Raw genomic sequence first — 57,671 nt, forward strand, 5'->3', positions numbered from 1 at the left:
ATGCTTTGGACAGACTGCTTAACTCGTTTAAGACAAGAGTTATCGGGTAATGTCTTTACAATGTGGATTCGTCCTTTAATTGCAGAAGAATTAAACGATACATTGCGTTTGTACGCACCTAATCCATATTGGACGCGTTATATTCAAGAACATCACTTGGAATTAATTTCTATTTTGGCTGAACAACTGTCTGAAGGGCGTGTGTGTAAAGTTGAAATTTTAGTTGATTCACGACCTGGTGCTATTTTATCTGCAAGTGAACAACCTGCAACAACAACTGCTGCTTTAGAAATAGCACCAGTTGTTAAGCCGAAAAAAGAGAAAGAAGAATTAGGGCATAAAAATAACCGTAAACGCTTACTTAATCCGTTATTTACTTTTTCTTTATTTGTGGAAGGTCGTTCAAACCAAATGGCTGCTGAAACATGCCGTAAGGTTTTAACTCAACCAGGCGCATCTCAACACAATCCTTTATTTTTATATGGACCTACGGGTTTAGGTAAAACACACTTAATGCATGCTGTAGGGAATGCTTTATTGCAAGCGAAGCCCAATGCACGTGTGATGTATATGACTGCCGAAAGTTTTGTTCAAGATTTCGTAAAGTCATTACAGCAAGGAAAAGTAGAAGAATTTAAAAAAAATTGTCGTTCTTTGGATTTATTGCTGGTTGATGATATTCATTTACTGGCGGGTAAAGAAGCAAGCCTTGTTGAATTCTTTTATACGTTTAATGCATTGTTAGATGAATCTAAGCAAATTATTTTGACTTCAGATCGTTATCCAAAAGAATTAACAGAATTAGATCCACGTTTAGTTTCGCGTTTTTCATGGGGCTTATCTGTAGGTGTTGAACCACCAGATATTGAAACTCGTATCGAAATTTTGTTGAAAAAAGCTGAAAGTAACGATGTTGATTTACCACGCAACTGTGCTTTATTTATTGCTCAACAAGTTGTTGCGAACGTTCGTGAGCTTGAAGGTGCTTTAAATAAAGTTGTGGCTATTTCACGTTTTAAAGGGACTCCAATTGATTTAGAAGTCGTTCGTGAATCTTTAAAGGATGTTTTAGCAATTCGTGCGCGTACCATCAGTACTGAAAATATTCAGCGTGTCGTAAGTGAATATTTCAGAATTCCGTTGAAAGAAATGATTGGTCCAAAACGTACACGAATTTATGCACGCCCGCGCCAATTGGCAATGGGTTTGGCACGTGAATTAACTGGTGATAGTTTCCCTGAAATTGGGATGGCTTTTGGTGGTCGAGATCACAGTACAGTGATGCATGCATGTGAAAAAGTGCAGAGCTTACGTGAAGAAGATCCGATCTTTAATGAAGACTATAAAAACTTGCAACGCTTGTTGCAAAGCTGATTAAAACTGTTCAAATTATGTTCTTGCAATGCGGTATTTTCTACCGCATAGTAGACTACTAAAAAATTTATTTATTATTAATCTTCAGTTGTTAGAGGAATGAATCGTGCGTTTGAAAATCGCCAAAGAAAGTCTATTGAATGTTCTATCACATGTTGTTGGAGCGGTAGAGCGTCGCCATACTTTAAACATTCTGTCTAATGTGAAAATTCAAGTAACTAATGAATTATTAACGATTACAGGTTCTGACTTAGAAGTTGAGCTTGTTGCAAGCATGCCTTTAACGGAAGGTGCGTGCTTACAAGTGGGTGAAACAACAGTTCCTGCACGTAAGTTGGTAGATATCTGTAAATCATTACCAACAGCAGCGTTAATTGACTTTCAAATTACTGAAGATCAACGTTGCATTTTAAAATCTGGAAATAGTCGTTTTGTATTAGGAACTTTACCAGCAGAAGACTATCCGCTTTTAGCAACTGAAAATGTACAAGGCACAGAAGTTTCTGTAACTCAGCGTGAATTAAAACGTTTATTTGAAAAAACTGCATTTGCAATGGCAGTTCAAGATGTACGTTTTTATTTAACAGGTACATTGTTAGAAATCGATCAAACACAACTTCGTGCTGTTACGACTGATGGTCACCGTTTAGCATTGTGTGAAACTGCGGCAACATCTACAGCGACACAAGCTGTTCAAGCAATTGTTCCACGTAAAGCAGTAGGTGAATTACAGCGTTTATTAAGTGTTGAAGATGAGCAATTATCTTTGTTAATTGGTCGTGAATTACTTAATGTGACGATTACAATTGCAAACCGTGACAAAGAACAAGGTGATATTACTGTTCGTTTCACGACTAAATTGATTGATGGTAAATTCCCTGATTACCGTCGTGTAATTCCACGTGGTGGCGACAAAGTTGTAATGATTGCACATGATGTATTTAAACAATCACTTCAACGTGTTGCGATTTTAAGTAATGAAAAATTACGTGGTGTGTTCTTAAACTTCAATGCAGATTCATTGCAGCTTCGTGCGAATAACCCAGAGCAAGATGAAGCAATTGAAGATTTAGCAATTCAGTACGCTGATGCATCTTTAGAAATGTCTTTTAACGCGCAATATTTAATTGAAGTATTAAGCGTTTTAGATGGTGATGATGTTTCTATTACCATGACTGAAGCGAATCAATCTGTATTGGTACAAGATCCAACGCAACAAGATCAAACTTATGTTGTTATGCCAATGCGTGTTTAATTTGCAGAATTTTATTCAGATTCAATTATGCATATCACGCGTTTAAACATAGAACGTGTTCGAAACTTAAAAGCGGTTGCACTTCAAGAGTTGCAGCCGTTTAATGTCTTTTATGGGCAAAATGGCTCAGGAAAAACATCTGTTTTAGAAGCTATACATTTGTTGGCAACAGGACGCTCATTTCGAACGCATATTCCAAAAAACTATATTCAAAATAATACGCAAGATGCCATCGTATTTGCACAATCTCTAACTGAAAAAATAGGGATGCAAAAACTGATAAGTGGCGAACAAATTATAAAAGTGAATGGTGATAATGTTGCAACTCAAGGTCAGCTTGCAAAAATACTACCTTTACAGCATATAGATCCGCAAAGTTCAGATATTATTGACTATGGTGCAAAACCAAGAAGACAATTATTAGATTGGATGATGTTCCACGTGGAACCTGAATTTTATCATGCGTGGCAATATTACTCTCGGGCACTTAAACAACGGAATAGTTTATTAAAAGTAAATAGACGTTTAACACTTTCGGACTTAGAGCCATGGAATTTAATGCTCAGTGAATATGGTGAAATATTACATAGTCAGCGGGTAGGAGTAGTTGAAAAGTGGAAGCAATATTTTGCGCAAGATTTACAGACTTTATTACCTAATTTAAATATTGAACTAGAATATGTAGCAGGCTTTCGTGCAGATACAGGATTGTTGAATGATCTCACAAATTATCATTATAAAGATGTCGAGCGAGGCTATACAGAGTTTGGTCCACATAAAGCAGATTTGCGTTTAAAAACTCCAACAGGAGATGCAGATAATGTATTATCACGTGGACAAAAAAAATTACTTGTTATGGCACTAAAGCTATCGCAGATTGCAATGCTACATGATTGCAATAGGGAAACTGTGGTATTATTAGATGATCTGACAGCAGAATTAGATTTAACCGCACAACAACGTTTAATTGAGCGATTGAGCCAACTTGGTAGTCAAGTTTTTATTACCACATTAGACCATGAATCAGTACAAAAGCACTTACATGATTTGTCTATCTCATATCAGTTATTCAATGTTGAAAACGGTACAGTTCAAGTTGTTGTGCAATAATTTTCCAAGTTTGGATAAACCTATTTTTCACTAGGGAGAAACCATGAGTTCAGAAGATCAAGCTGCTTCTCAAACAGAACAAACCACTGAAAAGGCTTATGATTCCTCTAGCATCAAGGTATTACGTGGTCTAGACGCAGTACGTAAGCGTCCAGGCATGTACATTGGTGATACAGACGATGGAACAGGCTTACACCATATGGTGTTTGAAGTTGTAGATAACTCTATCGACGAAGCTTTAGCAGGTCACTGTGATGAGATTTTAGTCACTATTCATGAAGATGAATCTGTTTCTGTGTCTGACAATGGTCGTGGTATTCCTACCGACATTCACCCTGAAGAAGGTGTTTCGGCAGCAGAGGTTATTTTAACAATTCTGCATGCTGGTGGTAAATTTGACGATAATAGCTATAAAGTTTCTGGCGGTTTACATGGTGTTGGTGTTTCAGTTGTAAACGCTTTATCTGAAAAATTGCTTTTAAATATTCGTCGTGCGGGTAAAACCTACGAACAAGAATATTGCCATGGTGACCCAGTTTATAAACTACGTGAAACAGGTACAACTGAAACTTCAGGAACTACTGTACGTTTCTATCCAAGTGCAGAAACTTTTAGCCAAACAATTTTTAATGTTGATATTTTAGCGCGTCGTTTACGTGAACTGTCGTTCTTAAACGCAGGCGTTCGAATTGTTTTGCGTGATGAACGTGTCAATCTTGAAAATGTGTATGACTACGAAGGTGGTTTGTCCGAGTTTGTTAAATATATTAACCAAGGCAAAACACATCTAAATGAAATCTTCCATTTTACAACACAAGCAGAAAACGGCATTGGCGTTGAAGTTGCGTTGCAATGGAATGATACATATCAAGAAAATGTTCGTTGCTTTACTAACAACATCCCTCAAAAAGATGGTGGTACTCACTTAGCAGGTTTCCGTGCTGCGTTAACACGTGGTTTAAACAACTACATGGATAGCGAAAATATCCTGAAGAAAGAAAAAGTTGTTGTTTCAGGTGATGATGCGCGTGAAGGCTTAACTGCAATTGTTTCTGTTAAAGTTCCAGATCCAAAATTCTCTTCTCAAACGAAAGAAAAACTTGTTTCGAGTGAAGTTAAAACAGCTGTTGAACAAGCAATGAATAAGTCATTTTCTGAATATCTTTTAGAGAATCCTCAAGCTGCTAAATCGATTGCTGGAAAAATTATTGATGCTGCACGTGCACGTGATGCTGCGCGTAAAGCACGTGAAATGACACGTCGTAAAAGTGCATTAGATATAGCTGGTCTTCCTGGTAAATTGGCAGATTGCCAAGAGAAAGATCCAGCTTTATCTGAACTTTACTTAGTCGAAGGTGACTCTGCGGGCGGCTCTGCAAAGCAAGGTCGTAACCGTAAGATGCAAGCAATTTTGCCTCTTAAAGGTAAAATTCTAAACGTAGAGCGTGCGCGTTTCGACAAGATGATTTCATCTCAAGAGGTGGGTACACTTATTACTGCATTAGGTTGTGGTATTGGACGTGAAGAATATAACCCTGACAAATTGCGTTATCACAAAATCATTATTATGACCGATGCCGACGTCGATGGTTCGCACATTCGTACGCTACTATTGACTTTCTTCTTCCGTCAAATGCCTGAACTTGTGGAACGTGGTTATATTTATATTGCACAACCACCGCTTTATAAATTGAAAAAAGGTAAGCAAGAGCAATATCTTAAAGATAATGATGCGCTTGAAACTTACTTAATTTCAAATGCAATTGATGAGCTTGAATTGCATGTAAGTGCAGAAGCACCTGCTATTCGTGGTGAAGCTTTAGCACGCGTGATTGCAGATTATCAAACATCGCAAAAGAGCTTGCAGCGTTTAACTTTACGTTATCCTGCAACTTTACTTGATGGTTTATTGGCAATTGAAGCATTTAAGCTTGATCAAACTAATGATGAAGCTTATGTCCAACAATGGGCTGAGACGCTTCGTCAACACATTGAAACGACTCAACCAAGTTTGCGTCCAGAATTAACGCTAGAAGCATTTGAAAAAGAAAATGCTGATGGTACTAAATTCACGACATATTTCCCACGTATTACCATTTACGTTCATAATTTACCGCATTCATATTTATTAGATGCTGGTTTATTGGGTTCAGGTGAATATGCACGTTTATTGAAAAACTCGAAAAGTTGGTTCACATTACTTGAAGAGGGTGCTTACTTACAAAAAGGTGAGCGTAAGATTCCTGTATCTAGCTTCCATCAAGTTTGGCAAAATATTATTCAAGACTCGCGTCGCGGCATGATGATTCAGCGCTACAAAGGTCTTGGAGAGATGAATGCAGAACAGCTTTGGGAAACAACAATGGATCCTGAAAATCGTCATATGCTGCAAGTGACAATTGAAGATGCTATTGAAGCTGACCGTATGTTCTCTTGTTTAATGGGTGATGACGTGGAACCTCGTCGTAAATTCATTGAAGAAAATGCATTAAATGCAGATGTTGATGCGTAATTGATATTCTTAAAAAGCATCCTACGGGATGCTTTTTTTATGTCTTATTAAAAATACAAAATAATTAAAAAATGTACTTTTATAAAATTGACTTATTTAAGCAACATAATGATGATGGATGAAAAGAAATCCTGAATAACAGGTGGAATATAACGTGAATTATTTATTAGAACAAAGTCGTGATGCTTGGATCAATGCCTTTTTTACAGGAAACTATGAGGTGTTGGCACAATATGAAGATGAAAACTTTAAAGTTATTTATGAGCAAGATGGTCGTATTGAAACTAATTCAGTGAGATATGAACGTATTGCGCATGCTGTACAAAATGGCGTATGGAAGCCACGTAATCCAGATGTGGAATTTGAAGAGTTCGAATATAACAATGACCTTAATCAATGCACGGTTTTAATTGGACTGGAGCAAGGAAAAACGATGATTCAGGAAAATTGGATTTTTGATGGACGATGGAAAATCACAGAATTAAGATTTTTAAAGAAGAAACTTGAAGAGAGTTAATTTTAGAAATAAAAAAACCGCAAAGTAGGTTAATTTACTTTGCGGTTTTTTGAAGAATTAATAAATCTTAATCATCAAAAGAATTTTCTAACTCTTCTAATTCCATCATTAATTCCAAAATGAGTTCTTCAGCAGTTTCAAGCTTAGCTTTCAATTCTGTTTGCTCATTCATAAGCTTTAACAAATCATCTTTACGACCTGCTTCGTATAAAGCTGTATCGCCAAGCAAGTTTTCAATTTCGACTAAACGAGGCTGAATTTTTGCAACAACAGCTTCATTTTTTTCAATGTTTTTACGAATAGGGCGACCCAATTCACGACGACGAGCTGCTTCTTTACGTTGACCTTCTTTATCAAGTTTTGACAGAGTTGGTTTTACTTCAACTTGAGATTTAACAGGTACAGCAGGCTTTTGACCATTTTTCATCATGTCGATACGTGCTTGACGTAACCAATCTGCATATGCGACTAAGTCACCTTCAAATTCACGACTTACACCGCCATGAACTAAAATTAGCTCATCACAAACACTTGCCACTAATTGACGTTCATGTGAAACAAGAACAACAGCACCTTCATAGTCTTGAAGTGCCATTGTTAATGCATGACGCATATCTAAATCTAAATGGTTTGTTGGTTCGTCTAGAATTAATACGTTAGGGCGTTGCCATACAATTAAAGCCAATGCCAAACGTGCACGTTCACCACCAGAGAAGCTTTCACTTGGTGTATCCATGCGTTCGCCACTAAAACCAAAGCTACCTAAGAATGAACGTAAAGATGCTTCGCTGATTTTTTTATCTGCAATACGCGCAAGCTGTAACATTGGACTTGCATTACCATCTAAAGCATCCATTTGGTGCTGTGCAAAGTAGCCAATGTTAAGTAATTCAGAGTCTTTACGCTCACCTTGCATAAGCTTTAAATCACCTACAAGTGATTTAATTAAAGTCGATTTACCTGCACCATTCATACCCAATAAACCAATTCGGCTTGTTGGTGTAATTTGTAAATTTACATTGGTTACAATCAGCTTGTCGCCATAACCGATATCTGCATTTTCAAGTTCAAGTAAAGGCGAACTCATTTTTGTAGGTTCACGGAACGAGAACGTAAATGGTGTATCTACATGCGCAGCAGATAATTCCTGCATACGTTCAAGTTGTTTAATACGACTCTGAGCTTGTTTTGCTTTGGTTGCTTGAGCTTTAAAGCGGTCAATATATTTTTGCAAATGTGCACGTGTTTCAAGCTGCTTTTCATAAGCTTGTTGTTGTTGTGCTAAACGTTCACTACGGGTACGTTCAAATGTTGAATAGTTACCCGTGTAAAGAATAAGCTCTTGATTTTCAATGTGTAAAATATGATCTGTGATTGCATCTAAGAAGTCACGGTCATGTGAAATTAGAACGAGCGTACCTTCATAAGCTTTTAGCCAATCTTCAAGCCATAAAATTGCGTCTAAATCTAAATGGTTTGTTGGTTCATCAAGCAATAATAAGTCTGAACGGCTCATAAGCGTACGAGCAAGGTTCAAACGCATACGCCAACCACCAGAAAAGCTCGAAACATCAAGTTGAGATTGATGTTCAAAAAAGCCTAAACCAGCCATAAGTTGAGATGCTTTAGATGGTGCAGAATAACCATCAATTTCATCAAAACGACCATATAAATGAGCAAGTTCATCATCATTTAAACTTTCAGGATGATCTAATTTGTTTTGAATTTCCCAAAATTCTTCATCGCCAGAAAGAACAAAATCAATTGCTTTCATATCTAAAGCTTTAATTTCTTGCGCCATATGTGCAACTGTCCAAACAGCAGGACGCGTAAGTGAACCACTATCTGACTCTATACCGCCTAGCAGTGCAGAAAATAATGTCGACTTACCAGCACCATTCACGCCTGTTAAGCCAATTTTCCAACCTGGATGTAGTTGCATGGATGCTTTTTGAAATAAAACACGCCCACTACGACGTATAGAAAGTTGGTCTAACTGAATCATGAATAAAATTGAACATAAGCGAAAAGATGGCTTATTCTAATGGATGCAGGAGATAAAAGAAAAAGAACAATCAATAATTTTATAAAGCTAATGATTTCATTGGTTTATGTTTTAATGAGTGGTGAATATAAATATATCTTTATAAAAATAATGTGAAAATTAAACCCCTTTAAAATTAAATAGTATAATTCTGATGAAAATAGTCTGAATTAACATTGAATCGCAGATAACTGACCATATATTGTCTATGTTATACTTAACCCATAGTCTTTTATTTAAAGACGTTTGAATTGTATTGAGGAATCCCACATGACTGCCCAAGCACTTGAGCTATCTGATAACGCTGCAAATAAAGTACGCCAATTGCGTGACAGTGAAGGGAACCAAGACTTAATGCTACGTGTTTATGTAACGGGTGGTGGTTGTTCTGGTTTCTCTTACGGTTTTAACTTTGCAGAAAGCCAAAATGAAGATGATGCCGAATTCGTAAATGGCGATGTGAAAATGCTTGTAGATTCGCTGAGCTACCAATATTTAGTAGGTTCAGTTGTAGATTATTTAGAAGGTTTAGAAGGTTCTCGCTTTGTGGTTCAAAACCCAAATGCAACAACAACATGTGGTTGTGGTTCTTCTTTCTCTATCTAAAATAAAATAGAGATATGAAATTTTAAAAGCCCTTAAAAGAGGGCTTTTTTATTGCAAGAAAAACTCAATATTTCATTTAATTTATTTTTAAAGAATCTATTTGTTCTGGAATTCTATTTTTAAGAAAATCCAAACACAATCTTAACGCGAGTGTTCTGTATTGCCGACTTGGCGTAACAATAAAAACATCTTCTTGAGATAAGTGCCACTCAGGCAAAATGTGTATCAACTTCTTTTGTTTTAATAATGTAGCAACTTGAATTTCAGCAACCGCAGCAATTCCTAAGTTAGATTCTACTGCTGTAAGTGCATGTTCAGATGGCGTAACCGTTAAGCGACTGTGAATTTGAATATGCTTTGTTTGTTGCGCTTGAAAGAGTTTAATTTTATTTAAATTTCTATTATGTGAAATTAATCTGTGAGTTTGAAGTTGCTCAGGTTTATTTGGAATGCCGTATTGTTCTGCATATTGTGAGCTTGTACATAAAATACGTCTAACCATACCCACATGTTGTGCATATAAATTTGAGTCGGTTAAATGCCCAATACGAATTGCAAAATCGAAACCTTCTGCAATTAAATCTACCTTTTTATCATTTAGGTCTATATCAATTTCTATTTGTGGGTATTCACGAAGAAACTCAGAAATAAGTGGCAAAACCACCAATTTTCCAAAAGTTCCTGAAGCCGCTATTCGAATTCTGCCTTTAGGCTCTATTTCTAAATTAGATAAATCACTAGTAATAGTTTCGATTTGCTGAAAAATGGGTGAAATTTCTTTTAAAAACAACTTTCCTGCATCTGTAAGTGAGGATGCATTTGTATTTCGGTTTAAAAGTTTTATTTCCAAAATACTTTCAAGGCGCGAAAGCCGATTTGATAAAGTCGATTTCGCAATATCATATCTTTTTGAAGCAGCAGATAAACTTCCAGCTTCTGCAATTAATACAAACCAATATAGGTCATCTATAGAGTAGGGTAAGCTGTTCATATTTTCGAACACAACCTTTCATTTTTATTGTCTATTCACATCATTATAGAACAGTTAAGTTATGTCAAACGGTCATTTGTATTGATCAACACATAAACTAAATATGAAGGAACTTTCTCATGGCTTTAAACTGTGATATTGAAACTGGTACGTGTAGCGTAGGCGATTTAACGCCCAAACAACCCCAACAAGAAAAAGAGTATTTGCATGATATGGCGCTAATTTATATTGGCGACCCAATGTGTTCATGGTGTTGGGGTTCATCTGATGTTGTGAAAGAAGCACGTGCATCTGCCTTAGAAAAAGGGATTCAATTTTCTGCAATTGTAGGTGGTTTACGCCCTGGTGGTGGAGATGAGTGGAATGAAACACTTAAACGCTTTTTACGTAAAGAGTGGGCGAATATTCAACAAGCTACAAAACAGCCTTTTAGTTTTAAAATATTAGAGCGTGAAGAATTTAATTATGATACTGAACCATCGTGTCGTGCTGTGGTTGTTGCTCGTGATTTGTGGCAAGGTATAGATGACAATGATGAAAAATTATTAGAATTCTTTTCTGCCATTCAGCATAAATTTTATGTGGGCGGTGAAGATCCAGCAGCATTAGATTTTTATCAATCTATTTGTATTGAACATCATATTGATTTCGAAAAATTCTCTCAACTTTTTGAATCTGAAGTAGCGAAAGACAAAACTCATGAAGAGTTTTTATTAAATAGAAGTTGGAATATTAAAGGTTTTCCAAGCTTTGCATTACGTGTTGGCAATCAAGTCACACCAATTGGTAGTGGTTACATGCAAATTGAAACAATTAATCAGGCAATAGAAACAGCAATTTCTAAAATAGAACAGGTTAAATAAGGACAATAAAATGGCGTATATTTTACAAGTAGATTTTCCATATGAGGGACCTTGGGGCTCCGATATGGAACAAGCAATGAAACCTTTGGCCGATTCAATTACTTTGGAAAAAGGATTGATTTGGAAAATTTGGACTGAAAATCAGAGTTTAAATGAAGCAGGTGGAATCTATTTATTTACCAGTTCTGTAGATGCTCAGAATTATATTGAAAAACATGAAAAGAGATTAAATGAAAATGGAATACATCAAATTCGTTATAAAATTTTTCATGTAAATCAGCAATTATCTCAGTTAAACAGAGCACCTATTTAATGAAAGTAGGGTAGTTCAAACTTATGGGTTATGAATTGAATATGCTTCTGGTGTAGAGAAAGTTCCACGTGGGACATTTTTGACTAAATATTAAGCACCATCATTTTTTTTCTGTTTGCTATTATTTAAAGCTCATATCAGTTTAATGATATGAGCTTTAATAGATCTATATAGCAGTTATTGTTCCAAGAACACGATAACCTTTAGCTCCTGTTACGCTTGGTAAGTTACCATTTAATTGATTCATAAAACGCATTGCTAACCATGCAAAAGCAGTTGCCTCTACCCAAGTTGGGCTTAGTCCTAAGTCTGCTGTGGTTTGAACCGTCCATTCATGTTTACGTAAACGCCAACGAAGTTGTTCTAATAAATGTGAGTTATAAGCACCGCCACCACATACATAAACTTCACCAGTTTTCATATCTGAACGATAAATCGCTTTTTTAATTGCACGAGTGGTTAACTTCATTAGCGTTGCTTGAATATTTTCTGGGGTATCTTCTAGTTCATTATACTCAAGGTCGCTACGCCAGTCTAAAATTTGTTCATCTAACCATTCCAAATTAAAGTCTTCACGACCTGTACTTTTTGGTGGTTCTTTAGAGAAATATTCATGTGCTTGTAAGCGGTCTAACAGGCTACGAATTGCATTGCCATAAGAAGCCCAATTACCATTTTCATCGTAAGGCTGACCTGTATAACGATGACACCATGCATCCATTAAAATATTTGCAGGTCCTGTATCAAAACCAAATACATCTTCAGGTTTTCCAGCAGGTAACATGCTGACATTGGCAATACCGCCCAAATTTAAAATTACGCGGTGAATGCTGTCATGCTGAAAAAGATCTTGATGAAAGGCAGGAACTAAAGGTGCACCTTGTCCGCCTGCTGCCATATCTCGACGTCGAAAATCTGAAATGACAGGAATTTGAGTAATTTCAGTAATGATATTTGGATCGCCAATTTGCAAGGTAAAACCATGTTCAGGTCTGTGACGAATGGTTTGCCCATGAGAGCCAATTGCTTTTATTTGTGTTTTATCTAAATTATTTTCTTTAATAAGAGTATTAATTCCAGTACCAATCATGGTTGCAAGTGCTACATCTGCTTTCCCCATACGATCAATTTCGTTGTCATCTGGCAAAGTAAGTGCCATTAATTCATCACGTAAATCTGGGTCAAATGGTAATGTAAGCGTAGCATGTAGCTGCAATGGATCAAAAGAAGCAGCAACAATATCGACACCATCCATGCTTGTGCCGGTCATTACCCCAATATAGATCGCTGTCATGATTATTCTTAAGCCTGCATTGTGCTGAAAAAATGTTAGTATATCGCACAAATTGAATAACTGACGTATTTGGGTTTTGTGATGTCAAATTTCCTGCCAGCTGAAGAACAACTCGCCCTCATCCAACGAGGCACTCACGAAATTATCTCTGAAGAGGATCTGTTAAAGAAACTTAAAGAGAACCGTCCTTTAAAAGTAAAGGCGGGTTTTGATCCTACAGCGCCAGACCTTCACCTAGGTCATACTGTACTTATTAATAAGTTAAAAGTATTTCAAGATTTAGGTCATGAAGTATTGTTCTTAATTGGTGACTATACAGCGATGATTGGCGACCCAACAGGGAAAAGTGCTACGCGTCCGCCGTTATCACGCGAACAAGTTTTAGAAAATGCAAAAACTTATCAAGAACAAGTCTTTAAAATTCTTGATCCAAATAAAACTAAAGTTGTTTTTAACTCTGAATGGTTTGCAGAAAAATCTGCTGCAGATTTAATTCAACTTGCGTCACAACAAACTGTTGCGCGTATGTTAGAACGTGATGACTTTACAAAGCGTTATAACAACCATCAACCAATCGCAATCCATGAATTCTTGTATCCATTAGTACAAGGTTATGACTCAATTGCGTTGGAGGCAGATGTTGAACTTGGTGGTACAGATCAAACCTTTAACTTATTAATGGGTCGTACACTTCAAGGTCGTTATAACCAAGAAGCACAAGTTTGTATTACTGTGCCAATTCTTGAAGGTTTAGATGGCGTAAATAAAATGTCTAAATCTTTAGGTAACTATATTGGTGTGTTTGATGCACCGGGTGCAATGTACCAAAAAATACTTTCAATGCCAGACTCTTTAATTGAGCGCTATTTCGATTTATTGAGCTTTAAATCTGTTGAAAAAATTCAGCAGTTATTAAAAGAAGTTGCTGAAGGTCGTAATCCACAAGATGTTAAGAAGATTCTTGCGCTTGAATTGGTAGAGCGTTTCCATGGTGAAGAAGCTGCTGCCAATGCACATAAAGGTGCAGGTAACTTAATTACAGAAGGTGAATTACCAGAAGGTACGCCAGAAGTAACAATTTCACGCGCTGAATTTGGTGGTGAGATGTTTATCACTTCAATTTTACGTGAAGCAGGCTTAACTAAAAATGCTGCACAAGCAAAAGATGCATTAGGTCGTGGTGCTGTTAAAGTCGATTGGCAAACAGTTGATACAACATTCTCTGTAAAAGAAAATGTGACTTTAATTATTCAAGCAAGTAAAAAGGCAATTGCGAAAGTAACATTCACAGACTAAGACACACTGTAGTGTTATTTAAGTTATTGAAAACAAAGCAGACTAAATGTCTGCTTTTTTTATATCTGAATATTAAATAAGTAACTTCAAAAAAACCTTATAAAAAAGACACTTAAATTTACCTAAAGATATTGATTTTCATTAAAGGGGTGTTTAAGCTCTAGATATTTAGGAATATATGTATATAGTGCAAATATTTAATATAAACATATATTTTACAAATATTTAGTTTGATTTGTTTGATGAAAGTTTTACCAATAACTACAACAATAACAGAATGAATCCTAAACCGATTCAACTATAGGGAGAGATTTTGGGAGAGATCTCTTTCTTTTTTTTGTCCAAAATTTAAGATTTAACTTATCTGTCTACTATTTTCTATCTTTAAGCTACTTAACGATGAGTAATTATCTCAAATTCTGAATTGCAAAAATTAAAAGCAATTACAGACGTCATAAATCTTATCTATATAAAAGTAATTTCATAAAGATATATCAATAATGCTTTCTATATATAGGTAAATGGATTTTTTGGCTGAATATTTGGAAAAGATTTTGAAAATGACTAAAAATTTAAAAAGAACGGGTGGTAAACGGAAAAATAATGTAGGAAATAACAAATAAGAAGAAAATAAAATTCAAAATAAAATAATTTTTTTGCCTGAAACGTTCAATAAATAGCTTAAAAAAACGAATATTGCTAATTTTTGCCGAAAAATAATACATACGTGAAAAATATTGCTAAATAGGGCTTGCAAAGCTTAAGGAATCCTCTAGAATGCACCCATACCGACGAGATAGACGGAAACGAACGAAGCACGAAGTGCTGAGTTGTTAAGTTTATTGAAGTCCAGCTTCTAGCACTGACGAGGTGTTAGAAAGATCATTAAGAGATTATGAAGAACAACTTGTGTGGATTTTTACTGATTGATCAATCGAAATTATTTTCATTGATTTGAAGGTAGAAATTACTCGAAGTTTATTTGAGAAATATTTGTCAGAAAATTGATGAGCCAAGATTGGTACCCTTTAAAGGTACTACTGATTTTAAACTGAAGAGTTTGATCATGGCTCAGATTGAACGCTGGCGGCAGGCTTAACACATGCAAGTCGAGCGGATGAAAGTAGCTTGCTACAGGATTCAGCGGCGGACGGGTGAGTAATGCTTAGGAATCTACCTATTAATGGGGGACAACAGTTGGAAACGGCTGCTAATACCGCATACGCCCTACGGGGGAAAGCAGGGGATCTTCGGACCTTGCGTTAATAGATGAGCCTAAGTCAGATTAGCTAGTTGGTGGGGTAAAGGCCTACCAAGGCGACGATCTGTAGCGGGTCTGAGAGGATGATCCGCCACACTGGGACTGAGACACGGCCCAGACTCCTACGGGAGGCAGCAGTGGGGAATATTGGACAATGGGGGGAACCCTGATCCAGCCATGCCGCGTGTGTGAAGAAGGCCTTTTGGTTGTAAAGCACTTTAAGCGAGGAGGAGGCTACCGAGATTAATACTCTTGGATAGTGGACGTTACTCGCAGAATAAGCACCGGCTAACTCTGTGCCAGCAGCCGCGGTAATACAGAGGGTGCGAGCGTTAATCGGATTTACTGGGCGTAAAGCGTGCGTAGGTGGTCTTTTAAGTCGGATGTGAAATCCCTGAGCTTAACTTAGGAATTGCATTCGATACTGGGAGACTAGAGTATGGGAGAGGATGGTAGAATTCCAGGTGTAGCGGTGAAATGCGTAGAGATCTGGAGGAATACCGATGGCGAAGGCAGCCATCTGGCCTAATACTGACACTGAGGCACGAAAGCATGGGGAGCAAACAGGATTAGATACCCTGGTAGTCCATGCCGTAAACGATGTCTACTAGCCGTTGGGGCCTTTGAGGCTTTAGTGGCGCAGCTAACGCGATAAGTAGACCGCCTGGGGAGTACGGTCGCAAGACTAAAACTCAAATGAATTGACGGGGGCCCGCACAAGCGGTGGAGCATGTGGTTTAATTCGATGCAACGCGAAGAACCTTACCTGGTCTTGACATAGTAAGAACTTTCCAGAGATGGATTGGTGCCTTCGGGAGCTTACATACAGGTGCTGCATGGCTGTCGTCAGCTCGTGTCGTGAGATGTTGGGTTAAGTCCCGCAACGAGCGCAACCCTTTTCCTTATTTGCCAGCACTTCGGGTGGGAACTTTAAGGATACTGCCAGTGACAAACTGGAGGAAGGCGGGGACGACGTCAAGTCATCATGGCCCTTACGACCAGGGCTACACACGTGCTACAATGGTCGGTACAAAGGGTTGCTACCTCGCGAGAGGATGCTAATCTCAAAAAGCCGATCGTAGTCCGGATCGCAGTCTGCAACTCGACTGCGTGAAGTCGGAATCGCTAGTAATCGCGGATCAGAATGCCGCGGTGAATACGTTCCCGGGCCTTGTACACACCGCCCGTCACACCATGGGAGTTTGTTGCACCAGAAGTAGGTAGTCTAACCGCAAGGAGGACGCTTACCACGGTGTGGCCGACGACTGGGGTGAAGTCGTAACAAGGTAGCCGTAGGGGAACCTGCGGCTGGATCACCTCCTTAACGAAAGATTGACGATTGGTAAGAATCCACAACAAGTTGTTCTTCATACGATGTACCTGAGGGTCTGTAGCTCAGTTGGTTAGAGCACACGCTTGATAAGCGTGGGGTCACAAGTTCAAGTCTTGTCAGACCCACCACTACTGACGAAGCAATTAATTGCAGAGTAAGACAGAGAATCAGAGACATTGAATCTATATGATAAGCTGGGGACTTAGCTTAGTTGGTAGAGCGCCTGCTTTGCACGCAGGAGGTCAGGAGTTCGACTCTCCTAGTCTCCACCATATATCGTTTACGATATATAAGCTGAGAGATTATAGAATTTAGTAAATTAAACGATAGAGTTTAAGTTTATTAAGTTCTGTGATTTATCACAGTTTCTAGACCTGACGAAGGCTAGAAAAATCATTAACAGAATATATTTGAGTTGAAATAATTTGTTCATAACTCATCAAACTTAAAAACGAAGAAGCAATTCTGAGTTTACGAGAATGATGATTTACTAGCGATTAAACTGAATCAAGCGTTTTGGTATATGAATCTAATTGAAGCTGTACAGTGCTTAAGTGCACAGACGCCAACTGTATGATTGACTAACTTGTTAGTTGATCTGTTGCTAATCCTACTTGTAGGGATTAACGACTGTTTGGGGTTGTATAGTCAAGTAATTAAGTGCATGTGGTGGATGCCTTGGCAGTCAGAGGCGATGAAAGACGTAATAGCCTGCGATAAGCTCCGGGGAGGCGGCAAATATCCTGTGATCCGGAGATTTCTGAATGGGGAAACCCACTTACCATAAGGTAGGTATTGCAACATGAATACATAGTGTTGCAAGGCGAACGAGGGGAAGTGAAACATCTCAGTACCCTTAGGAAAAGAAATCAATTGAGATTCCCTCAGTAGCGGCGAGCGAAAGGGGAACAGCCCATTAAGTCATATAAGTTCTAGTGGAATGCTCTGGGAAGTGCAACCATAGTGGGTGATAGTCCTGTACACGAAAGGGCTTATATGATGATGTCGAGTAGGGCGGGGCACGTGAAACCTTGTCTGAATATGGGGGGACCATCCTCCAAGGCTAAATACTCCTGACTGACCGATAGTGAACCAGTACCGTGAGGGAAAGGCGAAAAGAACCCCTGTGAGGGGAGTGAAATAGATCCTGAAACCGCATGCATACAAGCAGTGGGAGCCGGCATTGTGTCCGGTGACTGCGTACCTTTTGTATAATGGGTCAGCGACTTATGTTCAGTAGCAAGGTTAACCGAATAGGGGAGCCGTAGAGAAATCGAGTCTTAATAGGGCGTTTAGTTGCTGGGCATAGACCCGAAACCAGGTGATCTATCCATGAGCAGGTTGAAGGTTGGGTAACACTAACTGGAGGACCGAACCCACTGTCGTTGAAAAGCCAGGGGATGACTTGTGGATAGGGGTGAAAGGCTAATCAAACTTGGTGATAGCTGGTTCTCCCCGAAAGCTATTTAGGTAGCGCCTCGGACGAATACCATTGGGGGTAGAGCACTGTTTCGGCTAGGGGGTCATCCCGACTTACCAAACCGATGCAAACTCCGAATACCAATGAGTACTATCCGGGAGACAGACTGCGGGTGCTAACGTCCGTAGTCAAGAGGAAAACAATCCAGACCGCCAGCTAAGGCCCCAAAATTATAGTTAAGTGGGAAACGATGTGGGAAGGCATAGACAGCTAGGAGGTTGGCTTAGAAGCAGCCACCCTTTAAAGAAAGCGTAATAGCTCACTAGTCGAGTCGGCCTGCGCGGAAGATGTAACGGGGCTAAAACTATATGCCGAAGCTGCGGATTTGCAATTTATTGCAAGTGGTAGGGGAGCGTTCTGTAAGCCGATGAAGGTGGATTGAGAAGTCTGCTGGAGGTATCAGAAGTGCGAATGCTGACGTGAGTAACGACAAAACGGGTGAAAAACCCGTTCGCTGAAAGACCAAGGGTTCCAGTCCAACGTTAATCGGGGCTGGGTGAGTCGACCCCTAAGGCGAGGCCGAGAGGCGTAGTCGATGGGAAATTGGTTAATATTCCAATACTTCTGTGTAATGCGATGAGAGGACGGAGAAAGTTAAGTCAGCCTGGCGTTGGTTGTCCAGGTGAAAGGTTGTAGGCATGTATCTTAGGCAAATCCGGGGTACTCTATGCTGAGAACTGATAGCAAGCTAATTTATTAGCGAAGTGGCTGATACTATACTTCCAGGAAAAGTCTCTAAGCTTCAGTTACACAGGAATCGTACCCGAAACCGACACAGGTGGTCAGGTCGAGTAGACCAAAGCGCTTGAGAGAACTCTGCTGAAGGAACTAGGCAAAATGGTACCGTAACTTCGGGAGAAGGTACGCTGCTGACGGTGATGGAACTTGCTTCCTGAGCTATCGGCAGCCACAGAAACCAGGCCCCTGCAACTGTTTATTAAAAACATAGCACTCTGCAAACACGAAAGTGGACGTATAGGGTGTGATGCCTGCCCGGTGCTGGAAGGTTAATTGATGGGGTTAGCGTAAGCGAAGCTCTTGATCGAAGCCCCAGTAAACGGCGGCCGTAACTATAACGGTCCTAAGGTAGCGAAATTCCTTGTCGGGTAAGTTCCGACCTGCACGAATGGCATAATGATGGGGGCGCTGTCTCCAGCAGAGGCTCAGTGAAATCGAATTCGCCGTGAAGATGCGGTGTACCCGCGGCTAGACGGAAAGACCCCGTGAACCTTTACTGCAGCTTGACATTGAACTTTGATCTTACTTGTGTAGGATAGGTGGGAGGCTTTGAAACCGCGACGCTAGTTGCGGTGGAGCCAATCTTGAAATACCACCCTGGTAATATTGAGGTTCTAACTCTGCTCCATAATCTGGAGCGAGGACCATGTCTGGTGGGTAGTTTGACTGGGGCGGTCTCCTCCTAAAGAGTAACGGAGGAGTACGAAGGTGCGCTCAGCGTGGTCGGAAATCACGCGTAGAGTATAAAGGCAAAAGCGCGCTTAACTGCGAGACCCACAAGTCGAGCAGGTACGAAAGTAGGTCTTAGTGATCCGGTGGTTCTGTATGGAAGGGCCATCGCTCAACGGATAAAAGGTACTCTGGGGATAACAGGCTGATACCGCCCAAGAGTTCATATCGACGGCGGTGTTTGGCACCTCGATGTCGGCTCATCTCATCCTGGGGCTGAAGCAGGTCCCAAGGGTATGGCTGTTCGCCATTTAAAGAGGTACGCGAGCTGGGTTTAGAACGTCGTGAGACAGTTCGGTCCCTATCTACCGTGGGCGTTGGAAATTTGAGAGGATCTGCTCCTAGTACGAGAGGACCAGAGTGGACGAACCTCTGGTGTACCGGTTGTGACGCCAGTCGCATCGCCGGGTAGCTATGTTCGGAAGGGATAACCGCTGAAAGCATCTAAGCGGGAAGCCTACCTCAAGATAAGATTTCCCTAGGACTTTATGTCCTCTAAAGAGCCGTTGAAGACTACGACGTTGATAGGTTGGATGTGGAAGCATAGTGATATGTGAAGCTGACCAATACTAATTGCTCGTGAGGCTTGACTATACAACACCCAAACAGTTGTTGTATAAAGCTCAATTGATTCGATATTAAGCAAAATAGCTTGATTCAGAAGAAAGTTAGTAAGACAATGTTCAACTCAGATATACCTGTTAATGTATTCTATTTGGTACGAAGTAAGGCATACATCAAGCGATGTAAATAAGACCCGAAATAGTCCATAAACAGTTGTGCTGGCGACAATAGCAAGAGTGAACCACCTGATCCCTTCCCGAACTCAGAAGTGAAACCTCTTTGCGCTGATGGTAGTGTGGGGTTACCCATGTGAGAGTAAGTCATCGCCAGCTCATTAATTCTAAAAACCCCCTCCAATACGGAGGGGGTTTTTTTATGGGCGGGAAAAGATAATTAGTGGAATAGTGTATTTTTCACTCAATTTAAATGTTCGTTATTCATGATTTTTATTCTAAAAATAATTTAAATGTATATTTTTAATAAGTTTTTAGACTAATGTTCAATTGAGTATTTTTTGTTTTGTGTGAAAATTAACATTATAGTTCCAATAGCAAAATGTAGCTGATAGATACATAAAAACAAAAACTTCTCTGTATGAATCGCTATTGGATTAATTGAAATATGAACTTACAGGAAGTAAGGAATGACTCATCAAGCGGTGAACGTTAATCAAATTATTGATCACGCAAAATTTACGCCATTCCATTTTAGGGTTGTTGCGTGGTGCTTATTAATTATTCTTTTTGATGGCTACGATTTGGCGATTAATGGTGTGGTTTTACCACTATTAATGGACGATTGGGGCTTAAGTGCTGTACAAGCTGGTATGTTAGCTAGTACAGCATTGGCAGGTATGATGTTTGGTGCCATGATTTTTGGCTCACTTGCAGATAAAATTGGCCGTAAAAAAGTCATTATGATCTGTATTGTGCTATTCAGTGGTTTAACTTTTGCTGGTGGTTTTGCATCTAACCCTACAGAATTTGGTATTTTACGCTTCTTAGCAGGCTTAGGAATTGGCGGTGTTATGCCAAACCTTGTTGCTTTAACTTCTGAATATGCACCTCAAAAAATGCGTAGTACGCTTGTTACGACTATGTTCAGTGGTTATGCGGTTGGTGGTGTAATGGCGGCATTATTAGGTTCATGGTTTACACCAAGTTTTGGTTGGGAAATCATGTTCTTTATTGCTGGTATTCCATTATTCTTACTTCCAGTTATTTGGAAATATTTACCTGAATCTTTAACGTTTATTGTAAAAGAAAATAAGCAAGAAGAAGCACGAAAAATTGTGCGTAAGCTAGCTCCAAACGTAACGGTAAAAGAAGATACGACATTCGAACTTTATAAAGTTGATGTTCCTGAAGCTGCAAACGTTGCGAGCTTGTTTAGACGTGGTCGTGCAACCAATACATTATTATTTTGGGTAGCCTTCTTTACTTGTTTATTAACCATGTACGCGTTAAGTAGCTGGTTGCCTAAGCTTATGATGGCAGCGGGTTATTCAATGGATAACAGCTTAATGTTCATGATGATTATGAACGTAGGTGCTGTTGTTGGTATTGTTGGCGGTGGTATTTTAGCGGATCGTTTCCATTTAAAACCTGTACTTATGTTCTTGGGTATTATGGGTGCGATTGTTATGAGCTTAATGGGCTTCCAATCTAATCAATTCTTGCTTTATATTTTAGTGTTCCTTGCTGGTGCTGCTTCTATTGGTTCGCAAATGCTTCTTTATAGCTATGTTGCACAATTCTACCCGTTAGCTGTACGTTCTACTGGTATTGGTTGGTCTTCTGCTATTGGTCGTATGGGCGCAATTGTAGGTCCAATTCTAATTGGTGGTTTGTTAGGAATGAATTTGCCAGCGCACTTTAACTTTATTGCTGTAGGTTTACCTGTATTAATTACTGCAATTGCTGTTGCTTTAATTATGCATGATGATGAGCCTGAGAAAATTGCTGCGCAAAATGTAGCTACTGCAAAAGCTTAAAAATTAAGATGTAAAACAAGCCTCCGAAAGGGGGCTTTTATATTAAGAATGAAGGATGATAAATTAAGTATAGTTATAATAATATTCTAAGGTTCCAATGGATTTGAATGAAAAGTTTAAGCATTTTGCTGATGAAGAATATGAGTCTATTGATACAGTAAAAGATAGTATTTTTCATGGAAAAAAAGCAGATTATTTTGCTTTTGATCGCTCTTGGATTTTGGAAGTAAAATTTTTAGAAACAGACAGGCGAATTCAGCTTAATGATTTTATAAATGATTTGGCAGATAACGATCCTGATTTGCCAGTATTTTTTGGAACAGTCTCTGTTGAAAGATTAATCGAAAAGCATAAAAATCCAATTTTGATTAGAAATATATTATGCAATAGATTTGCTCGTAATTTAGAAGCACTTTTGCGTAAAGCTGATAAGCAAATTTTAGAAACTAAAAATGTCATTGATGGGCATAATACTATTGGTGTAGTGGTCATTTTGAATGAGAGAAATGATTTTCATGATCAAAAATTTATTTATCAAGAAATAAGTAGGTTGCTACATAAAGTAGATGAGAAGGGTGCTTTTGAAAGAGAAAATATTCAAGCAGTATGGTATATACATGAATATAAAGAAAACAATAAAAAGCAATGTTTCTCTACTTTTTTAATTGGTCCTACAGCTAATTTCGACTCAGTAAAATCTTTAGCAGATTTATTAAATATGGATTGGATTAATTACAATGGGTATACTTTTAGTATTTAAGAGAACTAAGAATCTCATGGTAAACTTATGAAACTCAACTCATTCTCCCCAATTCCTGAGGATGATGAAGAACTACATCTTCCTGAACTTGTTTATTGGGCATCTTTAGGTGAACTTGAAGAAGTTAAAAAGAGCCTAGAAAATGGTTCCGATGTAAACACAACAGATGAAGAAGGTTACAGCGCATTACAAGCAGCGGCTGAGAACGGCTATTTAGACGTTGTAGAGTATTTGGTTGCTCACGGTGTTGAAGTTAGCTATAAAGGCGAATATACAGCTTTAGAGCTTGCTGAAATGGCAGGACATATAGAAATTGTAAACTACTTAAAAGCACAAAAATAATTGATAGAAAAAAGAAACCCCAACGTCCTGTTGGGGTTTCTTTATATTTCGTGTTTTAGGTATAACTCCTGTCGTACCTCACGTCCTGATGCTCAAACTTATTATTTTAGTTTTCTGTTTGGGAAACTTCCTGTTTCCTTATGACTTAAATATAGCTTGAAAAATAATGTCTGAATAGCGACAAAACTCATCAACTTATGTAAGCTAAAACGTACATTATTGCTTAAAAATAAAACGAATTAAGCGCTAACATATTGAACTAATTTATCAAATGATGCTTTTAGTGCACGCTCATCAAAAGTATTTGCTTCAAACTCTTCTGCTTGATTACGTGAGAAAATATCACGAATTTCTACAACAGCATTGCTATCAACTAAACCAAGCTGAGTTGCAACTTGACGAATTTGATCAATTGAACGTGAACCATTTGAACCGCCATAACTTACGTATGCAGCAGGTTTGCCCGCCCATTCTTTACCTAAGTAATCGAGTGCATTTTTAAGTGCAGGGCTATAACCGTGGTTATATTCAGGACTAATGAAAATGAAAGCGTCACCTTGTGCAACTTTGTCTGCCCAAGCTTGTTGTTTCGGTTGATCATAAATACCTGTTAATGGAGGATGAGCACCTGCAAAAATTGGTAAATCCCATTCTTTTAAATCGACAAGTTCAACTTCCACAGTTGAAAAATCATAAGATTCGATGCTTTTTTGAATCCAACGTGCAACTTTAATTGCTGTGCGTCCTTCACGAACACTACCAATAACAACTTGAATCTTCATTTATAAATCCTGCATTTTTTAATGAATGTTTATTAAATTATTATAGTAATTATTTCATGTATATAGGAACTTTATATCTAAAAGAATCGGGCATAAAAAAAGCTTCCGAAGAAGCTCTTTTATAGAAAATTGAATTACATCAATTTCACACCTTGTTGACCTGCAGGTGTTACTTTGAAAATTTCTACTTCAAAAGTAATGTTTTTACCTGCAAGTGGATGGTTGAAGTCAACTTCGGTAATGTCATCACCAACAGTTTTAACCACGCCATATAAGCTTTGTTTTGCTTTGTCTTCAAACTCGATCATGTGACCTTCAACAGGACGTTGTTCGAATTTTACAGTATCAAATTTTTGTACGTTTTCTGGATTCCACGGACCAAAAGCATCTTCTGGTAAAAGGCTAACTGTACGACGGTCGCCTGCACGTAAACCAAATAATGCTTTTTCAAAGCCTGGTAATAAGCTGCCATCGCCCATAACTAAACTTACAGGCTCTTCGCGGTTACGCGTATTGTCAATTTCTACACCATTTTCAATGGCTACAGAAAAATGAAGTGCGACTTTAGCGCCATCTTCAATACGTGTTTCTTCGTTTGGGTTAATAAAATCAGTCATTTTTTTGCACTTCTGCACGTTGAATACGATGCTTTTCTAAAAAGAACGTATCCACTAATAATAAAATAGTACCAAGCGTAATGGCACTGTCTGCAATATTAAAAGCAGGGAAGTGATTGTTGTTGTAGTAAACGTGAATAAAATCGACAACGTAGCCTAAGCTTACGCGGTCAATTAAATTACCAATTGCTCCACCTAAAATAAGGGCAATTGCAATTGGTAAAACTTTCACGGTTTTTGGCATACGCATAAGCCAAAATACAAAAACAACAGAAACTAAACCTGCAAGTGAGGTAAAGAAATAGCGTTGCCATCCACCAGCATCGGACAAGAAACTAAAGGCTGCGCCATAGTTATGTAGTAATGTCCAATTTAAAAAGGGCAGTACCGGAACAGGGTCTGCATAATTGAGACTTGTACTGGCAATCCATTTTGTCCATTGGTCTAAAATAATAGCCACAATGGACAAACTCAACCACACTAAATTGTGTGGGTAAAATTGGAATAAACCCTTTTTATTTTGTGGATTAGGCATATTTTCTCTCTTCGCCTTGACCTGTAGGAAGGTTGATAATACAACGAGAACATAAACCAGGATGTGCAGAATGTGTATTTACATCTGGAAGTACATGCCAGCAACGCGCACATTTTTCGCCATCTGCAGCTGAAACTTTCACACGTAAATCATCTAGGTCAGATGCTTCACCTTGAGTTTCATCGAAGTCATTTACAAGCACTTGAGATGTAATCATAACAAAACGAAGTTCATCACTTAGCTTGTCTAAAACAGCTTTAAGTTCTGCATTTGCCCAAAGCTCAACTTTTGCAGATAGGTTAGAACCTACAAGTTTTGCATTACGTGCAGCTTCAATGTGCTTATTCGTTGCAGATTTAACTGCAATTAAAGTTTGCCATTGTTCTTCAGAAATTAAGTTTGCTTTAGACGATACAGGAATGTCGTACCATTCTGCTGTGAACACGTATTTCTCTGATTGTTCAGGAATAAGTGGCCAAGCTTCTTGCGCTGTAAAGTTTAAAATTGGTGCCATCCAACGTACAAATGCTTGTACCAAGTGATACAACGCAGTTTGTGCAGAATGACGTGCTTTAGAGTCTGCTTTTGTAGTGTATTGACGGTCTTTGATGATGTCTAAATAGAAGCCACCAAGGTCATTAATACAGAAGTTCGTTAAAGCGCTAGTTACGATATGGAAGTTCATATCTTCATAGGCTTGTTGAACAGTTCTTTGTACTTCCGCAGCGCGTTGTAAAATGTATTGATCTAATGCAACTAAGTCATCTACTGGTAATGCATCTGTTGAAGGCTTAAAGCCATTCAAGTTCGCAAGTAAGAAACGAAGCGTGTTACGAATACGACGGTAACCATCAGACGCACGGCTAAAGATTTCTTTACCAGCAGTCATTTCATAACGGTAATCTGCAGATGCGATCCAGAAACGTAAACCATCTGCACCCATATCTTTAATGATGTCTTGTGGCGTAATAATGTTGCCTAAAGATTTAGACATCTTACGACCTTTCTCATCAACCACGAAGCCGTGAGTTAACAAGCCTTTGTAAGGCGCACGTTCATTAATTGCGATAGATGTTAATAATGAAGATTGGAACCAACCACGATGTTGATCTGAACCTTCAAGGTACAAATCAGCAGGGTCTGTTAATTCTTCACGCTCACGTAGTACAGCATAGTGAGTTGTTCCTGAGTCGAACCATACATCTAGTGTGTCGCGAACTGCGTTGTAGCATTCTGCGTCATCACCAATGAATTCTGAAGCATCACGGTTGTACCAACCATCAATACCTTCTTGTTCAATTAGTTTTGCAACTTCTTCGATTAATTCAGGTGTACGTGGGTGCAATTCGTTTGTGTCTTTATGAACAAAGAATGGAATTGGCACGCCCCAAGTACGTTGACGTGAGATACACCAATCTGGGCGACCTTCAATCATCGATTGAATACGGTTCTTACCCCAATCTGGTACAAAGCTAATGTCATTTTCAATTGCATTTAATGCATTTTGACGTAGACCTTTTGCATCCATGCTAATAAACCATTGCGGTGTTGCACGGAAAATAATAGGTGTTTTATGACGCCAGCAATGTGGGTAGCTATGTTTAATTACAACATGTGCCCAAAGTTTATTTGCTTCAGTTAATGCAGCAATAATTTTTGGATTGGCTTTATAAATGTGTTCACCTGGGAAAATTGGTGAAGTTGGTAAGTAAACGCCATTACCACCGACAGGATTTTCCACTTTCAAGTTGTACTGTAAGCCAACTTTATAATCGTCTACACCGTGACCAGGCGCTGTATGTACTGCACCTGTACCACTAGTTGCAATAACGTGTTCGCCTAAAATTACAGGAACTTGGCGTTCTGCAATAAGCGGATGTTGAAGCAATAAGTTTTCAAGTTTTGAACCTGTGAAATCTGCAAGAACTTCAACAGCAGTAAAGCCATAACGTTCTGTTGCAGATTCAACTAAATCTTTCGCTAAGATGAAGTTTTGCGCTGCTTTTTCTTCGCCTGTTGCTTTAACAAGTTGATATTCGATGTCTGCATGTAGTGCAACTGCTTGGTTAGCAGGCATTGTCCAAGGTGTTGTCGTCCAAATCACAATATCAGTACGATCTGAAACTTCTACACCTACGCGTGCAGATAAATCTGCAAGGTCTACAATTGTAAAACCAACATCAATTGCGTCAGATTTTTTATCTTCGTATTCAACTTCTGCTTCTGCAAGTGCAGAACCGCAATCTAAACACCAGTTTACTGGTTTAAGACCTGGTTCAATGTGACCCGCTTTGGCAATTGCGCCCAATGAACGAACAATGTCAGCTTCTTGTTTGAAGTTCATTGTTAGATATGGATTGTCCCAATCGCCAAACACGCCCATACGCACGAAGTCTTTCTTTTGAAGTTCAACTTGTGTGTAAGCATATTCACGGCAAGCTTTACGGAAAGTAGATGCATCTACTTTTACGCCAACTTTACCTACTTTTTCTTCTACTTTAAGTTCAATTGGAAGACCGTGACAGTCCCAACCTGGAACGTATGGCGCATCGAAGCCATCCATTACACGGCTTTTAATAATAATATCTTTAAGTACTTTGTTAACCGCATGACCTAAATGGATTTGACCATTTGCGTATGGAGGGCCATCGTGAAGTACATATTTTTTCTTGCCAATACGCGACTCACGAATCTTCTGATAAATGTTGTCGGCATACCACTCTTCTAACCATTTAGCTTCACGTACTGCGAGATTTGCTTTCATTGCAAATTCAGTACCTGGGAGGTTTAGCGTGGCTTTGTAATCCACTGCATTTTCAGGAGTTTGCTTATCGCTCATGCAAGTTTTCTTCCAAATTTATCAGCATATTAACTGACGCGTTTTACAATAGAATAATAGGGAGTTTAAAACTGGAAATGGGGGTGATTTCTTCGAAACTCAAGGAGCTTCTCGGTATCATCATCAATTCCTGCTTTGAGTGCTTCAAGCGAAGGATAATTCTTTTCGCCATGTAAATAGTTTAAGAATGTCACCCGCATTAATAGGCCATACAGATTAGCAGAAACATCGGGAAAATGTACTTCTAATCGCCATTCAGGATATTCTTGTTGAATGGCAGGACGAGTGCCGACATGACCTGCACCAAATAATGATGTTGGGGTGTAGCCAGCAATCCCTATTTTTTCAGGATTTTCATTTTTAACTTTATCTTTCAAAGATGTAGTTTCGCATATTACATCTACACCATAAATGCCTTGTAAGCATGGTTTATGGCGGTTTAGTCGAACATTAATGGTTGGAAAATTAATGGTTCGTCCAATTTGGTCACCATATTGCACACGACCTGTAATGCTATACGGGCGACCTAATAATTTGGCAGCAAGGGCTAAGTCTCCTGCTTGTAAGGTTTGACGAATACGTGTTGAACTAACACGTTCACCGTCTAATTCTACCGTTTTTAAATTGGTGATTTGAAAGCCATAATCTTTTAAAAATTCGCTATTTCCTTGGCGGTTTTTGCCAAAGTGAAAGTCATCGCCTAAAACTAAGCTATGTGCATTGAGTTTTTGTTTGAGTAAAGATGCAAATTCTTCAGCGCTTAAACTACGGAATGAATTATCAAACTTAGCAATAACAATATAGTCCACACCAAGTTCTGTTAAATATTCTACTTTTTCGCGTAAAGAACTAATGCGTGGTGGTGCTTCATAAGCTTTAAAAAATTCTAAAGGTTGAGGCTCAAAAATCATAACAGCAGTTTTTAAATTTTGTTGTGCTGCAATTTCTTTTAATTGGGCAATCATGGCCTGATGACCAAGGTGCACGCCATCAAAATTGCCAATAGTTACTGCTGTTTTTGGCAATTGAGTATTTGGTGCTAAAGCATTCAGGCGGAGTAGCTTCATGGCTAAATTAAAAGGTTTAAATTTATGAGGGCTATATATTGCCATATTCTCACGATTACGTCTTGTTGTTCTGTTTTTACTCAAAGGAAATTTACGTTAAATTAATTTATATATCAATTTAACTTATTCTTAAAATAAATATTAATCAGTTTTTCTTATTTAAAAATACTCGTAGAATGATTGTATCACCACTCAATGAGGATTCAGTGATGCAAAAACCACTTTATCAGTTGCAACAAGTGCAAGACATTATTCGTCATTTTACACCAAATTGGTTCACTGCGATTATGGGAACAGGCGTGGTTGCATTAATTTTGCCTGAATTTCCTGTGGCTGAATCCTTGACTTGGTTGTTAGGTAGCACGTTGTGGTTACTGAATATTGTTTTATTTGTCTTGTTTAGCACTTTATATATTTTGCGTTGGACGCTGTATACAAATGAAGCTAAACAAATTTTTAAACATCCTGTCATGAGTTTGTTTTTAGGTGCTATACCTATGGCGCTTGCCACAATTTTAAATGGATTCTTAAAGTTTGGTATTCCTTTAATTGGTGATGTTGCGGTACAGATTGCACAAGTACTTTGGTACATCGATGTATTTTTAGCTGTTGCAATTGCATGGATTGTTCCTTTTTGCATGTATAACCGCCAACAGCATCAGCTGAATACTATGACAGCAGTTTGGTTACTTCCCATTGTCGCTTGTGAGGTTGCAGCAACATCTGGAGGCTTGTTACTAGGTCATATAGAAGCAACACAACACGCAGTTGCGATATTATTTGGCAGTTATATGTTGTGGGGTATTTCAGTTTTACCTGCATTCGCTATTTTAACCATTTTAATGTTACGCCTAGCTTTGCACCAATTACCAAGTAAAGAGTTAGCAATAAGCAGCTGGTTGGCTTTAGGACCAATTGGTACAGGTGCTTTGGCTTTATTGGTTTTAGGTGAACAAGCACCGCATGTCCTTCAGGTGATTGGCATGGAAAGCTTGGGTATATTTGCGCAACAAGGCGGTTTAATTGCGAGCTTAATTTTAATTGGCTTTGGTTTGTGGTGGTTAGGTATAGCAGTATTAACAACCTTAAAACATGCACAACAAGATTTGCCATTTAACTTAGGATGGTGGGGCTTAACCTTTCCATTGGGCGTATTTACCTTAGCAATTTTAAATTTGGCACATCAAACAGATTTACATTTCATTTTTATATTTGGTTATGGTTTTGCCACGATTTTAATTCTGTTATGGATGCTTGTTGCGAGTAAAACATTCAAAGGTTTTTATGCAGGTCATTTATTTTTTTCACCATGTTTAAAAACATATTTGGAGAATAAATAAAGTAAAAGGTGGCTGTAAATCTCTCCCAATTAAAAACCTGATTTTGAGAAAGATCAGGTTTTTTTTATGTTTTAAAGATGTTCAAACAATTGCGTTGAAGTGGTGAATCCTCTTTAATGAGCAGTAATTTAGAAATGTAATGAGATAAAAATGTCTTCAGATTTAGCTTTAATTATGGCTCTTCCGAATGAATCAAAAGGTTTATTTGAACAAGCAGGAGTTGAGGTTCATTACAGCGGAATAGGCAAAGTGAATGCTGCATTTAAAGCATTTGAAGTTATTCAAAAAACAGGTTGTAAAACATTACTAAATTTGGGAACAGCAGGAAGTTCATATTTTGATGCGCATGAACTTGTTGAAGTAACTCAGTACGTACAACGTGATATGGATGTTTCACCACTTGGTTTTGACGTAGGTGTTACGCCAGTAGATACAGATTATCCTGCTGAAATTAATTTAGATGGTTTCTTTGCGCATTTGAACAAAGGGACTTGTGGTACAGGCGATAATTTTGAAACAGGTACGCCAAAGGTTGCTTGTAATTTGGTAGATATGGAAGGTTATGCTTTAGCGAAAGTGTGTAAAAAGCTCGGTGTGCGTTTAATTTCCGTAAAATACATTACAGATGGTGCAAACGATACAGCGCATTTAGATTGGGAAGAGAACTTGCTACTTGGTGCAAAAAAATTATTAGAATTATATAAGACAATTAAATAGAAGAAAGGTTGGCGACCATAGAAAGTGCTATGGTCGTGTGCCAATCATCAATGAAGATGTTCTGTTTTTTTATTTTTCAGTACGAGGAAGAACACCGTATAAGAACATATGAATTGTATGTTGAATAATACGTTGTTGCATGCTTCGGTTACGTAAGGTTTTACCCGTTACCATTTCCATTTGCGTAGAAAAATCTGCGTAGTTCTGCGTCACAGACCAAATATTTAAAATCAAAAGTTCAGGATCGATATCTTTCGAAATTTTACCTTGCTCTTGCCACATGATAATTACTTTTGCTTTACGCTTAAAAAGCTTTTTCAGTGGACCTTTTAAAATTTCAAGAATATGTGGTGCGCCTTGAATAATTTCGAGGGCAAACAAACGAGATGCTTTAGGTTGAGTACGTGAAACCTCAATTTTCTGCATAAGATAATTGGTAAGCGCTTCTTCTGGCTCAAGTTCAGATTCGAGTGATTGTAAAGGCGCAAGCCATTTTTGTAGGACAGTCGTTAATACTTCTACATACAAAGCTTCTTTATTTTCGTAATAATAGAAAATATTCGACTTGTGCATTTCTGCAATTTGAGCAATCTCATCTAGACTAGCACCGCTAAAGCCATAGACTGAGAATACGTCCAACGCTGCATTAAGGAGCTGTTGACGTTTTTGAGTACTCTTTTTCTGTTCCATTAGCAAACTTAAAACAATAAAAAAAGGGGAATCGTCAATTGTACGGCAAATCATCAGATTTGTGGATAATCTAAATTTGTATTTTGTGTATAAATGCATCTTAACTTTAAAGAAAATCTATTAAATTGAGATGGAATCGACATATTTTAGCAATGCTTAATTAAGTATTACTAAAAGTATGTGTTTATTTTTATACAAATGTTTCAAAGAGTTTGGTGATTTATAAGATTTTTTACTCTAAATGTGCTTTTTCTTCATTTTAAATATTTATTAAATAGTAAAATTACATGTTACAAACAAAAAAGTCTTCTAAATTCAAGGTTGAACTTAGAAGATGCTTCTAATTAGGTTGCTAAAACAGCATTAAGAACTTGTTGTTCTAAATTTGCAAAGTCAATTCCTTTTTTGCGTGGTCGAGGTAAATCTACTTTGAACTCTTTGGCAATATGGCCTTTATCTAGCAAGATAATTCGGTCCGCCAATTGAACGGCTTCAGAAACATCATGTGTGACTAAAATTGCTGTGAAGCCTTGTTCAGTCCAAAGTTTCTCAATAAGGTTTTGCATATCTAAACGTGTAAGTGCATCTAAAGCACCTAAAGGTTCATCTAATAACAAAATACGGGGCTTATGAGAAAGGGCGCGAGCAAGTGCGGTACGTTGACGCTGACCACCTGAAAGTTGAGATGGCCATAAAGCCGCTTTTTCTTCTAAGCCAACTTTTTTAAGCAATTCAGATGCATTTTCATGACGTTCTTTAGGCAAGCCTAATTGAACATTTTTTTCAATGCTACGCCATGGTAAAAGACGTGGGTCTTGGAACATGACACGAATATCATCGCTTGTAATACCCTCACGTAAATGACGAGCAGATTTAAATTTAATTTCGCCATAACTAGGTTGTTCTAAATCTGCAATTAAACGCAGTAGCGTACTTTTACCGCAACCACTACGACCAACAATTGCCAAGAACTCACCTGGTTGAATATGTAAATCTAAATCTTCTAAAACCTTAACTTGACCATAGAATTTGTGGAGTTGTTCTATGTAAATTTCAGCCCCTAAAACCGCATTTGGATTAATGTCTGGAGAAATGGGTGAATGTGATTTCGATTCACTAACTTGAAGACCAACACTTAAATCTGTCATCTTATTTTCCTTATTATTTTTGATAGCCTGCATGCCAGCGTAGTAAGTATTTTTCTAAACCTATAGCCAACACATCTGCTAATTTACCTAAAAGTGCGTAAAGTAAAATACCAACAAGTACGATATCTGTTTGTAAAAACTCACGTGCATTCATGGTCATGTAGCCAATACCTGATTGTGCTGAAATAGTTTCGGCAACAATCAACAGTACCCACACAAGCCCCAATGAAAAACGTAGTCCAACCAAAATTGAAGGCATTGCACCGGGTAAAATAATTTCTTTATAAAGTTGCCAATGTGTTAAACCGTAGCTTTTACCCATTTCAATAAGCTGAGGGTCAACTGAACGAATACCGTGATAGGTATTAATGTAAATCGGGAAGAACACACCAATTGCAACTAGAAATAATTTTGCAGATTCATCGATACCAAACCAAAGAATGACCAATGGAATAAGTGCCAAAGCAGGTATGTTACGGATCATTTGTAAAGTTGTATCTAACAACGTAGATGCGAATTTTGATGATCCATTTAATAAGCCTAAAAGTAAGCCTAAACCACCACCCACAAATAAACCCAGTAGGGCACGTCCAGCACTCACTTGAACATGTTCAACAAGTTCACCACTTGCAAGCAATGTCCAAAAGGCTGTTACCACTGCGGTAGGTGCAGGCAAAATCCGACTTTCTAATAAGCCGGTACTTGATGCAATTTGCCAAACTAAAATAAGTACAGATGGGAACAACCATGGCAGCAAACGCTGACCAAGGATTGTTCCACGTGAAACCTTTTTTTCAATTAAGGTATCCACCGAAATCTTTTTAGACATTAAGCAGGCTCCTTATTTTTAATTTCTTTTTTCGTTTCATCTGCAACATAGTTATTTGCCACAATTTCACCGAAAGGACCTGTTAAATTTGGTTGAGCTAATTTTTTACGTGTTTCTAAAGGAAGCAGAGGGAACACGAGTTCAGCGAAGCGAATAGATTCTTCTAGGTGTGGATAGCCTGAAAATATAAACGTACCAATACCTAAATCTGCATATTCTTGAATACGTGCCGCAACAGTTTCAGGGTCACCTACAAGCGCAGTCCCTGCACCACCACGAACAAGCCCAACACCGGCCCATAAGTTAGGCGAAACTTCGAGTTTAGTTCTATCGCCATTATGCAGTTCAGCCATACGACGCTGACCAACTGAATCCATGGTTTTGAATTTTGCTTGAGCCGCTGCAATTGTTGCATCATCTACATGTTGAATAAGTTCTTCAGCAGCAGCCCATGCTTGTTCATTTGTTTCGCGAACAATCACGTGTAAACGAATACCGTAATTTAATTGGCGACCTTTCGCTTCAGCTTTTGCTTTTACAACCGTAATTTTTTCTTTCACTGCCGCGGGTGGTTCACCCCAAGTTAAATACGTGTCTACTTGGTCTGCTGCAAGCTCGATAGCATCTTCAGAAGAACCACCAAACCATAGTGGCGGATGTGGTTCTTGAACAGGTGGATAAAGTAATTTTGCATCATCTACGCTTAAGCGTTCGCCGTGGAAAGTGAATGATTCACCAATATGTGAGCGCGTTAAAATTTCACGCCAAATTTTTGTATATTCAGCAGCAGTTTTATAGCGTGTTGAATGATCTTCATATAACCCATCACCTTTTAATTCTTGTTCATCGCCACCTGTTACAAGGTTCAGCAAAACACGGCCATTTGAAAGGCGATCAAATGTAGATGCCATACGTGCAGCAAGCGCAGGCGTTGTAACACCTGGGCGTAAAGCCACTAAGAATTTCAAGTTTTTAGTCGCATCGATTAAGCTTGCTGCTGTAATCCAAGGGTCTTCACATGAGCGACCTGTTGGAATAAGCACACCTTCATAGCCAAGATTATCTACAGCCACAGCAATTTGTTTCATATAAGCATGATCAACTTGACGGGCACCTTTGCTCGTACCTAAATAACGACTATCACCATGTGTAGGAATAAACCAAAAGATTTTCATGTCAAATTTCCTTGCTCAATATTTAAAAAATTAGTGATTAGATTCAGAATTCAAAATGGCATCTTGAATTTTGATTTGTTTAGGAATGAGCTTTTCTTTATAAAAAAGATCGGCAATTTGTTGTTGTGATTCGATATTTACAGAGGTAATAGGACGAATCGGTGATGGCTTTGATCTACGATCTAAGGCATTTTTTGCAACATCTTTCTTTAAGCCTGTGCTACTTGCATATAAGTCGACAGCTAAATCTTGGTTGTTCAAAATCCATGAGTCTGCATCGTTTAAGCTTTTTAATACTTTGTCGGTTACACCAGGATGCGCATTTACAAATGTTGGATTTGAGATGTAATACGAGTAGGTGGTTGGGAAATCTGAACCGCTAATAAAGGTTGTGACAGGACCACTCAATTCAATTGCGGAAAGAAATGGATCCCAAATTGCCCAAGCATCTACAGAGCCTTTATTAAACGCTGCACGAGCATCTGCAGGTGGTAGCCAAATTGGCTGAATGTCTTGCCATGAAAGATTTGCTTTTTGCAAAACCTTTGCTAGAAATTCATGTGCACTTGAGCCTTTTTGAAGCGCAATCCGTTTACCTTTTAAGTCGCTTAAGCTTCTTATTGAACTATTGTTTGGTAAAACCAAACCTAAAGATTTTTCAGGATAGACTTCGTAGCCTGCATAGCTCAGATTTTTGTCGGCAGCTTGTGCAAAAATAGGTGGTGTATTGCCTACATAGCCAAAATCTACAGCGCCAACTGCTAAAGCCTCAAGCATTTGTGGTCCAGCAGGGAATTCGCGCCATTCAATTTTTGTATTTGGAAACTGTTGTTCAAATAGCTTTTGTTCGCGAGCTACTAAAAAGTTAAGTGATGATTTTTGGAAACCAATTTGTAGTGACTTCACTTCAACATCAGTTTCTTTTTTTGTATCTGTAGACGCTTTTGATGTTGTTTCTTTTTGGCATGCACTCAGCCCCAAACTCAGTGCAGTAATACCAATAAGGGTTGTTATTTTGAGCGAGCTCATAGGTAATCCTTCTATTATTTTTTGCTGCTTAGTAATGCAGCTTGAATATTGATTGTGTTTGGAATTAATTTTTGTTGATAAAAGGCATCAGCAACATACTGCTGTTCTTTGGCAACTTCAGTTGAAATAGGTTGAACACCAAAGCTCATACGACTAATTGAGGTTTTTAAAATATCTTTACTTAGACCTGTTGGTTTTTCTAAAATTTGAGTTGCTTGATCTTGATTATTCTTCACCCAATCTGCTGCGCTATTGAGTTCTGTAATAACTGTTTCAAGTACTTCAGGATGTTGTTCGGCAAATTTGCGATCTGCTAAATAAAATTGATGATTGTTGACTAAGTTTGTGCCATCAGCCAATACGCGTGCACCAATTTGATGTTCTGCTGCTGCAAAGAATGGATCCCAAATAACCCAAGCATCTACAGCACCACGTTCGAAAGCTGCACGAGCATCGGAAGGAGGTAAATACACCACTTCAATATCACTGAGTTTTAAATTATTTTTTTCCAGAACTTTTAATAAAAGGTAATGAACATTTGAACCTTTATTTAAAGCAACTCGTTTACCTTTTAAATCTTGAATGGATTTAATTGGAGAGTCTTTAGGAATAATAAGTGCTTCAGCAGTTAGGGCAGCAGGTTGGTTAGCGATATAAACCAAATTTGCACCAGCAGCTTGAGCAAAAATAGGAGGAGCTTCTCCAACTTCACCTAAAGCAACGCTGCCTACATTCAAACCTTCTAAAAGTTGTGGACCTGCGGGAAATTCAACCCATTTCACATTAATATTTTTTTCTTTTAATGTTGAATCAAGTACGCCACGTTCTTTAATTACAGGAAGTAAACCGTATTTTTGGAACCCAATATTTAAAGTAACGGTTTCAGTTTTTGGTTCTTTATTACCGCAACCAGACATCATTAATGCACCAGCAACCACAGTAGAAAGAACTAAGCTTTTCGTTAAAAAAATTGTGTTGAGGTTACCCATAATGATGTTGCTCCGAGCAGAAATAATGAGGTCGTTGAATGAGCAACTAAAATAATCATTTTTCTTTTTCGGAAAAAATAACTATTCAGGAATTTCTAATGAGAAAAAAAGATAAATAAAAATAAGCAAAGCTTATTCAACACAGGAATAAATACTCCTGTAAAAATTTCACCAATAAAAGTTCATAAGTTAATGATATTTATTTTAAAAATTGATTTTTTAAATTATTTTCTAAATTTATAGATTCAGCTATTCATTTGAAAACTTATATTTGTACGCTGTTTAAGTCATTTAGATATGAGAAATATAGATATATCGAACAATAAAAAAGTCACTTTAAAGTGACTTTTTACAAACAATTGAATTTCGTTGATAGTTATAAAGTGCTTGCCGAGCATTTGGTAAATCATCAACATTTGCATTTTCAAAGCCTTGCTCTAAAAACCAATGTGCTGTTCGAGTTGTTAAAATAAACAGTTGCTCAATGCCCATCGATTTTGCTTTTGCTTCTAAATAATGAAGAATTTGACTACCACGATTCGATTTTCTATAACTTGGATGAACAGCTACACAAGCAATTTCAGCAGATTTAATTTCATTTTCGGCTGTTGGAATAGGATATAAAGCTGCACAAGCTAAAATAGTTCCATCACGTTCAATGACAGCAAACTGTTCAATTTCATTTTCTAAGAGTTCACGTGAACGGTAAACTAAAATTCCTTCTTCTTCGAGTGGGCGCAGTAAATTAATTAAACCACCGACATCTTGAATATTTGCCATACGCACTTCTTCATAATGCGCATCTGTAATCATAGTGCCAGAACCATCACGAGTGAAAAGCTCTTCAATAAGTGCACCATCATAACTATAAGAAAGTAGATGAACACGGTGAACACCATTTAGCGATGCAAGTTTTGCACCTTTTAAATGTAATGCACGATTTGGGCTTTCATCTTGGTATTGCTGAATAAATTGATCAATTTGATGCGGTAAAACCTCACGTAATAATTGTCCATTTTCATTAGATAAACCATGATGCTTACCCAAAAAAATCAATTTATCTGCTTTTAAGCTAACTGCAGTTTTTGTTGCGACTTCTTCAGCTAATAAATTAAAAACTTCGCCAGTTGTCGAATAGCCTGTTGGTCCAAGTACCACAATATTTTGATTATCTAAATGCCGATGGATAGCAGCCGTATCTAAAGTACGAACTTCACCTGTAAGTTGGTAGTCCACGCCATCTCTAATACCGTAAGGTTTTGCGGTAACAAAATTACCTGAAACAACGTCTATGCGTGCGCCGTACATAGGGGAATTGGCTAATCCCATTGAAAGTAGAGCTTCAATCTGCAAGCGAATTGAACCAACTGCATTCATAATTGAGTTTAAAGATTCACGCGTAGTAATACGTTTATTGTTATGGAATGGCGTTTCTATATGATTAATTTTTAAATTTTGAGAAATTTGTGGGCGTGCACCATGAACAAGTACAAGGCGAATACCTAGCGAGTGTAATAGAGCAATATCGTGAATAATATGTTGAAAATTATCGTGTTGAACTGCTTCGCCATCAAACATAATGACAAAAGTTTTATTACGATGGGCATTAATATAAGGTGCAGAATGCCGAAACCAGTGCACATATTGCAACGTCATACTATGTGAAGTTTCAGATATATTTACTGTCATGCCCATCTCAATTGATTTGAATAATTAGAGTATCTTCGATTTTTATATAAATTAAAATATATAAGCACAATTTAAAAAACCATCGGAGATAAATCTTCGATGGTCAGAAAATATTGAGACTTTTCAGCGGTAAATTAGCGGACAATGTCTAAAATTTTATAGCGATGATCGACTAAAACGTAGTCACTATTAATTTTGTACCATTGTTCAGATGGACCCACGTTGTAAATACGTGGAGAATCATTACTTTTAACTTTAAAACGGTCTGTTCTGAGTGGCTCTGGAATTTTATCGCCTTTTTTCCAATCCCAAGATGGTCTTGGTATCGTTGTGTCAATTCTTTGATCACGGTTGGTATCATAGTAATAGCGACCGTTTTGTTGTTGCGGTTGACCGTAAACAGGGGGGCTGTAGTATTGCCCACTGTTATTATAATTTTGATTATCTCTTATTTCGCTATAAAGACCCGTCTGATCATCATAAATAAACTTTTTTGCAAGTGAATATTGAGCTGTAATTAAAGCCGTTAAAGATAAAGTGGATATTGTAAAAAATTTCTTCATATTTATTGTCCTCTATTTTATATGGTTATTTTATGCACTGCTGAAATGGAGGAATATTAGAAAAATGTAAATAATTTAATATTTTTTAAGTATTTTGTGATTTATTTATTATTTTAATATTTCGACATTTTTTAAATAAATTGACCATTCATTGAACAATTATTTTATTTGGGGTACTAAAAAGCCTGATATAAATCAGGCTTCTATAACTTGGTAATATGCTTTTATTAACTAATTCGTAAAATTTTATCAGTTTTAGTATTTACCAATACATAATCGCCATTCACTTTATACCAAGCTTGATTACGGCTTGGTTTTTTTAGATGTTTTGCTTCGCGGTAATCTACTTTATAACGTGAAGAATCATATTGACGTGGTAATGGTTGACCTACACGCCAATCACGACTTGGATTTACTTTATAAGAGTTATAGCGCTTATCATTATTCCAATGTTGCTTACTAGGATGTTTGTCATTTGAGTTCCAATGTGCAGGCGCATGCGATGGATGGTTAAAACGAGCATCGTGGTGCGGTGCAGCCATAGCAGATGTTGCAATAAGAGCACTTAACGAGAGGGCAATTGTTGTTAACACTTTTTTCATTTGTTTTACCACTATTCTATTTGAATGTTTTCCGATAACTTTAAATTAGCGAATAACTAGCGATAAATAATGAGAGGAATATAGTGGAATTGTGAAATAAATGAAGAAATTAAGTATTTTAAAAATACAGGCATAAAAAAGCCCAAACAAAAGTTGGGCGATATAGGTAATTAAAATTAATTAGCGATACGAATAATGGTATTGCTGTCTGTGTTTACTAAAATATAGTTATTGTTCACTTTGTACCATTGTTCATTTCGTGAAGCTTTTGGAAGGCTTGAATCTTTTGAATCTACTTTATAACTGTTTCCTCGGTAATGCTGAGGCATGACATAACCTTCTTGCCATTTTAATTGCTGTAAACGTTGTACGCCTCTTTCTTCGCGCATACGACGTTTTTCAAAGCGTTCGTCACTATTTTCTTCACGGTATTCACGATGTTTTCTACTTTGTTCATGGCGAGGCTTATCAAAGCCTCGATCATCATCATGATGAGGTGCAGCAGCAGTGAGACTGCTTGCCATCAAAGCACTTAAAGAAATTGCGAGTATAGACAATATCTTTTTCATGTTTAACCCTCTTAATATTATTTTCACTATGAGATTACTCTACTGAAAAATTGCAGAGAAACTGTGAAGAAAGAATAACTTTTTATTTTAAAGCCATAAATATATTAAGGTATTATGCTGTATTTTAGGAAAATTATAAAATTTGAATTACATATAAGAACAAATAAGAAAATAGACGTTGAGCTTATTTTTTATAATGAAAATAGCCCTAAATAGGACTATTTTTGAGGCAAGATTAATTCCAATGTTCGACTAAATTTTGTAATGAATTTACAGCTTCAACAACATCTTTAGCTTGGTGAACATCATCTAATGCTGTAATTAAATCTGTAGAAAGTTGTAGATTTTCAATTGAGCGAATCATTTCAACTTTATGTTTTAAATCGGTCATTGATAGCTCCTTATCTGCTGTTTTGCTTGCAAGGTATTATAAGGAATGGAGTTTAATCATAAAAACCGAATAATATTATTGTGATGATAAGGAAAACCGATTTATATTTTTTGTTCGCATAAAAAAGGCAGTTCGAGCTGCCTTTTTAAATATTAAATTTATTCAACTTTGTTAGTATGCGTATTTCATATCTGTGTAGTCTGTTAAAGATTTTTGAACATGCGCATTAATGAATTCGCGTACATCTTCAGGGCTTAAAGGCTCGCCTTGTTTGGTAATTACATGCTCAAACGGTGCTTGTTCTGGCGCAACAATTTTGTATACGAAGTTGGTGATAACACTGTATTTATCATCTTCTTTTAAAATACTAGTCACGTAATGATAAGAATGTTCAAAGTTTAAATCTGTATGTGAAAATACGAACTGATCGAACAGCTTTATATTTTTACCATTTTCTAGGGCTTGAAGTTCACTCATGATGGTTGCTTCAAATTTCATGCCGTATTTTTCAGAAATAGGTTGGCCATCTACAAGTAAAGATACCATTCCATCTTCAAGGTGAGTAACGCCAATATTGCTAAAGTCAGACATGTGAAATTCTCAGAATGTTTAAGTGATATGTGTTTAGTATGAGTAAATTAGCGCTAAAAACAATGCTAGAAAAAACAGCTGTATAAATATTATTCAATTTTAAAATGAGTGCTTATTTTGATGATAAAAAAGGGGGCATAAGCCCCCTAAGTATTTAAAGACATTAGTCTTGGGCATCAATACTTTGACCATTCAATGCAAGACTGTCATCACCCATTAAATATAAGTATGCAGGCATAATCATTTCTGGTGTTGCGAGTGTTTTCGGATCTTCATCTGGAAATGCTTTTGCGCGCATTGCGGTGCGTGTCGCACCAGGGTTTATACAGTTAAAACGTAAATTTTGATGGGTATTTTCTTTAGCAAATAGTTCGCTCACGGCTTCAATTGCAATTTTTGAAACAGAATAAGCACCCCAACGTTCACGAGTTTCTCGCCCTACACCTGAACTTGCAAAGACAACAGATGCGCTTTCAGATTTCTTTAAAAGAGGAAGGAGTTCTTGAGTGAGTACAAAAGGTGCACGTAAATTTACAGCCATAACGTCATCCCAAACATCGATAGGATAATTTTCTAGTTCTGTACGTTCACCTAAAATACCTGCGTTATGCAAAATACCATCTAAACGACCAAATTGCTTTTCTAAGGTATCGACTAAAAGTTCATAATCACGAGAAGATGCACTTGATAGTTGTAGAGGTAAAATGGCAGGTTGCGGTGCACCTAAACTTTCAATTTCATCATAAATGACTTCAAGTTTATTTAAGGTTCGACCATGTAAAACAACAGTTGCACCGTGTAGGGCATAGCTAAGTGCTGCTGCACGACCAATTCCATCACCTGCGCCTGTTACTAAAATAATGCGATCTTTTAATAAGTCGGGGCGAGGCTTATATTCTGAATATTTCATAGTCGAACCTCCTCGTTTTATATCATTATGAATTGAATTTTTTATTGCGGCTTGATCACCATTTTAAGAATGACTTGATGTAATTCATCCACATTGTTCACTATACAATCTGCACGCCATGCTGTTAAGTCATCTTTGTGTTCGATTGGTAAATAACCATATGCAGCCAAAATGGTGTACATATTGGCGTTACGACCTGCATCAATATCTCTTGGATGATCGCCCACATAAATACAGTCTTCGGCATTTATGTTGATTTGTTTTGCGGCAAGATACATTGGCTCAGGATCGGGCTTGGTATTGGTCACATCTTCAGGACAAACCAAAACAGAACAACGTGCAGTTAAATTAAGTGCTTTAAGCAACTCTTCACTTAACCAACGTGGCTTATTGGTCACAATTCCCCATGGAATATGATGACTTTCAAGTTCTTTTAATAAAGGGTACATGCCTTCGAAAAGGTCTGTATCTACGGCAATATCAGCACCGTAAATATCTAAAAAACGTTGACGGTGTGCAAAAAAAATAGGATCTGTCACTTCTAATTCAGGATAGACCAATTTCACCATTGCACGCGCGCCCTCAGACACTTGCGTACGAATTAAATCGGCAGAAACAACCGTTTTTCCTTCTTCACGGCACATATCTTGAATAATGCGAATAAAATCTGCTGCAGTATCAATTAAAGTACCATCTAAATCAAATAATACCGCTTTCATTATGCTTCTTCTTTTTGCGTATAAACCATGTAGTTCACATCGACATTTGGTGCTAACCAATAGCGTTTTGTGATTGGGTTATAGTGTAAACCTGTCATATCTTTCAGTTTTAAATTAGCAGCGCGAATGTCGTGTGCTAACTCTGAGGGCTTAATGAATTTGCTGTAGTCGTGTGTGCCTTTTGCCAACATACGAAGTACGTATTCTGCGCCAATAATGGCAAATAAGTAGGCTTTAGGGTTACGGTTGATGGTCGAGAAAAACACGTGACCACCTGGTTTTACAAGTTTTTGGCAAGCAAGAATAATTGAAGCAGTATCTGGAACGTGCTCAAGCATTTCCATGCAAGTTACCACATCATATTGTCCCGCTTGTTCATCTGCCAACTGCTCAACAGGAATTTGGCGATATTCAATATTTTTAACGCCTTCTTGTTCTGCGTGAAGTCGCGCTACATTTAAAGGTGCAGCACCCATGTCTATGCCTAAAACATTTGCACCACGACGCGCCATGCTTTCTGCCAGAATACCGCCACCGCATCCAACATCAAGTACTTTTTTACCTGAAATGCCACCTGAATGTTCATCAATCCAGTTTAAACGTAGTGGATTAATCATGTGCAAAGGGCGGAATTCAGAATGCTGATCCCACCAAATGGCTGCGAATGCTTCAAATTTGGCAATTTCTTGTGGATCAACATTTAGTTGCGACATCGGGTTCACCTCAATCAAGTCGTTATAATTCAAAAAACTTAGTATCTTCTTAGTGTAGCGGTTATTAAAAAAAAAGCGATAAAAGCCTTAAAAAAGTTCACAGAATGAAAACGAAAAAGGCTAAATTGATTTATAGTATTTCAATAAGCTAATCATAATATTTTTGAGGCAAATAAACGCAATGAAAAAAATTCTTTTAGGTAGCCTCGCTACGGCGATGTTAGCAATTTCAAGTGGTGCAATGGCAGCAAACTTTGTTGCTGGTCAAGATTACACCGTTCTTGCTAACCCTGGAAAAGTAGAAGTTCCTGGTAAAATCGAAGTTCGTGAATTTTTTTGGTATGGCTGTGGACATTGTCATAGTTTAGAACCACATATGCAGGCTTGGATTAAAAAAATGCCTAAAGGCGTTCATTTTGTGCGTACACCTGCTGCTATGAACCCGACTTGGGAACAAGGTGCTCGTGGATATTATGTGTCAGAAGCTTTACAAATCCGTAGAAAAACACATTTACCATTGTTTAAGGCAATTCATGAAGGTGGTCAGCAAATTTTTGACCAAAAATCACAAGCTAAGTTTTTTGTGAAATATGGCGTACCTGAAGCTAAATTTAATAGCATGTTTAACTCATTCCCGATTTCTGCAAAAATTGCTCAATCAAACCAACTTGCTAGACAGTACCAGTTAACAGGTGTTCCTGCTGTTGTTGTGAACGGGAAATATGTTGTTCAGGGTGATGATGGAAAAGTTCCTCAAGTTGTTAATTATTTAATTGAAAAAGAACGCAAAGCAAAATAATTGATAAATTACAAACCGCTCAATATGAGCGGTTTTTTTTAGAATTAAAATTTCTAACTCACAGATTTTAATTACTTTCCCAATTTAAAATACCATGAAAGAGTAGGCGCATTTGAGTGAGCGATTGCATTTGCAAAAGCTGTTGTTGTTGAGCTAATGCAGGTTCTTCAAATTGTCTAGAAAGTTCAATCCAAGCCATTACCCAATTAAAAGCCAAGTTCACTACAAGATGAGCTAGACTTTTTAAATCATCTAATTTTTGAATATGTTTGGTACTGGCTAAACGTTGTAAATCTATTGCTAAATCTTCTACAAGATATTCAATTTCTCGGGCAATTGCTTTACGAATAACTTGGGATGCACCCCAACGTTCGGTAATTATAAAAACCCAATCTTCTGTATGTTGATGAATGGTCTGAAAAAAAAGTTCTAAGCTTTTATCAATTTTAGCTTCAGGTTGATAGACATAACTTTGCCCAATTTGATGCAATGTGCTTTTCAGGTTTAAAGAAATTTGGTCGACAAGTTCTAATCCTAAAGCATCCATATCTTTGAAATGACGATAAAATGCCGTAGGAACTAAGCCAATTTCACGGCTAATTTCTCTTAAACTAATGCTGTTAAATGAGCGTCCAGAAGTGCTGAGGCGTAATGCAGCATCTATAATTGCTTGGCGGCTTTGTCGCTTACGTTCATCACGAATTGGCATGCTAAATGTATCCCTACAATTTTTGTCAACTTAGTTTAGCAAAAAATATCAGTGAAATATGAACCTTATTTTTTAATTATTTCAGATTATTAGAACGGTCATATCTTTAAATTAAAATGGATTAAAGACTGTAACAAAACCTTTGTATTGGCTTCTGCTATACTTAGCCGCAATATATTTGAGTTATAAATAAGGACAAATTATGCGTATTGACCAACGTACTTTAGATCAATTGCGTGACGTTAAAATTACTCGTAACTATACGCGTTATGCGGAAGGTTCTGTATTGGTTGAATTCGGTCATACAAAAGTCCTTTGTACAGCAAGTATTGATCATTCAGTTCCGCGTTTCTTAAAAGGTCAGGGACAAGGTTGGGTAACTGCTGAATACGGTATGTTGCCACGTTCTACGCATACACGTAGTGACCGTGAAGCTGCTCGTGGTAAGCAAAGTGGTCGTACTCAAGAAATCCAACGCTTAATTGGTCGTAGCTTGCGTGCAATGGTGGATCTTAAAAAGCTTGGCGAAAATACAATTACAATTGACTGTGATGTTATTCAAGCAGATGGTGGTACACGTACAGCATCTATTACAGGTGCAGCAGTTGCGCTTATTGATGCAATGAATGTATTGCTTGAAAAGAAAAAGATTAAGCAAGATCCATTAAAAGGTTTAGTTGCTGCGGTTTCTGTTGGTATTTATAAAGATGAAGTTCTTCTTGATCTTTGCTATGAAGAAGATTCTAGCTGTCAAACAGATTTGAACGTTGTAATGACTCAAGCAGGTGAATTTATTGAAATTCAAGGTACTGCGGAAGATAAACCATTTACACGCGCTCAATCGAATGAAATGTTAGAAATGGCTGAAAAAGGCATTCAAGAGTTAGTGAAAAAACAACAAGAAGCTTTAGGTTGGTAAGTTTTTAAAGCTAAAATTGTTGTATTGAAAAAGCGCCGTGAAAATGGCGCTTTTTTTATTGAAACTTACATAAATAAATAGAAAAAATGACATAAATTATCATTTGTAGACAAAGTCATAACATCAATTGGTTTTTCCAACACAATTAATTTTTAACATATAAAGACTTCGTGCAATCACTTGAAAAAGGAGAAAAACATGACAGTTCTTATTATAGGTTTAATGATTGGTACATTTTTAATGTGCGCTTGTGCACCACGAAAAAATGATTAAATCGCAATATTTAAATTTTTAATTAAAAGCAATTTGCAGAGTGACTTTTTTAGAATGATCAACTCTGCAATAGATAAATCTGAATTTAAGATTCAGTTCTAGGCATTAAAACGCATAGATAAATCAATGGCTTTAACATCTTTGGTTAAAACACCCATTGAAATATAGTCCACGCCAGTGGTTGCAACTTCACGTAAATTATCGATAGTAATGTTACCTGAAGCTTCAAGTTTACAACGACCTGCAACGTGCTTTACTGCATCAATCATTTGCTGTTGGCTGAAATTATCAAGCATGACAATATCTGCGCCTGCTTCAAGTGCTTGGTTCAGTTCATCCCAAGTTTCAACTTCAACTTCTACAGGTTTATTGGGTGCAATCACATGCGCTTTTGCAATAGCTTGAGCGATGCCACCGGCTGCCATAATGTGGTTTTCTTTAATTAAAAATGCATCGAATAAACCTAAACGATGGTTTTGTCCACCACCTACAGCAACTGCATATTTTTGTGCAATACGTAAACCAGGAAGTGTTTTGCGAGTGTCTAATAATTTAGTATTTAGACCATCTAAATGTTTAACGTATTCAGCAGTTTTTGTAGCTACAGCAGAAAGTGTTTGCACAAAATTGAGAGCAGGGCGCTCTACGGTTAATAAACTACGAGCAGAACCTGAAAGCTTTAAAAAGGCTTCATTGGCAGCAACAACATCACCATCATTTTTAAGCCAAGTCACTTGCACATTTGCATCATAAGCTTGAATAAGTGCATTCACCCAAGGCTGACCTGCAAGTACCATGTTTTCACGGCTAATAATTGTTGCAGTCGCTTGTTCATCTTCAGGGGTAAGCAAAGCAGTAATGTCGCCATCACCAATATCTTCTTGCAAAGCTTGCTGAATATTGATTTGAATTGACTGTTCTAATAAAGCTGGTGAGATGCTCATGGCAATATCCGTATAGTGAGAACCTATAAAAATTGTGCGCTATATTAGCATTGTTCAATAAAAAAACGTATTTATTAACGTGCTTACATCACTAAGTTTGAGATTTTGATGTGAAAGTTTTAGGATGAATGACTAGCCAAATTTAATTTAGAAAAATTCAGGACTGATTTATGCAACAGGCATCGTCTTTTCAGGTCGTTGATGGAGAGCTTAAAGGCGCTCAATATATTCCTTCGCCAAATTTTAATCAGCGTCCTGAAGGTACAGATATTCAGTTGGTTGTTATTCATAATATTAGTTTGCCACCATCACAATTTGGTGGCGGGTATATCGAAGATTTTTTTCAAAATAAATTAGATTGGTCAGCTCATCCATATTTTCAGACTATTGAAGGCATGCAAGTTTCTGCGCATCTTTTAATTTTAAGATCTGGAGAAATCATTCAATTTGTAAATTTTAAAGATCGAGCTTGGCATGCAGGGCGTTCAAGTTATTTGGCTTTAAAAGAATGTAATGATTATTCGATTGGAATTGAATTAGAAGGTAGCGATGATTTGCCTTTTGAAGAAGAACAATACGAAACTTTAGCAAATGTGGTTGCAACGCTACAAAAAGCATATCCAAAAATTAAACAACATATTGCAGGACATTCCGACATTGCACCGGGTCGAAAAACAGATCCAGGGCTATTTTTTGACTGGGTAAAATTTAGAAAGCAACTAAAGCAACTAAAAAACCTATAAATTGTTAAATTGTAGAATGATTAAACAATGAAACTTCACAAAGAGTTTCATTACAATAGCGACTTGATTTTAGACTAGGTGGTTCCGATGGCGCTTTGGCGATCGACCGTAATTGTAAGTGCAATGACAATGTTATCTCGTGTACTAGGTTTAGTACGAGATATTGTTTTGCTGAATGTATTTGGTGCAGGCAAAGACTTCGATACTTTTGTCGTGGCATTTCGTATTCCAAACTTCTTTAGGCGACTATTTGCAGAAGGGGCGTTTTCACAGGCCTTTATTCCTGTGCTTACAGAATACAAAACAAGCCGAACACATGCAGAAGTTCAAATTCTTATTAGTCGTGTATTTGGTTGTTTAGCAACAGTCATGTCTTTATTGACATTGTTTGCGATGATTGCGGCGCCTGTTATTATTTATGTTTACGCACCTGGTTTTCATGATGATCCTGCCAAATTTGCTTTGGCTTCGGATATGTTTCGTCTGACAATTCCATATTTATTGTTCATGTCATTAACTGCTTTTGCCAGCAGTATTTTGAACAGTTATGGCTCATTTACAACACCTGCATTTGCCCCTGTATTGTTAAATGCTGCCATGATTGCAGGTGCATTATGGCTAACGCCATATATGGACACGCCCATCATGGCGTTGGGTTGGTCTGTTGTTGCTGCAGGATTTTTCCAATTAGCTATTCAAATTCCTGAATTGTGGCGTAAAAAATTACTGATTCCACCAAAAATTGACTTTAAACACGAAGGTGTAGATCGCATCATGAAATTGATGTTACCTGCGCTATTTGGTGTTTCAGTTACGCAAATCAATTTATTGCTCAATACAATTTGGGCATCTTATATGCAAGATGGTTCTGTATCTTGGTTATACAGTGCAGAACGTATGACAGAACTACCTTTAGGTTTAATTGGCGTTGCAATTGGTACGGTTATTTTACCGTCATTGTCTGAACGTATTGCAGAGCAAGACCAAAGCAAATTCCGTGGCATGATGGATTGGGCTGCTAAAGTCATTATATTAGTGGGCGTTCCTGCAAGTATTGCGTTATTTATGCTTTCTACACCTATTATTCATACGCTTTTCGAGCGTGGCGCATTTACAGCAGAAGACACCTATATGACTGCACTTGCACTTCAATGTATGAGTGCAGGGGTAATTTCCTTTATGTTAATTAAAGTCTTTGCACCTGGTTTTTATGCACGTCAAGATACTAAAACACCAGTACGTGTGGGCTTAATGGCAGTTGCTGCAAATGCTATTTTAAACGTGGTATTTATTGGATTGTTTAAGCTGATAGATTGGAATGCAGAACATATGGCACTTGCTTTAGCATCTTCAGGTTCTGCTTTAGTGAACGCAGGTATGTTGTATTTCTATTTACATAAGCGTGATATTTTCAGATTTGGCGCACACTGGAAAAAGCTATTGGTTCAGTTTGCTATTGCTAATGCTGCTATGGTTGCAGCGTTATGGTACGGCTTAACTTTATATAGTGGCGATGCTTCACAGTGGACTCGCATTGTAGAACTTCTAGGTCTTTGTATTGTTGGTGCTGTCGCTTATGGCGTTGTATTAATTGCAACAGGTTTTAGACCACGTCATTTAAAACCATAAAATTTGATGAATAAAAAAGACCGCAAATGCGGTCTTTTTTTATATGTACTTTATTTTGGGGAAACTTCTAAAAGCTCAACATCAAAAATTAAAGTGCTGTTTGGTTCTATTGCATCACCTGATCCAATTTGACCATAAGCTAAATTAGCAGGAATATAAAAACGATAAATTGAGCCTTCTTTCATGAGTTGCAGACCTTCTGTCCAACCAGAAATAACCTGACTCACCATAAATTCAGCAGGTTGTTGACGGGCAATAGAGCTATCAAACACAGTGTTATCTAATAAGCGACCTTCATAATGCACTTTTACTTTTGAAGATGCTTTTGGTGTTTTACCAGAACCTTGCTTAATCACTTCATACTGTAATCCAGATTTAGTGACTTTAATATTTGATTTTTTAGCATTTTCAGCAAGAAATGCAGAACCGATTTTTTCATTTTCTTCAGCAAGATTTTTATGTGCAATCAGTTGCTTTGCTTCAGTATTTTTTTTGAACTGAGTTAAAACTTTAGACATTTCTTCATCTGATAAAGCAGATGATTGTCCTTTTGATGCTGTTTTTAAACCATCTAAGAAAGCATCTAAGTCCATATCTTTGAGTGCATCGGCATTGCCACGACCCATTATATAACCAAAGCTGTAGCCAACTTTATCTTCATAGTTACTTTTATTATTTACCGTTTTTGCAGAAAGACCTGTGCTACATAATGCTAAACACAATAATGTCATTTGAATTTTCATTATATTTCCTTAAATAAATAAGGAGAGCATTGCTCTCCTTATCTCGTAATTTTATTTAACTTCAATAAGCTCTACATCAAAAATAAGTGTGCTATTTGCTGGAATTGTACCCGGAACGCCTTGTGCGCCGTAGCCTAAATTAGAAGGGATATAAAGCGTCGCTTTACCACCTTCTTTCATTAATTGCAGACCTTCAGTCCAACCTGGAATAACTTGGTTAAGCGGGAATTCAATTGGCTCGCCACGTTCTACAGAGCTATCAAATACTTTGCCATCTACAAGTTTACCTGTGTAGTGAACTTTAACGGTTTGACCGCCAGTAGGTGATTTACCAGTACCTTCTTGAATAATTTTGTACTGTAAGCCAGAAGCTGTAGTTTTTACGCCAGCTTTTTTCGCATTCTCTGTTAAGAATGAGTCATTTGTACTTTGAACTTTCTGAGTGTCTGCAATTTGTTTCTCTTGCATTTCTTGTTGATATTGCTCAAATGCTTTTTGTAATTCTTCTTCTGTATATGCAGGTTGCTTACGCGCATGTGCATCACGAATACCTGTTACAAAGCTATCAATATCTAACTCTGGTGGAGTTTGATGCGCAACTTCAAAACCTAAGGCATAACTAATTTTTTCAATACCCGATGCATTCGCAGATGATTTTGCAGTTTGCGTAGCTGGAGTTTGAGTTGCATAGTAAACAGGAACAAGTGCAGCACCGCCTAAAATTACAGCTACAGCGATGGGTAAGGCTTTACTCATAAGTTATCTCAAATTCATTTTATAGTTAAAAGTTGCAGTTATATTAGCAGACTTTTGGATAAAACACGGGCGTTTGAATCTCGTGCATCTTTGTTATCAATATATTCTTATCGCGTAGAATATTCTATAACAGTCTGAATATGTAAAACATTTTTTATACAATAAATATAAGTCTTATTAGAAAAGCCCAAAGTTTGTTAAAACTGAAGTGAATAAATCATAAGGGTTTTGGCGAATCTGTAAATTGAAGGATATTTACTTGAGTTTTATCAGGATTTATTAACTTTAATTGATATGTATTAAGATTTTTTTCACAGCCAAATTTAAGCTCAGGTGATTGAATTATCCCAAGTACCATTCCTGAAACTGTAGGTTGCTTATAAGAATAAATAGCCTGTTTACCGACTAAAGCATGAGAAGAAAATACAAATTGTTTAAGCTGTAATGTATTTAAGTAGCCATTAATTAGTGATTTACAAATAAATAACTCATCTTGATTGCTCCTTACTGGAGTTGGTTGGCATGCCGTTAAAAAACAAACAAGCTTAAACAAACGATCTTTTTCATGAATTTATCCTTATCAAACGATAACTTAAGGATAAAGTAGGTGATAATATGGGTACAGATACAAAATAATCTAAAAAATAGGTACAGATTTTGGCATTTCAATATCAAACCCTTGCACAGCAAGTTGCACAAAAAATATATTTAGGCGAATTAGAAGATGGTCAAAGATTACCATCATTAAGAGATTTTGCAGATCAGCAAAAAATTAGTTTAAATACGGCAAAAAGTTGCTATGAATTATTGGAAGCGCGTGGATTAGTTTTTGTAAAAGCGAAGTCTGGCTATTTTATTAAAGCTCCAAAATTACAAGTAGAACAGCCATATCATGATGATTTTGAATCTCATGCAAGAGATGTTTCAAACTTAGACTTACAAATTGAAATTCAAGCCACATCAATACAAGAGAAATCCATTCATTTAGGTGCGATACAACTTTCTCCAAAGCTTATTCCAATAGATTTATTGCGCCGTTCAATTCAGCGTGCGTTAAAACATAGTAAACCTGAAGATTTTTTATATAGCGACAGACAAGGGCATTCTATTTTAAGAGAAGCGCTGGTTTCTCATTGGGCTGAAGATGGTCTTTTTATTTCTAAAGACGATATTTTTATTACCAATGGATGTATGCCAGCTTTGTCGGTCGTTTTGCAAACGCTCACAGAAGAAGGCGATAGCATTATTGTTCCTACACCAAATTTTAATGGACAGCTTCAATTATTAGCGAGTTTAAAACGAAAAATTGTAGAAATTCCGGCACATCATAATGGTTTTAATTTAGAGCGTTTAGAGTATGAAATGAAGCATTCGGGTGCTAAAGCTTGCTTATTAACAGCGAACTTTCAAAATCCTTTAGGTTTTTGTTTAACGAATGAAGATAAGCAAAAAATTGCAGAATTAGCTGAAAAATATCAATGTTTTATTATTGAAGATGATATTTATGCTGAATGTGGATTCGACCCAAATAAGCCTTTGCCCATTCGAAATTGGGATAAAGCAGGTTACGTGATTTATTGTGGTTCTGTGTCTAAGTCATTATCTTCAGCATATAGAGTCGGGTGGTTTTGTATTACAGCAAAACTAACGTCATTTAGAGCGCAATTTATTAATAGAAATGTTGTGGTAAATACACCATTACAATTAGGTTTGGCAGATTTAATTCATTGTCGTGCTTATAGAACGCATTTAAACCAATTAAGACCAAAGCTATTTCAGCAAGTTGCCCAATATAGACATTATATTCAACAAGCTTTTCGCAGTGTAGATGTACGTATTAGTCAGCCAGAAGGTGGTTATTCTATTTGGCTACAGCTTCCTGAATCTATAAATAGTTTAGATATGTACTATTTTGCACAGACACAGAAAATTAATATTGTGCCTGGAGTTGTATTTGGTGAAGATTCGCGATATTCAAACTGCATTCGCTTAAATGCAGGACATGAATTATCAGATGAAATTAAACAAGCAATTGATGTATTGGCGTAGTGGGTAAAACGTAATTTATAAACTTATTAGAAAATTACTTATATTTAAATGAACAATCATCTTCATGATCGTTAATCATTCCTACAGCTTGCATGAATGAATAACAGGTTGTAGGTCCTACAAATTTAAAGCCCTTTTTCTTAAGCTGTTTCGACATTAAAACACTGAGTTCGGTTTGTGCAGGTGCTTTTTTATAATCTGGTACATCATTCACAATGGTTTTGTTCTGAACAAAGCTCCATAGCCAAGCAGATACATCTTCGCCATTATCTTTCAAATTTTGCCATGCAATTGCATTGTCACGAATAGCTTTTAGTTTTCCAATGTGGCGGATAAGACCTGCATCTTGAACTTTAAGTTGTAAGTCTTCGTCGCTTAAATTTGCAATGTAAGCAATGGAATGATGAAAGAAATGCTCACGGTAACATTCGCGTTTTTTAAGGACTGTAATCCAAGATAAACCCGCTTGTTGACCTTCTAAACACAGCATTTCGAAAAGTTGCTGTTCATCATAAATAGGGCGTCCCCATTCATGATCATGGTAAGCAACATAAAGAGGGTCGTTGGAGCACCAACCACAGCGTTTTACTGTTAAAGACGTCATGGAAATGCTCCATTATTTTTATAATTATTTAAGGCTTAAATTAAAGTTTAAATTCAGCCCATTGGTCAGCTTTGTTATCCCAATAGAAAAGTTCAGCTTGTTGAATTTCTTCAAAAGAGATCCAATCGTCTTTACCAACTTTGTCTGAAAAACCAGTGCTTATTAATAATGCTTCTTCTGTAATTTCCATGACCCAACCCTGACGACTTTTTCCTGCCACCACAATTTTTTGTTGATTGCCTGATTCAGCAAACTCTACCAAACGGTTGATCAACGCTTCTGACATGAATAATTCCTAAAGAAAATTAACGTAAATATGGATAGGGGTTAACAGCACCACGACCTTTGCCACCTAAATAAATTCCATAATGTAAATGTGGAGCAGTTCTACGGGCGTTACCAGTATTGCCGACATAACCAATTAAATCACCTTTTTTGATGTAATCACCTACGCGTAAACCACGTTTGTGACCATCTAAATGTGCATAGTAATGCCAACTTCCACTTGGCCCTAAAACCCAAATGACTTTTCCGCCCAAGTTATTATTGCGTAAATCGGCAATTAAACCTTCTGTTGTGCTAAAAACTTTTGTTCCACGTGGAGCCATAATATCAACCCCTTCGTGTATTCTACCACTGCTTCGAGATGCGCCCCATGTATCTGTTAAATTATTGCGTTTTATACCCTGAACAGGAACAGGAAGTTGGCTAGGCAAACTCATTTTTTTGAGTTTTTGAACTGTAGCAGGGTTGAGTGGTTGGCTTGGTTTTTTTGGCGCTGTACTACATGCAGCAAGAAAAATAACAGCAAAAATTAAACTTAAAATAGAGCTAAAGCGGGGCACAATAAATTCCTGTCTTTTATTTATATAGCGGTTTTAATAATCACCTGACTATGTCATAAATTTACGGCAGAGATCAATTTTTTCATGGCAGTTGGAATGCCCATTTGTGTAGCAATTTGTGATGAATACCAGTTGCCGCCAAGTTCAATTGCTAAATGTTCTTTCAAATCAGCATCTACTTCAAAGCACACAGCCTCTAACAGCCAAGTAAAGTGGGTGAAGCTATGAGATATTTGGGCTTTTTTAATGACTTTTTTTAAGCCCAAACTTTGCGTTTTTTCTAAAAAATCTATTTCATTTTCAATAATTGGTAAGCACCATAATCCGCCCCATAAACCTGAATTAGGGCGCTGTTGCCATAACCATTGATCATTACATTGAATGAGTAATACTTGAGCAGACTTTACGGGCACCGCTTTTTTAGGTTTTTTGAAAGGTAATTCTGTTTCTAAACCTTGTTGATGTGCTTTGCAGTTTTGCTGCATTGGGCAATATAAACATAATGGCTTTTTGGGTGTGCAAACAGTTGCACCTAAATCCATAATCGCTTGAGTGTAATCGTGGTTCCGTTCTGTAGGGCATAAATCTTCTGCAATTTGCCACATTGCACGTTCATGAACAGGTTTAGATAAATCATCTTCAATCGCTAAAAAGCGTGATAAAACTCGCTTAACATTGCCATCCATAATGACGCCATATTGACGTAAACCCAGTGACATTAATGCGCCACCTGTAGAACGACCAATGCCCGGAAGTTCAATCCATTCTTCTAGGTTTTGAGGGAAAGTTCCCTTTTGAGCGACAATTCCTGCGGCTTTATGCAAATTTCTTGCGCGTGCGTAATAGCCCAAACCTGCCCAATAGGGTGCAACATCATCCCAAGATGCATATCCTAAATCTTCAACCGTTGGGAATCGCTCAATAAAACGGTCAAAATATTGCAGAACAGTTTTAACCTGAGTCTGTTGCAACATAATTTCAGATACCCAAACTTTGTAAGGATCGTCGGCAATTTGCCATGGTAAATCATGACGACCATGTTCATCGAACCAAGTTAAAAGGGCATTAGAAAAAGAAAATTCAGACATAAAATAAGGGCAACATCAACTATGGCTGTAGTATAGCGGAATTGTCCAATTAGCCTGAAAATTAAATAGAAGCATCACTATTAAAAGAATGATTTTAGAAATAAAAAAATGGCGCCTAAGCACCATTTATTTTAAGAAAATTTTAAAAGTTAGCCTTGCATTCCCCAACGCGTATCAAGTTTTAAAACTTGACCTTCGTAGCGTGGAATAATATGAATATGTAAATGCGCTGAAGTTGAGCCAAAAACTTCACCATCATTAAAGCCTACATGGAAACCTGTAGGTTGATGGCGGATTTGTAATTCATTTCGTGCAAGTTCTAATAATGTCATCAGATTTTTGCGCTCTTTATCTGTAACATCAAAAAAAGAACTCACATGACGTAGAGGAACAATTACACAATGTCCTTTAGATAGTGCATTTGTCTCGGGTAAAATTACACCGAAATCATTTTTCGCAATGATGTCATACTCATCAAAGTTGCAATATATGCAGTTATTTTCAGTCATTTGTTCATCCTCTTTGTATTTTTATTACCTACCTATTTATAAAAATAAAAGGTAGTTTCAAGCATTAAGCTTTTAACTGGTGAGCAAGTAATTCATACATTGCTTCGAGGCTTTGCTTTTCTGCTTCAGCATTGTAGCCAAGATCTACACCATTGGCTTTGGCTTTTTCATCGGCAAGTGGGTTTGAAAAGCCATGTTTTGCATCTTCAAAAATAATAACTTCATGATTTACTTTTGCTGCATGCATTTCTTCACGGAACGTAGCAACATCGTCTAAAGAAACCATGCTGTCTAATTCACCATGTAAAACTAAAATTTCAGCTTGAATTTTGCCTTCTTCAGCAGGTGTTTGAGCCGATAAATTTGCATGGAAAGTTGCAACAGCTTTTAACGGTGCACCTGAACGTGCTAAATCTAGAATAACTTTACCACCGTAGCAAAAGCCAATAGCGCCAAGTCTTGAGCTATCTACTTCATCTTGTGCCGCTAAAGTTTCTAAAGCTGCTGATGCACGTGTCACAATTGTGGTTGAATCTTGAAATGTTTCAGTCATCCATTCATTTGCTTGAGATGCTTCTGAAGTCACTTTCTTTTGACCATACATATCAATTGCTAAGGCTGCATAACCATTTTCTGCCAATTCACGTGCACGTTGTTCGGTATATTCATTGCGTCCCCACCATTCTGGAGCCACAATTACAGCAGCAACAGGTGTAGTTGACTCAGGCGCAGCAAAGTAGCCAATTAAGGTAGAACCATCTTTTGCCGTATATTGAATTTCACGTGTTTTAATTACAGAAGCCATGCACAATCCTTAAAGCATTCATTATGATTAACCTGATTAAAGCATAAAAATATTGCAGATGTTTTGAAAAGCATTAAATGAAATAGAAACAAATGTGAGAAATTATTATTTATTAATGATAAATAAAAAAAAAGAAGGACATAAGCCCTTCTTTTTTATTAGATACGAGATTAGATTTTAAACTTTTCCACGAGAGAGAAAGCCAACAATTGCAAGAATAACTGCCACAACAAGTAGAATTACAGCAAAGTCTTTAGATAAGCCTGCAACACCACCGAAACCTAATAAACTGGCGATGAGAGCGATAACAGCGAAAATAATTGCCCAACGAAACATTAGAATTCTCCTTACGATTTTTTTGATTATGCAATTTAGTA

54 protein-coding genes, 2 tRNA genes and 3 rRNA genes are annotated in these 57,671 nt (G+C 37.4%); 24 read left to right on the forward strand and 35 right to left on the reverse strand.

Annotated elements, in window-relative coordinates; translation table 11 throughout:
* The 5 genes from dnaA (at position 1) to MZO21_RS00025 (ending at position 6,768) form a co-directional block, all read left to right on the forward strand.
* A complete protein-coding gene (gene dnaA / locus MZO21_RS00005; RefSeq protein WP_154773004.1) occupies positions 1–1,374 on the forward strand; it encodes a chromosomal replication initiator protein DnaA in 1,374 nt (457 codons plus the stop codon).
* Positions 1,375–1,480: 106 nt separating this feature from the next.
* Positions 1,481–2,629, forward strand: coding sequence for a DNA polymerase III subunit beta (gene dnaN / locus MZO21_RS00010; RefSeq protein WP_171501294.1), 1,149 nt, complete (start codon positions 1,481–1,483; stop codon positions 2,627–2,629).
* Between the two features lie 27 nt (positions 2,630–2,656).
* The gene (recF, locus tag MZO21_RS00015; protein ID WP_154773005.1) at positions 2,657–3,739 is read left to right on the forward strand and encodes a DNA replication/repair protein RecF; all 1,083 of its coding nucleotides are present in this window, start codon (positions 2,657–2,659) and stop codon (positions 3,737–3,739) included.
* Positions 3,740–3,782: 43 nt separating this feature from the next.
* Entirely contained in the window at positions 3,783–6,251 is a 2,469-nt protein-coding gene (gyrB, locus tag MZO21_RS00020; RefSeq protein WP_154773006.1) for a DNA topoisomerase (ATP-hydrolyzing) subunit B, read from the forward strand.
* Positions 6,252–6,405: 154 nt separating this feature from the next.
* Positions 6,406–6,768: a hypothetical protein gene (locus MZO21_RS00025; RefSeq protein WP_171501295.1), complete on the forward strand. Its 363-nt coding sequence runs from the start codon at positions 6,406–6,408 to the stop codon at positions 6,766–6,768.
* A gap of 67 nt (positions 6,769–6,835) precedes the next feature.
* Here MZO21_RS00025 and MZO21_RS00030 read toward each other — a convergent pair whose 3' ends face one another.
* Entirely contained in the window at positions 6,836–8,773 is a 1,938-nt protein-coding gene (locus tag MZO21_RS00030) for an ATP-binding cassette domain-containing protein (RefSeq protein WP_248103202.1), read from the reverse strand.
* 309 nt (positions 8,774–9,082) lie between these two features.
* Between MZO21_RS00030 and erpA the strand changes: the two genes are divergently transcribed.
* Positions 9,083–9,418 carry an iron-sulfur cluster insertion protein ErpA gene (gene erpA / locus MZO21_RS00035; protein ID WP_154773008.1) on the forward strand — a complete coding sequence of 112 codons (336 nt, stop codon included), beginning with the start codon at positions 9,083–9,085 and terminating at the stop codon, positions 9,416–9,418.
* A gap of 76 nt (positions 9,419–9,494) precedes the next feature.
* On the opposite strand, the gene MZO21_RS00040 is transcribed toward erpA, so the two are convergent.
* Entirely contained in the window at positions 9,495–10,421 is a 927-nt protein-coding gene (locus MZO21_RS00040; RefSeq protein ID WP_248109639.1) for a LysR family transcriptional regulator, read from the reverse strand.
* A 107-nt stretch (positions 10,422–10,528) separates the two neighbouring features.
* On the opposite strand from MZO21_RS00040, the gene MZO21_RS00045 reads away from it, so the two are divergent.
* Both MZO21_RS00045 and MZO21_RS00050 read left to right on the forward strand, forming a co-directional pair.
* Positions 10,529–11,272: a DsbA family protein gene (locus MZO21_RS00045; RefSeq protein WP_248103207.1), complete on the forward strand. Its 744-nt coding sequence runs from the start codon at positions 10,529–10,531 to the stop codon at positions 11,270–11,272.
* Between the two features lie 10 nt (positions 11,273–11,282).
* Complete coding sequence (locus tag MZO21_RS00050) at positions 11,283–11,585, forward strand: monooxygenase (RefSeq protein ID WP_154773011.1); 303 nt, start codon at positions 11,283–11,285, stop codon at positions 11,583–11,585.
* A 166-nt stretch (positions 11,586–11,751) separates the two neighbouring features.
* On the opposite strand, the gene MZO21_RS00055 is transcribed toward MZO21_RS00050, so the two are convergent.
* Positions 11,752–12,879 (reverse strand): anhydro-N-acetylmuramic acid kinase, encoded by a 1,128-nt coding sequence (locus MZO21_RS00055; RefSeq protein ID WP_154773012.1) that lies wholly within the window; start codon positions 12,877–12,879, stop codon positions 11,752–11,754.
* Between the two features lie 81 nt (positions 12,880–12,960).
* Here MZO21_RS00055 and tyrS point away from each other — a divergent pair, with 81 nt between their 5' ends.
* From tyrS to MZO21_RS00100, 9 genes are all read left to right on the forward strand, one after another.
* On the forward strand, positions 12,961–14,175 hold the full coding sequence (tyrS, locus tag MZO21_RS00060; RefSeq protein ID WP_154773013.1) for a tyrosine--tRNA ligase: 1,215 nt from the start codon (positions 12,961–12,963) through the stop codon (positions 14,173–14,175).
* A gap of 1,048 nt (positions 14,176–15,223) precedes the next feature.
* Positions 15,224–16,760 (forward strand): 16S ribosomal RNA (locus MZO21_RS00065).
* A 60-nt stretch (positions 16,761–16,820) separates the two neighbouring features.
* A tRNA-Ile gene (locus MZO21_RS00070) sits at positions 16,821–16,897 on the forward strand.
* Between the two features lie 68 nt (positions 16,898–16,965).
* A tRNA-Ala gene (locus MZO21_RS00075) sits at positions 16,966–17,041 on the forward strand.
* A 374-nt stretch (positions 17,042–17,415) separates the two neighbouring features.
* Positions 17,416–20,310 (forward strand): 23S ribosomal RNA (locus MZO21_RS00080).
* A 187-nt stretch (positions 20,311–20,497) separates the two neighbouring features.
* Positions 20,498–20,612 (forward strand): 5S ribosomal RNA (gene rrf, locus MZO21_RS00085).
* The 16S, 23S and 5S rRNA genes sit together here with 2 tRNA genes alongside, the layout of an rRNA operon.
* 311 nt (positions 20,613–20,923) lie before the next feature.
* Positions 20,924–22,273 carry an aromatic acid/H+ symport family MFS transporter gene (locus MZO21_RS00090; RefSeq protein WP_154773087.1) on the forward strand — a complete coding sequence of 450 codons (1,350 nt, stop codon included), beginning with the start codon at positions 20,924–20,926 and terminating at the stop codon, positions 22,271–22,273.
* Positions 22,274–22,370: 97 nt separating this feature from the next.
* Positions 22,371–23,033 carry a hypothetical protein gene (locus MZO21_RS00095; protein ID WP_154773088.1) on the forward strand — a complete coding sequence of 221 codons (663 nt, stop codon included), beginning with the start codon at positions 22,371–22,373 and terminating at the stop codon, positions 23,031–23,033.
* Positions 23,034–23,060: 27 nt separating this feature from the next.
* Positions 23,061–23,375 carry an ankyrin repeat domain-containing protein gene (locus MZO21_RS00100; protein ID WP_154773089.1) on the forward strand — a complete coding sequence of 105 codons (315 nt, stop codon included), beginning with the start codon at positions 23,061–23,063 and terminating at the stop codon, positions 23,373–23,375.
* A gap of 239 nt (positions 23,376–23,614) precedes the next feature.
* On the opposite strand, the gene MZO21_RS00105 is transcribed toward MZO21_RS00100, so the two are convergent.
* The 5 genes from MZO21_RS00105 to ribF form a co-directional block, all read right to left on the reverse strand.
* A complete protein-coding gene (locus MZO21_RS00105) occupies positions 23,615–24,157 on the reverse strand; it encodes an NADPH-dependent FMN reductase (protein WP_154773090.1) in 543 nt (180 codons plus the stop codon).
* A 134-nt stretch (positions 24,158–24,291) separates the two neighbouring features.
* Entirely contained in the window at positions 24,292–24,774 is a 483-nt protein-coding gene (locus tag MZO21_RS00110) for an FKBP-type peptidyl-prolyl cis-trans isomerase (protein WP_154773091.1), read from the reverse strand.
* Complete coding sequence (gene lspA / locus MZO21_RS00115) at positions 24,767–25,309, reverse strand: signal peptidase II (RefSeq protein WP_154773092.1); 543 nt, start codon at positions 25,307–25,309, stop codon at positions 24,767–24,769. Before lspA ends, MZO21_RS00110 begins: the two co-directional genes overlap by 8 nt.
* Complete coding sequence (ileS, locus tag MZO21_RS00120) at positions 25,302–28,148, reverse strand: isoleucine--tRNA ligase (protein ID WP_154773093.1); 2,847 nt, start codon at positions 28,146–28,148, stop codon at positions 25,302–25,304. Before ileS ends, lspA begins: the two co-directional genes overlap by 8 nt.
* A gap of 65 nt (positions 28,149–28,213) precedes the next feature.
* Positions 28,214–29,215: a bifunctional riboflavin kinase/FAD synthetase gene (ribF, locus tag MZO21_RS00125; protein ID WP_248102434.1), complete on the reverse strand. Its 1,002-nt coding sequence runs from the start codon at positions 29,213–29,215 to the stop codon at positions 28,214–28,216.
* A gap of 209 nt (positions 29,216–29,424) precedes the next feature.
* Here ribF and MZO21_RS00130 point away from each other — a divergent pair, with 209 nt between their 5' ends.
* Positions 29,425–30,555 (forward strand): TDT family transporter, encoded by a 1,131-nt coding sequence (locus MZO21_RS00130; protein WP_154773095.1) that lies wholly within the window; start codon positions 29,425–29,427, stop codon positions 30,553–30,555.
* A 150-nt stretch (positions 30,556–30,705) separates the two neighbouring features.
* Entirely contained in the window at positions 30,706–31,272 is a 567-nt protein-coding gene (locus tag MZO21_RS00135) for a 5'-nucleosidase (RefSeq protein ID WP_154773096.1), read from the forward strand.
* A 69-nt stretch (positions 31,273–31,341) separates the two neighbouring features.
* On the opposite strand, the gene MZO21_RS00140 is transcribed toward MZO21_RS00135, so the two are convergent.
* The 15 genes from MZO21_RS00140 to ubiG form a co-directional block, all read right to left on the reverse strand.
* Positions 31,342–31,962 carry a TetR/AcrR family transcriptional regulator gene (locus MZO21_RS00140; protein WP_154773097.1) on the reverse strand — a complete coding sequence of 207 codons (621 nt, stop codon included), beginning with the start codon at positions 31,960–31,962 and terminating at the stop codon, positions 31,342–31,344.
* A 344-nt stretch (positions 31,963–32,306) separates the two neighbouring features.
* Positions 32,307–33,110 carry an ABC transporter ATP-binding protein gene (locus MZO21_RS00145; protein WP_154773098.1) on the reverse strand — a complete coding sequence of 268 codons (804 nt, stop codon included), beginning with the start codon at positions 33,108–33,110 and terminating at the stop codon, positions 32,307–32,309.
* A gap of 13 nt (positions 33,111–33,123) precedes the next feature.
* Positions 33,124–33,939: an aliphatic sulfonate ABC transporter permease SsuC gene (gene ssuC, locus MZO21_RS00150; RefSeq protein WP_248102437.1), complete on the reverse strand. Its 816-nt coding sequence runs from the start codon at positions 33,937–33,939 to the stop codon at positions 33,124–33,126.
* Positions 33,939–35,114, reverse strand: coding sequence for an FMNH2-dependent alkanesulfonate monooxygenase (gene ssuD, locus MZO21_RS00155; protein WP_248102440.1), 1,176 nt, complete (start codon positions 35,112–35,114; stop codon positions 33,939–33,941). The genes ssuC and ssuD overlap by 1 nt, the downstream gene beginning before the upstream one ends.
* Positions 35,115–35,144: 30 nt before the next feature.
* Entirely contained in the window at positions 35,145–36,143 is a 999-nt protein-coding gene (locus MZO21_RS00160; RefSeq protein WP_154773101.1) for an aliphatic sulfonate ABC transporter substrate-binding protein, read from the reverse strand.
* 14 nt (positions 36,144–36,157) lie between these two features.
* Positions 36,158–37,132 carry a sulfonate ABC transporter substrate-binding protein gene (locus tag MZO21_RS00165; RefSeq protein WP_154773102.1) on the reverse strand — a complete coding sequence of 325 codons (975 nt, stop codon included), beginning with the start codon at positions 37,130–37,132 and terminating at the stop codon, positions 36,158–36,160.
* A 336-nt stretch (positions 37,133–37,468) separates the two neighbouring features.
* The gene (gene argA, locus MZO21_RS00170; protein WP_154773103.1) at positions 37,469–38,821 is read right to left on the reverse strand and encodes an amino-acid N-acetyltransferase; all 1,353 of its coding nucleotides are present in this window, start codon (positions 38,819–38,821) and stop codon (positions 37,469–37,471) included.
* A 134-nt stretch (positions 38,822–38,955) separates the two neighbouring features.
* Positions 38,956–39,384 (reverse strand): hypothetical protein, encoded by a 429-nt coding sequence (locus MZO21_RS00175; RefSeq protein ID WP_248102442.1) that lies wholly within the window; start codon positions 39,382–39,384, stop codon positions 38,956–38,958.
* Between the two features lie 227 nt (positions 39,385–39,611).
* Entirely contained in the window at positions 39,612–39,986 is a 375-nt protein-coding gene (locus MZO21_RS00180; protein WP_154773105.1) for an RcnB family protein, read from the reverse strand.
* 176 nt (positions 39,987–40,162) lie between these two features.
* Positions 40,163–40,555, reverse strand: coding sequence for an RcnB family protein (locus MZO21_RS00185; protein WP_154773106.1), 393 nt, complete (start codon positions 40,553–40,555; stop codon positions 40,163–40,165).
* 235 nt (positions 40,556–40,790) lie between these two features.
* Positions 40,791–40,946, reverse strand: a complete 156-nt coding sequence (locus MZO21_RS00190) for a hypothetical protein (protein ID WP_171501304.1) — start codon at positions 40,944–40,946, stop codon at positions 40,791–40,793.
* Between the two features lie 171 nt (positions 40,947–41,117).
* The gene (locus MZO21_RS00195) at positions 41,118–41,537 is read right to left on the reverse strand and encodes a hypothetical protein (protein ID WP_154773107.1); all 420 of its coding nucleotides are present in this window, start codon (positions 41,535–41,537) and stop codon (positions 41,118–41,120) included.
* A 163-nt stretch (positions 41,538–41,700) separates the two neighbouring features.
* A complete protein-coding gene (locus MZO21_RS00200; protein WP_248102445.1) occupies positions 41,701–42,447 on the reverse strand; it encodes a YciK family oxidoreductase in 747 nt (248 codons plus the stop codon).
* 41 nt (positions 42,448–42,488) lie between these two features.
* Positions 42,489–43,169, reverse strand: a complete 681-nt coding sequence (locus MZO21_RS00205) for an HAD family hydrolase (protein ID WP_248102489.1) — start codon at positions 43,167–43,169, stop codon at positions 42,489–42,491.
* On the reverse strand, positions 43,166–43,879 hold the full coding sequence (ubiG, locus tag MZO21_RS00210) for a bifunctional 2-polyprenyl-6-hydroxyphenol methylase/3-demethylubiquinol 3-O-methyltransferase UbiG (RefSeq protein WP_248102448.1): 714 nt from the start codon (positions 43,877–43,879) through the stop codon (positions 43,166–43,168). Before ubiG ends, MZO21_RS00205 begins: the two co-directional genes overlap by 4 nt.
* A gap of 181 nt (positions 43,880–44,060) precedes the next feature.
* Between ubiG and MZO21_RS00215 the strand changes: the two genes are divergently transcribed.
* Positions 44,061–44,678 (forward strand): thiol:disulfide interchange protein DsbA/DsbL, encoded by a 618-nt coding sequence (locus MZO21_RS00215; protein ID WP_154773111.1) that lies wholly within the window; start codon positions 44,061–44,063, stop codon positions 44,676–44,678.
* A 67-nt stretch (positions 44,679–44,745) separates the two neighbouring features.
* Here MZO21_RS00215 and MZO21_RS00220 read toward each other — a convergent pair whose 3' ends face one another.
* Positions 44,746–45,387, reverse strand: coding sequence for a TetR family transcriptional regulator (locus MZO21_RS00220; protein WP_154773112.1), 642 nt, complete (start codon positions 45,385–45,387; stop codon positions 44,746–44,748).
* A 202-nt stretch (positions 45,388–45,589) separates the two neighbouring features.
* On the opposite strand from MZO21_RS00220, the gene rph reads away from it, so the two are divergent.
* Positions 45,590–46,306 (forward strand): ribonuclease PH, encoded by a 717-nt coding sequence (gene rph / locus MZO21_RS00225; protein WP_154773113.1) that lies wholly within the window; start codon positions 45,590–45,592, stop codon positions 46,304–46,306.
* A 371-nt stretch (positions 46,307–46,677) separates the two neighbouring features.
* On the opposite strand, the gene nadC is transcribed toward rph, so the two are convergent.
* On the reverse strand, positions 46,678–47,523 hold the full coding sequence (gene nadC / locus MZO21_RS00230; RefSeq protein ID WP_154773114.1) for a carboxylating nicotinate-nucleotide diphosphorylase: 846 nt from the start codon (positions 47,521–47,523) through the stop codon (positions 46,678–46,680).
* Positions 47,524–47,693: 170 nt separating this feature from the next.
* On the opposite strand from nadC, the gene ampD reads away from it, so the two are divergent.
* Both ampD and murJ read left to right on the forward strand, forming a co-directional pair.
* Positions 47,694–48,266 (forward strand): 1,6-anhydro-N-acetylmuramyl-L-alanine amidase AmpD, encoded by a 573-nt coding sequence (ampD, locus tag MZO21_RS00235; RefSeq protein WP_154773115.1) that lies wholly within the window; start codon positions 47,694–47,696, stop codon positions 48,264–48,266.
* 87 nt (positions 48,267–48,353) lie between these two features.
* Positions 48,354–49,895: a murein biosynthesis integral membrane protein MurJ gene (gene murJ, locus MZO21_RS00240; protein ID WP_154773116.1), complete on the forward strand. Its 1,542-nt coding sequence runs from the start codon at positions 48,354–48,356 to the stop codon at positions 49,893–49,895.
* A gap of 50 nt (positions 49,896–49,945) precedes the next feature.
* On the opposite strand, the gene MZO21_RS00245 is transcribed toward murJ, so the two are convergent.
* The 3 genes from MZO21_RS00245 to MZO21_RS00255 form a co-directional block, all read right to left on the reverse strand.
* The gene (locus MZO21_RS00245; RefSeq protein ID WP_248102451.1) at positions 49,946–50,638 is read right to left on the reverse strand and encodes an FKBP-type peptidyl-prolyl cis-trans isomerase; all 693 of its coding nucleotides are present in this window, start codon (positions 50,636–50,638) and stop codon (positions 49,946–49,948) included.
* Positions 50,639–50,689: 51 nt separating this feature from the next.
* On the reverse strand, positions 50,690–51,394 hold the full coding sequence (locus MZO21_RS00250; protein ID WP_248102454.1) for an FKBP-type peptidyl-prolyl cis-trans isomerase: 705 nt from the start codon (positions 51,392–51,394) through the stop codon (positions 50,690–50,692).
* 217 nt (positions 51,395–51,611) lie between these two features.
* Complete coding sequence (locus tag MZO21_RS00255) at positions 51,612–51,947, reverse strand: hypothetical protein (RefSeq protein WP_248102457.1); 336 nt, start codon at positions 51,945–51,947, stop codon at positions 51,612–51,614.
* Between the two features lie 104 nt (positions 51,948–52,051).
* Between MZO21_RS00255 and MZO21_RS00260 the strand changes: the two genes are divergently transcribed.
* Complete coding sequence (locus MZO21_RS00260; RefSeq protein WP_248102460.1) at positions 52,052–53,443, forward strand: PLP-dependent aminotransferase family protein; 1,392 nt, start codon at positions 52,052–52,054, stop codon at positions 53,441–53,443.
* Positions 53,444–53,477: 34 nt separating this feature from the next.
* On the opposite strand, the gene MZO21_RS00265 is transcribed toward MZO21_RS00260, so the two are convergent.
* The 7 genes from MZO21_RS00265 to MZO21_RS00295 all read right to left on the reverse strand — a co-directional run bounded on the left by MZO21_RS00265 (position 53,478) and on the right by MZO21_RS00295 (position 57,630).
* Positions 53,478–54,047: a DNA-3-methyladenine glycosylase I gene (locus MZO21_RS00265; protein WP_248102463.1), complete on the reverse strand. Its 570-nt coding sequence runs from the start codon at positions 54,045–54,047 to the stop codon at positions 53,478–53,480.
* Between the two features lie 40 nt (positions 54,048–54,087).
* On the reverse strand, positions 54,088–54,333 hold the full coding sequence (locus MZO21_RS00270; RefSeq protein ID WP_248102466.1) for a hypothetical protein: 246 nt from the start codon (positions 54,331–54,333) through the stop codon (positions 54,088–54,090).
* Between the two features lie 19 nt (positions 54,334–54,352).
* Positions 54,353–54,892, reverse strand: coding sequence for a M23 family metallopeptidase (locus MZO21_RS00275; protein ID WP_248102469.1), 540 nt, complete (start codon positions 54,890–54,892; stop codon positions 54,353–54,355).
* A gap of 53 nt (positions 54,893–54,945) precedes the next feature.
* On the reverse strand, positions 54,946–55,980 hold the full coding sequence (mutY, locus tag MZO21_RS00280; protein WP_248102472.1) for an A/G-specific adenine glycosylase: 1,035 nt from the start codon (positions 55,978–55,980) through the stop codon (positions 54,946–54,948).
* A 149-nt stretch (positions 55,981–56,129) separates the two neighbouring features.
* Positions 56,130–56,489, reverse strand: a complete 360-nt coding sequence (locus MZO21_RS00285) for an HIT family protein (protein WP_248102475.1) — start codon at positions 56,487–56,489, stop codon at positions 56,130–56,132.
* A 64-nt stretch (positions 56,490–56,553) separates the two neighbouring features.
* On the reverse strand, positions 56,554–57,294 hold the full coding sequence (locus MZO21_RS00290) for a dienelactone hydrolase family protein (RefSeq protein WP_154773124.1): 741 nt from the start codon (positions 57,292–57,294) through the stop codon (positions 56,554–56,556).
* Positions 57,295–57,471: 177 nt separating this feature from the next.
* Entirely contained in the window at positions 57,472–57,630 is a 159-nt protein-coding gene (locus tag MZO21_RS00295) for a DUF1328 domain-containing protein (protein ID WP_004656956.1), read from the reverse strand.
* Positions 57,631–57,671: the final 41 nt, after the last annotated feature.

Origin of the sequence: Acinetobacter portensis, assembly GCF_023158935.1 — a bacterium.
GTDB lineage: Bacteria > Pseudomonadota > Gammaproteobacteria > Pseudomonadales > Moraxellaceae > Acinetobacter > Acinetobacter faecalis.

Excerpts from the sequence above, each read along its gene's own strand:
- dnaA (WP_154773004.1), top strand. The coding sequence starts at position 1 with ATGCTTTGGACAGACTGCTTAACTCGTTTAAGACAAGAGTTATCGGGT.
- recF (WP_154773005.1), top strand. The coding sequence starts at position 2,657 with ATGCATATCACGCGTTTAAACATAGAACGTGTTCGAAACTTAAAAGCG.
- gyrB (WP_154773006.1), top strand. The coding sequence starts at position 3,783 with ATGAGTTCAGAAGATCAAGCTGCTTCTCAAACAGAACAAACCACTGAA.
- MZO21_RS00030 (WP_248103202.1), bottom strand. The coding sequence starts at position 8,773 with ATGATTCAGTTAGACCAACTTTCTATACGTCGTAGTGGGCGTGTTTTA.
- erpA (WP_154773008.1), top strand. The coding sequence starts at position 9,083 with ATGACTGCCCAAGCACTTGAGCTATCTGATAACGCTGCAAATAAAGTA.
- MZO21_RS00045 (WP_248103207.1), top strand. The coding sequence starts at position 10,529 with ATGGCTTTAAACTGTGATATTGAAACTGGTACGTGTAGCGTAGGCGAT.
- MZO21_RS00050 (WP_154773011.1), top strand. The coding sequence starts at position 11,283 with ATGGCGTATATTTTACAAGTAGATTTTCCATATGAGGGACCTTGGGGC.
- MZO21_RS00055 (WP_154773012.1), bottom strand. The coding sequence starts at position 12,879 with ATGACAGCGATCTATATTGGGGTAATGACCGGCACAAGCATGGATGGT.
- tyrS (WP_154773013.1), top strand. The coding sequence starts at position 12,961 with ATGTCAAATTTCCTGCCAGCTGAAGAACAACTCGCCCTCATCCAACGA.
- MZO21_RS00090 (WP_154773087.1), top strand. The coding sequence starts at position 20,924 with ATGACTCATCAAGCGGTGAACGTTAATCAAATTATTGATCACGCAAAA.
- MZO21_RS00095 (WP_154773088.1), top strand. The coding sequence starts at position 22,371 with ATGGATTTGAATGAAAAGTTTAAGCATTTTGCTGATGAAGAATATGAG.
- MZO21_RS00100 (WP_154773089.1), top strand. The coding sequence starts at position 23,061 with ATGAAACTCAACTCATTCTCCCCAATTCCTGAGGATGATGAAGAACTA.
- MZO21_RS00105 (WP_154773090.1), bottom strand. The coding sequence starts at position 24,157 with ATGAAGATTCAAGTTGTTATTGGTAGTGTTCGTGAAGGACGCACAGCA.
- MZO21_RS00110 (WP_154773091.1), bottom strand. The coding sequence starts at position 24,774 with ATGACTGATTTTATTAACCCAAACGAAGAAACACGTATTGAAGATGGC.
- lspA (WP_154773092.1), bottom strand. The coding sequence starts at position 25,309 with ATGCCTAATCCACAAAATAAAAAGGGTTTATTCCAATTTTACCCACAC.
- ileS (WP_154773093.1), bottom strand. The coding sequence starts at position 28,148 with ATGAGCGATAAGCAAACTCCTGAAAATGCAGTGGATTACAAAGCCACG.
- ribF (WP_248102434.1), bottom strand. The coding sequence starts at position 29,215 with ATGAAGCTACTCCGCCTGAATGCTTTAGCACCAAATACTCAATTGCCA.
- MZO21_RS00130 (WP_154773095.1), top strand. The coding sequence starts at position 29,425 with ATGCAAAAACCACTTTATCAGTTGCAACAAGTGCAAGACATTATTCGT.
- MZO21_RS00135 (WP_154773096.1), top strand. The coding sequence starts at position 30,706 with ATGTCTTCAGATTTAGCTTTAATTATGGCTCTTCCGAATGAATCAAAA.
- MZO21_RS00140 (WP_154773097.1), bottom strand. The coding sequence starts at position 31,962 with ATGGAACAGAAAAAGAGTACTCAAAAACGTCAACAGCTCCTTAATGCA.
- MZO21_RS00145 (WP_154773098.1), bottom strand. The coding sequence starts at position 33,110 with ATGACAGATTTAAGTGTTGGTCTTCAAGTTAGTGAATCGAAATCACAT.
- ssuC (WP_248102437.1), bottom strand. The coding sequence starts at position 33,939 with ATGTCTAAAAAGATTTCGGTGGATACCTTAATTGAAAAAAAGGTTTCA.
- ssuD (WP_248102440.1), bottom strand. The coding sequence starts at position 35,114 with ATGAAAATCTTTTGGTTTATTCCTACACATGGTGATAGTCGTTATTTA.
- MZO21_RS00160 (WP_154773101.1), bottom strand. The coding sequence starts at position 36,143 with ATGAGCTCGCTCAAAATAACAACCCTTATTGGTATTACTGCACTGAGT.
- MZO21_RS00165 (WP_154773102.1), bottom strand. The coding sequence starts at position 37,132 with ATGGGTAACCTCAACACAATTTTTTTAACGAAAAGCTTAGTTCTTTCT.
- argA (WP_154773103.1), bottom strand. The coding sequence starts at position 38,821 with ATGACAGTAAATATATCTGAAACTTCACATAGTATGACGTTGCAATAT.
- MZO21_RS00175 (WP_248102442.1), bottom strand. The coding sequence starts at position 39,384 with ATGAAGAAATTTTTTACAATATCCACTTTATCTTTAACGGCTTTAATT.
- MZO21_RS00180 (WP_154773105.1), bottom strand. The coding sequence starts at position 39,986 with ATGAAAAAAGTGTTAACAACAATTGCCCTCTCGTTAAGTGCTCTTATT.
- MZO21_RS00185 (WP_154773106.1), bottom strand. The coding sequence starts at position 40,555 with ATGAAAAAGATATTGTCTATACTCGCAATTTCTTTAAGTGCTTTGATG.
- MZO21_RS00190 (WP_171501304.1), bottom strand. The coding sequence starts at position 40,946 with ATGACCGATTTAAAACATAAAGTTGAAATGATTCGCTCAATTGAAAAT.
- MZO21_RS00195 (WP_154773107.1), bottom strand. The coding sequence starts at position 41,537 with ATGTCTGACTTTAGCAATATTGGCGTTACTCACCTTGAAGATGGAATG.
- MZO21_RS00200 (WP_248102445.1), bottom strand. The coding sequence starts at position 42,447 with ATGAAATATTCAGAATATAAGCCTCGCCCCGACTTATTAAAAGATCGC.
- ubiG (WP_248102448.1), bottom strand. The coding sequence starts at position 43,879 with ATGTCGCAACTAAATGTTGATCCACAAGAAATTGCCAAATTTGAAGCA.
- MZO21_RS00215 (WP_154773111.1), top strand. The coding sequence starts at position 44,061 with ATGAAAAAAATTCTTTTAGGTAGCCTCGCTACGGCGATGTTAGCAATT.
- MZO21_RS00220 (WP_154773112.1), bottom strand. The coding sequence starts at position 45,387 with ATGCCAATTCGTGATGAACGTAAGCGACAAAGCCGCCAAGCAATTATA.
- rph (WP_154773113.1), top strand. The coding sequence starts at position 45,590 with ATGCGTATTGACCAACGTACTTTAGATCAATTGCGTGACGTTAAAATT.
- nadC (WP_154773114.1), bottom strand. The coding sequence starts at position 47,523 with ATGAGCATCTCACCAGCTTTATTAGAACAGTCAATTCAAATCAATATT.
- ampD (WP_154773115.1), top strand. The coding sequence starts at position 47,694 with ATGCAACAGGCATCGTCTTTTCAGGTCGTTGATGGAGAGCTTAAAGGC.
- murJ (WP_154773116.1), top strand. The coding sequence starts at position 48,354 with ATGGCGCTTTGGCGATCGACCGTAATTGTAAGTGCAATGACAATGTTA.
- MZO21_RS00245 (WP_248102451.1), bottom strand. The coding sequence starts at position 50,638 with ATGAAAATTCAAATGACATTATTGTGTTTAGCATTATGTAGCACAGGT.
- MZO21_RS00250 (WP_248102454.1), bottom strand. The coding sequence starts at position 51,394 with ATGAGTAAAGCCTTACCCATCGCTGTAGCTGTAATTTTAGGCGGTGCT.
- MZO21_RS00265 (WP_248102463.1), bottom strand. The coding sequence starts at position 54,047 with ATGACGTCTTTAACAGTAAAACGCTGTGGTTGGTGCTCCAACGACCCT.
- MZO21_RS00270 (WP_248102466.1), bottom strand. The coding sequence starts at position 54,333 with ATGTCAGAAGCGTTGATCAACCGTTTGGTAGAGTTTGCTGAATCAGGC.
- mutY (WP_248102472.1), bottom strand. The coding sequence starts at position 55,980 with ATGTCTGAATTTTCTTTTTCTAATGCCCTTTTAACTTGGTTCGATGAA.
- MZO21_RS00285 (WP_248102475.1), bottom strand. The coding sequence starts at position 56,489 with ATGACTGAAAATAACTGCATATATTGCAACTTTGATGAGTATGACATC.
- MZO21_RS00290 (WP_154773124.1), bottom strand. The coding sequence starts at position 57,294 with ATGGCTTCTGTAATTAAAACACGTGAAATTCAATATACGGCAAAAGAT.
- MZO21_RS00295 (WP_004656956.1), bottom strand. The coding sequence starts at position 57,630 with ATGTTTCGTTGGGCAATTATTTTCGCTGTTATCGCTCTCATCGCCAGT.